We start from the raw sequence: 54,923 nt of genomic DNA on the forward strand, positions 1-54,923 counted from the left end.
AGCCGCTCGGTCGATGCCGGCATCCTGATGGAGTCGCCAAGCCTGGCGGCGGCATCAGCGATCCGAGAAGAGTCAGTCGCAATACATTGAAATCACTAGGCAATGCGCAAGCCCTTCCTTTCCTCTCCGGTGGGCAACGACTGTCCGGAGCGCTGGGCTGGGCGGGGGGTGGCTGCAGCCTTGCGGCGGTGTTCCAGGAGGATCTCGAACGCCAACCGCAAACTGTGCAACCCCCCGCCGTCGAGCAGCGTCAACCAATACCGCTGATACCCAGGACGCAGCGCCAGGAACAAAGGCAGCGGCAGCAGCAGAGCGGACAGAGCCAGCGGCAGCGGCAGGAGCAGCGCCAGGAACAGGGACAAGGACAGGGTAGCCAACGGCAGGAACAGTCCCAGCGGCAGGAGCAGGAACAAGGGCAGGGCCAGGGCAGCCAACGCCAGGAACAGGAACAGCGGCAGGAACAGTCGCAACAGGGCGGTGGAACGCAGCGCCAGGAACAGAGCCAAAGCCAGAGCCAGACCCAAAGCCAGAATTGAGCGCCGACCGTGTGCGCCGCTGACGGCCTGTCGTTTGCCAACGCTTTCGGCGCAGCGTTCACGATGCGTCGGCAACGACCTGTCGCTAGGCACAAGCGGGCCGGCGCTAAACCAACGACAAATCAAAGCTTTGCGAACGATCCGAGAGCCCAGGTCGAGGCGATGTGCCGGGCGGTCGTCTGCGGCTGAGGTCCGGCACGTTTCACTCCGCCGGGCGCTTGGCGTCTTCGACCGGCGTTTCGGCGAAATGCTCCGATCGGCGCGACATCCGGGCGTAGAAGCCGACCAGGCCCGGTGCCAGGGCGGCAGACTTCAGCTTCGCTGCGTTGATGATGCTGCGGCTCGAGGTCGCGCGCGTGCGTAGCACCGAGACGAGCCGGTCATGCAGCAGCCGCAATTCCGCGAAGGCGGGCGAGGCGGCGAGGTTCTCGTCTCCGGCGACCGCGAAAAGCCGGGTTCGCGTCGTCTTTCCCTTGAGGCCCAGGCTTCCCGCATCCAGCAGCGCGCAATTCGGCAATGCCTCAGCCGTTGCTTCCGACACGAGCACGTCGAAGTTGACGTCCTTGCAGGCCGCTTCGATGCGGGCCGCGATGTTGACGGTGTCGCCGACCGCCGAATAGTTGAAGCGGGTTTCGGCACCCATGTTGCCGACGCAGGCGAGCCCGGTATGGATGCCGATGCCGATGCGCACCTCATGGCCGGAGCCGAAACCGAAGGCGTCTTCGGCATTCAGCCGGGCCAGGGTCTCGCGCATGCCGAGCGCGGCGCGAAGTGCCTTTTGCGGATGGTTGACCACATCGACCGGGGCGTTCCAGAAGGCCATGATGGAATCGCCGATGAACTTGTCGAGCGTGCCCTCATTGGCGAGCACATGGCGGCTCAGCGCGTCGAGCAGCGTGTTGAGGAAGGCGACGACCTCGGTCGGCGTCATGCGCTCGCTCATCTCGGTGAAGCTGCGCACGTCGACGAACATCACCGTCAGCTCGCGGTCGTCGCCGCCAAGGCTCAGCGCATTGCGCGTGTGCTCGATGCGATAGAGCAGCGATGGCGAGAGATAGCGCCCAAAAGCCTGGCGGACCTCGCGTCGTTCGCGATCCGTCACCAGGAAGCGATAGGCGGTGGCGGAGAAATGGGTGATCGAGGCGGCGAGGATCGGCGCCAGCGGATCGACGAGCAGCCCGCCATAGTAGAAGGCGAGCCAGGAGGCTGCGAGCCCCAACACCGTGACCGCGAGGCCGCAGACCAGCGCCACCACGGGGCTGACGAAAGTGGTCAACAGCACGAGCAGCGTGCCGGCCAGTGCGATCGAGAGGATTTCGAGCCCGTCGGCCCAGTCTGGACGCGACAGATAGCGGCCGGAGAGGATCTGCTCGACGATCTGGGCATGGATGGAGACGCCGGGCACGTTCTGCCCGAGCGCGGTGGTGCGCACGTCCTGCAGTCCGGCAGCCGACGTGCCGATGAAGACGATGCTGCCTTCGATCGCGGCGCGAACGTCCGGAGAGGAGGCTTCGTCCGTGAGAACCCGCCGGGCGGAAATGTAGCGCTCCGTCGTGTCCGGCGTGACGTAGAGCCAGAGTTCGCCGGTCGAGGTGAGCGGCACGACGAAGTCGCCGATCTTGACGGCGGTGAGCGTGTTGGCGACGTTGGGTGCTGCGGCGAGCACATAGGTCGAGGCGCCCTGCGCCACGCGCAGCGCCTCCAGGGCGAGGCTCGGGTAGAACTGCTGCCCGTCGCTGAGGAACAGCGGTGCGGCCCGCACCACCGCGGAGGAGGAGCCGGGATTGAGGCTGATATGGCCGAGCCCGGCGGCGTTGGCTTCGAGCTGGGGCCGTAGCGGCGTTGCGGCGTGCAGGCGCGGCGGCGCCTCGGCAGCGGTTTCGCCGGTGAAGGCAAAGCCCGCCTTGACCGACGGCAGGTAACTGCCGTCGTTGGTGAGGCCGAAACCGAGCACGACCGGCTTGTCTTGGATCGCCTGGGCAAAGATCTCGTCATTATCGGGCAGGGTTGCGACGAAGGATGGATCGACGCCGCCGACGTCGCGCACGACCGTGCGCGGCGACAGGCGGTCGGGCTCGGCAAAGAGCACGTCGAAGGCAATCGCTGCCGCGCCCATCTCGGTCAGCCGGTTGGTCAAATTCGCCAGGCGGTCGCGCGGCCAGGGCCATTGGCCGAATTCACGCAGCGACGCCTCGTCGATATCGATCACCTTGACCGGCATGGTCTCGAAGCCGCGCGGCGCGATCCGCTGGTATTCGTCGAAGGTGACGTCGCGCGCCTGCCTCAGAAGCTGCGGATCGTTTGCGCGCAGGACCGTGAAGAACGCCACCACTGTGAGGCCGATGAGAACGCCGAACAGCTGGGCTCGTGTCATGGCGGCCTACGGGACGATGGGCAGGCCCGCCTTGACGAGCCCGTCTTTGAAATGTGCGTGGTCGGCAGGGTCGACATAGCCGGTGAAGAAGCGCCAGTAGCGCGGTAAATCGACAGGCGCGTTGGCGACGGCCTCGGGAACGATCCTGCGGGCTTCCTCGTTGCGGTCGAGCTGGCCAAGGCAGGCGAGCAGAATGACCAGGTTGAAATAGGTGCGGCGCAGGAGCAGCGCCCGTTCGGCGTGACGCAGCGCTTCCTCGTAATTGCCGAGGTGGTAGTGGGCGAGAGCGATGCGGTTGAAGAAGAGGTAGGTCAGCGGATCGTGCGGGCTCAGCCTCAGCGCCTTGTGCAGCGGGTCCAATGCCTCGGCGAAACGGCCGATATAGATGCGCGCCCAACCGAGCGCCATGTGAGCGAGCGCAAAATTGGGGTTGAGATCGATCGCCTGTTGCGCTTCCTGGACCGCGGCATGCGGCCGCCGGGCAGCGAAATTGGCGAGGCACATGACATAGTGGCAATAGGGATCGTGATCCTCGATCACGACGGCGCGCGCAGCCTCCGCCGCCAACTCCGCGCTATCCCGGTCAATGTCGTCGCTGAAGCCGAAATAGCAGCGGGCAAACAGCGAGCGGGCCAGCATCATGTGCGCGCGGCCGAATTCGGGGTCGAGGGCGATCGCGCGGCGTTGCCACTCGATCGCGTCGTCGAAGTGCGCGGCGGAGTCCTGCGCATTATGCAGCAGCGTGCCGCGCATGTGGCATTCGTAGGCGTCGAGATTGTCGCTGCCGCGTAGCAGCGCCCGGCGGTTTTCGCCAATCAGGATCTCCGGCTCGATCGCCGCGACCACATGTTGGGTGATCTCATCCTGGATGGCGAAAATGTCGGCGAATTCGCGCTCGTAGCGCTGCGCCCAGAGATGGATGCCGGTTTCCGCCTCGATCAACTGTCCGGTGACGCGCACGCGCGAGCCTGAGCGGCGCACGCTGCCCTCGACGATGTAGCGCACGCCGAGATCGCGGCCGATCTGTTTGACGTCGACGGCGCGGCCCTTGTAGGCGAAAGAGGAGTTGCGGGCGATGACGAAGAACCAGCGGTAGAGCGACAACGCCGTGATGATGTCCTCGGTCAGACCGTCGGCGAAGAAGTCCTGTTCGGGGTCGCCGGACATGTTGACGAAGGGCAGAACGGCGATCGACGGCTTGTCGGGCAGGGCAAGCGGCATGCCGGGCAGATCCGGCCTCACCGGGTCCTCATGCCAGTCGACGCGGTGCACCGGCACCGGGCGCGGCATGTTCTTGAGCGCGCGATCGCCAAGCCGGTGCATGGGAAACTCCAGCTTGCCGACGATCTGGTCGTGCAACGCACCGGAGATGCAGATGTCGGCCGGTTTCGCCACCTGCTGCAGCCGCGCCGCCACATTCACGCCGTCGCCGAGCAGGTTGCCGCCGTCGACCACGACGTCGCCGAGATTGAGGCCGATGCGGAACTCCATGCGCCGCTCCGGCGCGAGGTCGGCGTTTCTCCGCTGCAGGGTCCGCTGGATGGCGACCGCTGCCCGAACCGCCTGCACTGCACTCTGGAATTCCGCGACAAGGCTATCGCCAGCGGCGCCGAAGATGCGCCCGCCATGCTCGGTCACAAGGCTTGAAATCGTTGCACAATAGGTGGCAAGTGTTGCGAGCGCACCTTCCTCGTCAATCGCGACAAGGCGACTGTAGCCAGCGACATCGGCAGCAAGGATCACGGCGAGCTTCCGTTCCAAGAGGGCAGCCCCTCCCGCGGCATCTGGTCAGAAGGAAAATAAGCGTAACTTAAATTAGAAAAGTCGAGAAGCATAAATTGCCCCGATTTGTGTCCATTGCTGGGCCGGAGGCGCAAATAGACGGTTCGCGTGGCCTCTACGACAGATTGTGTCCGGCGACGCTTCCCGGCGTGCGACGATTGTGCAAGTTTCGCAAAGTCAGAACCGCGCCGTCAGGCGTTCGCCATCCAAGGGCCGCCAATTGATCATCTCCTGCCTGCATACGGCCGACAGCAACGTCGCCGTTTTCGAGAATGCTGCGCGCGAACTCGGACTTTCCTCCGCGAACTTGCGCCATACGGTCCGCGCCGATCTGCTGCGCGCGGCGGAGGAAGCGGGCGGCCTGACCGAGGACATCACGCAGCAGACAGCGGCGGTTCTCTCGGCGCTGGCGGCGAAGGCCGACGCCGTGCTGCTCACCTGCTCGACGCTCGGGCCGAGCGTTGTGAGGGCCGGGTTGGGCACTGCCGTCCCGATCCTGCGCGTCGATGCGGCGCTGGCGGAGAAGGCGGCCGCGACCGGCGGCAAGCTGGTAGTGCTTTGCGCGGTGGAAACGACGGTCGCACCCACTACGGCGCTTTTTGCCGACGCGGCGCGCCGTTCCGGCGCTGTCCTCGAGGTTCGTCTCGTCGAGGGTGCGTGGGCGCTGTTCAAGGCGGGAAGCCGTGACGGCTACCTTGCTGCGATCGCCCGGGCGGCAGAAGCGGCCTATGGGGATGGAGCCTCCATCGTTGCGCTGGCCCAGGCGTCCATGGCTGGCGCCGCCGATCATGTCCGCAACGGACCGCGGCCGCTGTCGAGTCCGGCGGCCGGGCTTGAGCAGGCCATGAATATGATCGCCGACTAGCGATATTCCGTTATCCGGCTAATGATTCTCGGGATTTTGAAGGGCGGCAGCGAACTTCGCGCATCCCCTATGACGGCCTGCGCTGTAGGATGCGGTCACTATGACCCTGATTCGACCCACACGTGAAGACGATACAGCTTTGCTGCCCGACATAGAGCGCTCCTCCGGCGCGCTTTTTCGCACCATCCCCGACCTGGCCTGGATTGCCGACGACGATGTCCAGTCCGCGGAAGCTCATGTCGACTTCCTGCGCACCGGCCTGTCCCTGGTGGCCGTCGACGAGCAGGATCGACCGCTCGGCTTCCTTTGTGCCGCGAGCGCAGAGGGCGCGCTGCACATCTGGCAGCTTGCCGTGTTGGAGGAAAGCCAGGGCCGGGGGCTTGGGCGCGCCATGATGCTGGCTGCGATCGCGCATGCGCGCGCCCGTTCGCTTGCCGCGGTAACGCTGACGACGTTCCGCGATCTCAAATGGAACGAGCACTTCTACCGCACACTCGGCTTCGCTACGCTTGCCGGGGACGAACTCGACGCGCGTCTCGCGCAGATCCTTGCAAACGAGGGCGCTCACGGCATTCCGCCAGAGCGGCGCTGTGCAATGCGCCTGACGCTTGTGTGAGGACGCGCGTCAGCGATCCGCCCGATGCGGCGATGCTGATCTCTGGTCCGGGTTGGGCTTTAGGCCCTCCGGCGCAAGGCCTGGTGCGAAGTGGTTCCTCGCCCTTGGCTTGCCGCTCCAGAGCGCCGTGCGTTCAGATGAACGCACTAGGGTCGCTCTAGCACATTGTTTCTAGAGCATCTTTCCGCTTCAAGTGATTCCACTTGACGCGGGATGCTCTAGCGCCGGACGCCGACGACCTGGCCCCGGGCGAACTGCGAGACCCTGACGCCGCCGGACTGATTGCCGCCGATCAACTGGGCCGTCGACTTCGACATCGCGGACAGGATGCCGACGTGGTAGCCACGACCGGTGCGCACGACGACAATATCGCCGGCGCGCGCATAGGCGAGCTTCACCGGTGCACCGAACCGAAGCCACGAGCGGGCGAAGCCGAAGCTCTGCGGTGGACTGCGGCCGGACTTGCGGGCAACCATGCCCATGAAATGGCCGCACCAGGGGGTACGTGCCGGGTTGATGCCGAGCGCTGCGCGAAGGGTCTTGTTGTTCTTCACCTCGTGCAGGCCTTTGTATTGCTGCGCCTGGGCAAGCATGCCCGCGCTGGCAAGAGATGGCGATAGGAGCGCGACATAGGCAGCCGCAAGAAACGCCAGGACCTTCATGGTCAGGTCTCCTTGACAAGTTGCTGGGTGCGAACGGTCGGGGCGGCCTGGCGATCGCCGGCATGGCACCCGGTTGCTCAACTGTTTCCAATGTTCCCATGGGAAATTTCAGCGGACATGCGCGTGCCCAGCGTCTGATACGCAGCATCGGCGTGTCGGCGAACCGCGCGCAAGGCGCGGAGCCAACTTCACGGCAACCGCCGTTTCGAAGTGTGGTATTCCCCTGCCTGTCCCGTCGGACAGTCGAGCGACATTGCTCATGCGCCAGTACAAAATTGTGGCAAAACCCGTAAAATATTGGGGCATGACTTGCTAAATGACGGAAAAATGCCGGTTCGTCGTCGATTCGACACCCTGACCTGCAGAAAATCCCGTATCGGCTCGCTCCGAGGCGTCACTTGAGCCAATGGAAGGCCGGCAGGACTTGCGCCCGGACGGGGCTGCGGGGCATCGTCGGAGCATGATTCGCGCCCCGAGGTTCTCTATGTCCTTCACTCTCTCTCCGGCCTATCTCTGGCCGATTCTTCTGCTCCTGTTTTCCAACGTCTTCATGACCTTCGCCTGGTATGGGCATCTGAAATACACGTCGTCACCGCTCTACATGGCGATCGTGGCAAGCTGGGGCATTGCCTTCTTCGAATATTGCCTGGCGGTGCCGGCCAACCGCATCGGCCATCAGGTCTATTCCGCCGCACAGCTGAAGACGATGCAGGAGGTGATCACGCTTCTGGTCTTTGCCGCCTTCTCAGTTTTCTGGCTGAAGGAGTCGATCGGCTGGAACCATCTGGTCGGTTTCGCCCTGATCGCCTTAGGCGCCTCGTTCATCTTCAAGGGCTAACAGGCGTCCGGCCGCTGTAGCGGTTAAGACCGCTGCAAACAAAAAGGCAGGGCCCAAGCCCTGCCTTTTGCATTGTTAACGGTCTGCAGCGCGTCGCGCTGGCGTCAGACCATGGCTGCCACGGCCGGCGCGACGTGCGGCCAGACCTCGACCCAGCCGCGATAGATCATGTCGAGCGCGACATAGAGGATGATTGCGAGGCCGATATAGGCGATCCAGTGATAACGGTTGAGCAGCCGGGCGATGAAACCGGCTGCCACGCCCATCATCGCAATCGAAAGCGCAAGGCCGATAACCAGGATCGTCGGATGTTCGCGGGCGGCGCCTGCGACGGCCAGCACGTTGTCGAGCGACATCGAGATGTCGGCGATGACGATCTGGATGGCCGCCTGCATGAAGGTTTTCTGGGGCGCGTTGCTGCCAGCGCCGCTTTCGCCTGCCGCGTGCGCTGCCTGCTGCTCGCGGATTTCGCGCCACATCTTCCAGCAGACCCACAGCAGCAAAATGCCACCGGCGAGCAAAAGGCCGATGATTTCCAGGAGCTGGACCGTGACGCTGGCGAGCGCGATGCGCAGCACGGTTGCCGCGATGATGCCGACGAGGATGACCTTCTTGCGCTGCTCCGTCGGCAGCCCGGCCGCGGCAAGGCCGATGACGACGGCGTTGTCGCCGGCGAGAACGAGGTCGATGACGATGACTTGCAGAAGCGCTGCCAGACCGGCGGCGGTAAAGATTTCCATGATGCGACAGTCCCCCGACGTGCCATGATGCGAGATTCAAATATGTCTAACGGATAAAGCATCGCCTCGCCTCGGGATCAAGGGGCGAGGTGCACCCCCAGGCGGAAAACCTCCGCAGACGATCCGATCGACGGTCTCAATCCAGCAGGTCGAAGGCCCGATACATCCAGAGAAGCTGATAGGCGACCGCAGCGACAACGAAGGCGGCATGGAAGCGCCGATTCGCCGTCCAGGCGGCGGCGATACAGAAGAGGATATAGGCGGTGTTGCGAGCGGGGTATTCGAGACCGTAGGAGGCAAAATACTGCTTGCCCTTCAGCGCGGTGTCGACGAGGTCGACGGCAAAGGCAAGCGCGAGGAAACCGAAGAACCAGGCACGGCGCGACATGAAATAGTGTTCGTAGTCGCTATAGTCCTCGAGCGTCGTCGGGAACAGCATCACGCAGAGGAAGAAGAAGACGCAGCAATAGAGGATGACGAACAGGTAGACACTGACGTCGATCACGGCCAGCGAATGCAGGTGGAACTCCCACCACCAGAAATGCACGAGGAAGACGAACATGAACAGGACCCAGCCGAGGTGGATCCAGTAGACGCGCGTCTTGCCGGGGTGCTGCACGAAAAGCGCCAGTCCGCTGAGCAGTCTCGCCAGGCTCAGGCTGACGACCATGCCCATGACGGTGCGGATATGCGGGAAGATTTCCGGGTTGGTCGGAACCTGATCCACGGCCGCCGCTCCTATTCCTCCGCCGGCACCGGCTTGGGCTTGCCGTTTTCGTCGAGCGCGACCATGACGAAGATCGCATCCGTCACTTTTTCCATGCGATGCGAAGAGAGATAGCGCTGGGCCCAGGCCTCGACCTTGAGCGTCATCGAGGTGCGGCCGACCTTGACGACATCGGTATAGATGCAGAGCGTGTCGCCGATCTTGACCGGAAGCGCGAAGGCCATCTCCTTGACTGCCGCGGTAACCACACGGCCGCGAGCGCGCTCGGCCGCACGGATACCGCAGGAAAGGTCCATCTGTGCCATCACCCAGCCGCCGAAGATATCGCCGGCCGCATTGGCGTCGCCGGGCATGGCGAGCGTGCGCAAGGTCAGCTCGCCGGTCGGTTTGGTCTGTTCGGTCATGCGGCCTGTCTCCCTGTTGGATGAAAGATGTAACCCGACCGCGCTTGCCGAGGGAAGGCCCGCCGCCGCACAAATGCGGGCAGCATCCCGCCGTGCCGCCACCTTAGACTTTCGAAGGGGTTCTTCAGAAATGTCAAATTTAGGGATCGGTTGTTAGGGGCTTTGCAAAGACCTCTACCTAACCTGCAGGCTCTTGGAGTGCGGCCGGCCATGCCGGCGGCGGCCAGGTTGCGACGGGGCGGCGCCGGGGGCGCCGAAGGGGCAGGGGATTGGCAATGAAGAAATTCAGGATCTCGGCGCGTCTCTACGCGCTGGTGGCATTTGCGCTTTTGACCATGGCAGCAGCGCTGACATTCGGTCTGTTTCAGGCGCAGGACAAGCTCGTCGGCGAGCGCAAGGCGATGCTCGCGGCAATGGACGAGAACGCGATCGCGGTGTTCGACGCCTATCACAAGCAGGAGGTGGCCGGCACGCTTTCGCGTGAGGAGGCGCAGAAGCGCGCGCTCGAGGCAATCAAGGCGATGCGCTACCAGGGCAACGGCTATTTCTGGGTCAACGACATGCATCCGACCATGGTGATGCATCCGATCAAGCCCGAGTTGGACGGCAAAGACCTCACTGAAAACAAGGATCCCAACGGCAAGCACCTCTTCGTCGAGTTCGTAAAGACTGTCGAAAAGAGCGGCCAGGGCTTCGTCGACTATTATTGGCCGAAGCCGGGCGCTGACGCGCCGGTGCTGAAATATTCGCACGTTGCCGGCTTCAAGCCCTGGGGCTGGGTGGTCGGTACCGGCGTCTATGCCGACGACCTAGCGGCGATGTTCCGTGAGCGCGCCTGGCAGGTCGCCGGCATCCTCGCCGCCGCCGCACTCGCCATTCTGATGGCGGCGCTTGCGATCGTGCGCAGCGTCGTCAAGCCGGTCGAGAAGCTGAAGGCGTCGATGCGGGCGATCGCCGATGAGGATCTTTCGTCCGAGGTGCCGGAGACGGACCGCGGCGACGAGATCGGCCAGATGGCCAAGGTGCTGGTGGTGCTGCGCGATTCCGTTCGCGAACGGCTGGAACTGCGTTCACGCGAGGCCGAGCAGCAGGAGCGGCTGAGTTCCGAGCGGCGCGGCAACGAGCAGCGCCAGCGGGCAACGGCGGAAGCGCAAGCGGATGCGATGGAGACCGTCGGTGCCGCGCTCGAGCTCTTGGCAAGCGGCGACCTGACCGCCGAGATCGGCCATATCGCGCCGGAATACGGCAAGCTGAGAGAGGACTTCAACACGGCCGTCGCGGCGCTTCGCGATGTCATCGGCTCCATCTCGCACTCGACCGAGATCGTCACTGCCAGTGCCGGCGACATTTCGGAAGCGGCGAACAATCTCTCGCGCCGGACGGAGCAGCAGGCAGCGGCCCTCGAAGAGACGGCGGCAGCACTTGACGAGATCACCTCGACGGTCCGCCACGCTTCCGAGCGGGCGAACGAGGCGCGCGACATGGTCAACGAGACCAAGGCGAGCGCTGCCAAGTCCGGCGGCATCGTGCGCAATGCCATCGACGCCATGGGGCGGATCGAAGGCTCGTCCGGCCGGATCGGCCAGATCATCGGGGTGATCGACGAGATCGCCTTCCAGACGAACCTGCTGGCGCTCAATGCCGGCGTCGAGGCAGCGCGCGCCGGTGAGGCCGGCCGTGGCTTTGCCGTCGTCGCGCAGGAGGTGCGTGAGTTGGCGCAGCGCTCGGCGGGTGCCGCCAAGGAGATCAAGGAACTGATCGGCGCCTCGGTGCGCGAGGTCGGTGCCGGTGTTCAGCTGGTCCGGTCGACCGGCGAAGCGCTGACGGAGATCGAGACGCTGGTCAATCGGGTCAACGAGCAGGTGGCCTCGATCGCGACCGCCGCACGCGAGCAGGCGACCGGCTTGCAGGAGGTCAATGTCGCCGTCAACAGCATGGACCAGATGACCCAGCAGAACGCCGCGATGGTCGAGGAAACGACTGCCGCAAGCCAGACGCTGGCTGCCGAGAGCCGGGAACTGAAGTCGTTGCTGACGAAGTTCCGGCTGCAGTCCTCGGCATCGCATTCGGCTTACGGCCGCGCCGCCTGATCGCTATAGTCTGGAATCGCACAAGGCCCGCGTGGCGATACCACGCGGGCCTTGTGCGCTGACAAGAAGAAATGTCGCGCGGCTGCAATCGAGCTCCACATCGTTCCGTGATCCGGGCAGTGCCCCCGCAACCTGCGTCCGTGATTGCCGTGCAAAGCAGGCCGCACAGTCTTGACCTTACGATAGCTGCGGATAGATACGCGAGATGCGGGAGGTGTTCGACGGGGCGTCGCTCCGGTTGCTGACCGCCGCTTTAGAGGGGACATCCATGGCACTTCTCAAACTTCTTCTGACGCGCCCGATCGCCGTGCTGATGCTGGCGCTCGGCTTCCTCTCGGCCTGTACGGTGGTCGTCGACGAGCCTCGTCCGGGGCCGAGGCCGACCCGCCCGCCGGTCTGCACGATGGAATATGCGCCCGTGTGCGGCGAGCGTGGCAATCGCATGCGCACCTTCCCTAATTCCTGCCAGGCAAGGGCCGACGGTTTCAATGTGATCCACCGTGGCGAATGCCGTCCGGACTATCGCCCGCCGGATCGCGAACCGCAGGCCTGCACCATGGAGTACAATCCGGTGTGCGGCCAGCGCGGACGGCGCACGCAGACCTTCTCGAACGCCTGCCAGGCGCGCTCGGAGGGCTTCCAGGTGATCGGCCGCGGCGAATGCCGTCGCGACGATGACCGTCCCTCCGAAGGCCAGTTCTGCACCCGCGAATTCGCGCCGGTCTGCGGCCAGCGCGGCGGCCGCGTGCAAACCTTCTCGAACGCCTGCGAGGCTGGCGGTGCTGGCTTCCGAGTCGTGCATCGCGGCGAGTGCCGCTGATATCCAGCGGATCCGTAGCTGAAAACTTGAAGCCCGCGTCTGACGAAGACGCGGGCTTCTTGCTATCGGCGGTCAGTCGGAACGGCAAGCATCCGCACCCTTGATCGCGGGTATCGGACGCAAGGCTTCGTTTACCGTATTTGAATAAAATGCCCCCGAAATCAGGTCTTTCGACAGCTGTGCCCGGTTTGCGACACAGGCGAAAGGCAGCAATTCGAAGTGCTGCAGCGATCCTTGCGTGCCTCTGGGTACGCCGTTGCGGGGGCGGTGGGGTGATGAGTGGTGGTCTTCTGACCGCCCGAAGGAAGGCGCAGTCCGGTATGGCGTATGTTACTCGTCTCCATCGCCCGCTGACGGCACTCGTTCTGACACTATCGCTTGTCGCCTGTTCGACCGACGACGCGCTTTCGCCGCCGGGCCGCATCGATGGCGGCTCCCGGGTCGGTTCGATCGGGCCCGTGCCGGTCGACGCGGTGCCGCAAGACGAGGTGGCGGCCTATCCCGCCGCAACATCGGCTTCGACGGGCAACGGCAATCCGGACTATGTTGCACCGGCGCAGGCGGCGCCTCAACAAACGCGGCGCTCGCTGCCGATGATCGATAGCGACGAGGCGGTTTCCTCCGGCGCGCAGCCGGCGAATGCAGGTTCCACGGCCATTCCCGATGAAGGCGTCAACATGGATGCCATGCTCGGCGTCGAGCAGCCGGTCGTCGGCCTGGCGCAAGAGCAGAGCAACGAGATCGCCGAGGGCAATGCCAGCCAGCCGGTCGTCGACGGCATCGGCGAAGACAATGTGCGCCAGCTCGGCGGGGCGTCCGGAGCTGCGCCAGCGGACGAGGCGAACCTTGGCTACGATCCGGACCTGCCGCCGCTTTCTCCCGAGAAGGCCGCGGCCGAAGAGGCGCAGCGTGCACGCGCCATGGAAGAGCAGCGCGCCATTCAGCGGAGCCAGGAGCCGGAGCAGGTCGCCTTCCTGCCGCGCGTGCGCAATCCGATGTCGACGCCCCACTACACCGGCGAAATGCCGGCTTCCGAGATTGCCTGCCGCCAGCGCCTGAAGAAACTCGGCGTGGTGTTCCGTGATATTCCGCGCATCAGCAACGGGCCGTCCTGCGGCATCGACTACCCGATCGAGCTCAGCGGTCTCTCCGGCGGTATTGGCGTGAAGCCGGCGGTCAAGCTCAATTGCGAGGTGACGGAAGCCTTCGCCAAGTGGGTGAAGTACGAACTCGCGCCGTCGTCCCGCTACCGCTACTGGTCGGGCGTCAAGACGATCAAGCCGCTCGGCGGCTATTCCTGCCGCACGATGAATTCCCGCCGCGGCAATCCGATGTCCGAACATGCGCACGGGAACGCCATCGATGTCGGCAAGTTCGTCTTGAAGAACGGCAAGGAAATCGATGTCCGCAAGAAGGGCTTCTTCGCGTTCCGCGAACGCGGCCTCCTGAAGGCTGTGCGCTCCGATAGCTGCAAATATTTCAACACCGTGCTCGGGCCGGGCAGCGACCCGTTCCACAAGGACCATTTCCACTTCGATCTGAGAACCCGCAAGACCGGCTACCGTCACTGCGACTGACGTGGTGTGCGGGACCTTCCTGCTGGCGGCTGCGAAAATGGCATGCGGCAAAAAAAGAGGCCGGCGGGGAGGCCGGCCCAACAACCGGAGCAAAAGGGGGAGGCTCCGGCGTGCAAATCACGAGCGCGAATCAAAAGGGCGATATCGCGCCGCGCGAGCAAATTGCTCGAAGACCATCACCGTTTCGTGACGAGGGAACGGGATTGGCGACGATTCATTCGCAGATCTTTCGCCGGATAACGGATGATGCCTGCATTTGCGCCGGCGTTTACCCTCCGCCGAAATGCAGTTTCGGGCGTTCGGGCCGGGGGCCCGAAGTGTCGTCGCAGGCTCGTATTTGAGATCACTATACCAGAAGTTTTACCGCTGCCTGAGATAGTCCGGGCGGTTGCCCCAAATATGGCGTTTTCATCCCTGTTGCGGTCTCGTTGTAACGATCTGAATTTTCTATATGATTTGACAGTCAACGGACAGGCCAGGGGGGCTAGGGCTGATCGCGCTGTCTTGTTTCGTCTGGTTTATTAATAAGTAATACGATAATATATTACTTCGTATAACAATCACGGATAGTAGTCGGCAAACCGCAGCAAGCATTGGGGCTCCACTCACTCCTAGGGCAACGACAGGAGGAAGTTATGGGAACTGTTATGCAATTTCCGGGGGTGCGCACGGATATGGCCGTGCACGCTGCCGAAGTTTCGAAAATACTGAGAACTCTCGCCAATCGAAATCGTCTGTTGATCGTGAGTGCTTTGCTGGAGGGTGAGCACTCGGTGGCGGCACTCGAAGAGAGCCTGAGCATTCGCCAGCCGACCCTCTCGCAGCAATTGACGGTGTTGCGTGATGCCGGCATTGTCTCGACCCGTCGGCAGGCCAAGCAAGTGTTCTATCGGCTTAGTCACGACAAGGTGGCGCGTCTGGTTGGCGCGCTCTATCAGATCTTCTGTCGGGATGGTTCCAAAACATGAATGAATACGAGAATGCGCTGGCGGGTGGGCTGTTGATTGGCCTTTCGGCAGCGATCCTGATGGTGGCCAATGGCCGGGTGGCCGGGATCAGCGGTATCGTCGGACGTCTGCTGCAGGGCGCGCAGGTTCCTACCGGCATGTTGTTTGTTTTGGGACTGATGGCGGGGCCGCTGCTTTTTCGCCTCGTCGTCGGCGCCTGGCCGGTGGTGACGGTCACAACCTCTTGGCCGCTTCTGATGGCTGGCGGGCTGCTGGTCGGCTTCGGGTCCCGCATGGGCTCCGGCTGCACCAGCGGCCACGGCGTCGTCGGTCTTGCAAGGCTGTCGCGACGTTCGATTGCGGCGGTTGCGACCTTCATGACCGCGGCGATCGTCACGGTCTTTGTCATGGGCTTGCTTGCATGAACGGAGCCTTCTTTCGCCTCGCGGCGACGCTCGTCTCCGGCCTCGTGTTCGGTTTTGGTCTTTCGCTGTCCGGCATGCTCGATCCGGCACGCGTGCGGGCGTTTCTGGATATCACCGGCAACTGGAACCCGAGCCTTGCCTTCGTGCTCGGCGGCGCCGTCTTTGTTTCCGCGCTCGGTGTCCTGCTGACGCGCCGGCTCAAGCATCCTTTGTTCGACGAAACCTTCCATTTGCCGGACAATCAGGTCATCGACAGGCGACTGATTGTCGGCGCGGCAATCTTCGGCATCGGCTGGGGGCTGGTGGGGCTTTGCCCGGGCCCGGCGCTCGCTTCGCTGTCGCTCGGTTTGCCGCCGACGTTCCTTTTCGTCGCGGCGATGGTTGCGGGCATGCTCATCCATGACCGGCTGGTGGCGCGCAAACCTTCGCAAATGGGCGGCGGCGCGGGGACGGCAGCTCGCCTGTCGCAGCCGCATTGACAAAGCGTCACCTTGTTTTTTCCATCCGGTAGGCTGCAAATCGCAATCAATTGTCCCATATAGGCGAAACCTGCCGACTTTGCCCCCCGCATCCGGATCTGCTTCATGGCGCCTATCGTTTCCGTTTCCAATCTGTCGAAGACCTATGCCTCCGGCTTTCAGGCGCTGAAGGGCGTCAGCCTGGATATCGAGGAAGGCGAGATCCTGGCGCTGCTCGGGCCGAACGGCGCCGGCAAGACGACGCTGATCTCGATCATCTGCGGCATCGTCAATCCGAGCGGCGGAACGGTGACGGTTGGCGGCAATGACGTGGTGCGCGAGTTTCGCGAGACGCGCGCGATGATCGGGCTCGTACCCCAGGAACTGACCACCGACGCCTTCGAAACCGTGTGGAACACGGTCTCCTTCTCCCGCGGCCTGCACGGCAAGAAGCCGAACCCCGCCCATATCGAGAAGGTGCTGAAGGACCTGTCGCTCTGGGACAAGAAGGACAACATGCTGCGCGAACTCTCCGGCGGCATGAAACGGCGCGTGCTGATCGCCAAGGCGCTGTCGCACGAACCGAGGGTCCTCTTCCTCGACGAACCGACAGCCGGCGTCGACGTCAATCTGCGCAAGAGCATGTGGGAGGTCGTCGAGCGGCTGCGCGCTTCCGGCGTCACCATCATCCTGACGACGCATTACATTGAAGAAGCGGAAGAAATCGCCGACCGCATCGGCGTCATCAACGGCGGCAAGATCCTGCTGGTCGAAGACAAGGCGGCACTGATGTCGAAGCTCGGGCGCAAGCAGTTGCGCGTCGATCTCGCCAATCCACTGGATGGCGTTCCCGAAACGCTGTCGAGCTACAATCTGACGCTCGAGGGCGATGGGCACTGTCTGATCTACGATTACGACACGAGCGCTGAACGCACCGGCATTACCACTCTGCTGGCGGCCCTCGCCGAAGCCGGTATCCGGCTCAAGGACATTTCCACGCGGCAGAGCTCGCTGGAAGACATCTTCGTCGAAATTGTGGGGGCAGGGCGATGAATATCGAAGCGATCAAGTCGATCTATTTCTTCGAGATGGCCCGTACCCGGCGCACCCTGCTGCAGAGCGTGGTGTCGCCCGTTATCTCGACCTCGCTCTATTTCATCGTCTTCGGCGCCGCGATCGGCGGGCGCATCCAGGAGATCGACGGCGTTTCCTACGGCGCCTTCATCACGCCCGGCCTGATGATGCTGACGCTCTTGACGCAATGCATCGGCAACGGCTCCTTCGGCATCTATTTCCCGAAATTCACCGGCACGATCTACGAGGTTCTGTCCTCGCCGGTGTCGATGGTCGAGATCGTGCTCGGCTATGTCGGCGCGGCGGCGACCAAGGGGCTGATGATCGGGACGATCATCCTCTTGACGGCCTCGCTGTTCGTCGACCTGACGATCGCGCATCCGTTCGTGATGGTGTTCTTCTTCGTGTTGACGGCCATTTCCTTCAGCCTGTTCGGCTTCATTATCGGCATCTGGGCCAAGGACTTCGAGCAGCTGAACCTGATCCCGATGCTGGTGATCCCGCCGCTCGTCTTCCTCGGCGGCAGCTTCTATTCGGTGAAGATGCTGCCACCCTTCTGGCAGGCGGTCAGTCACTTCAATCCGGTGCTCTATCTGATCAGCGGTTTCCGCTGGAGCTTCTTCGAGGTTTCCGACGTCAACCCGATCTTCAGCGCCGTGATCATCCTCGCCTTCCTGACGGCCTGCATGTCGATCCTCGCCTGGATCTTCCGCACCGGCTACCGGCTCAGAAACTGACGGCAGGCGCCGCTGCGGTTTGTTCTGACGCCTGTGGCTCAGTCGCGCAGGCGCAGCTCGTCGGTGCGCATCTGCAGCATCTCCAGCGTCGACAGGAAACTCATGCCGAGCAGGCTCTGGTCGAGCCGCCCCTTGGCGGCCACGGTCGCGCCGATGTTGCGCCGGGTGATCGGGCCGACGGAGATTTCCTGGAGCATGACGGGTGCGGCCTGGGCCCGGCCGTTCGCCGTCATGACGGTGACGATGTAGCTGAGGTTTTCCGGATCAAGGCCGATCCGCTCGGCATCCTCGTAGGTCAGCGCAATGCTGCTGGCGCCGGTATCGACCAGCATGTTGATGTCCTTGCCGTTGACCGTTGCGCCGGTTTCGAAATGACCGTTCAGCATCTTGTGCAGCACCACTTCCTGCCGGCCTTCGCTGTCGGTGATCACGGTCGCGCGGCCGGGAACGAGGCCGGCGAGCAGGCGATTGCCGAAGCCCTGAAGTTCGAAGCGGTAGACATAGGCCGAGACGAGGGCGAGCGTGATGAGGAGCCAGACGGCGACCTGGCGCAGCCCTTCGCCGAAACGGCGGCGGCTTTGTACGACCCCGGCGCCGATCAACGTGGCGATGGCGCCGAGTGACACCAGTCGGCCGAAATCGTCGTTGGCAAGGCCCATGGTGCGGCCGGCATCGTGGTTGACGATCAGCAGGATGAGGCCAATGGCCAGGATCGAGAGCAGGATGGCGAGACGGGTCATGCTTCTCCGCGTTCCCTCGCCATGCGGCCGCGGCGCGTTTCGCGCCGAGGCTTGCGTTCGACCGTCTCGAGCCGGTCGGGCAGCGTGGTCATGATCGCCCGGCGTTCGGCGTCGGTGTAGAGCGTCCAGCGGCCGATCTCGTCACGCGTGCGGCCGCAGCCGAAACAGTAGCCGGTCTTGTCATCGATGGAACAGACGAGAATGCAGGGAGATTCCATGGCGTTGCCCAGTTTTTCCCGGATTATATCGATCTTTCAAACCGTCAGCGCAAGGGCGCCGAGCACCGCGATTTCCGTGAGCTGCTGCGTGGCACCGATCGTGTCACCGGTATGTCCCCCGATTTTGGCGGCTGCGAGCCGGCCGAAGCCTTTGACAGCGGCAAGGAAGGCGAGGAGCGTTGCGATCAGGCCGAGGGCCGGGACCTTGGCGAAATAGAAGAGCAGCATCGCGGCGAGAAGACCAAAGCCGAGGGCAAAACGGCCAGCGCCCGGCTCCGGCGCGCCGGCGGAAGCCGCAACACCGCCGCTGCGTGCCGGCGGCAGGCTGGACCAGTGCCACACTATGGCGGCGCGGCTGAGCGCTGCGGCGCCAAGGATCGCCATGCCGGCGCCAAGGGGCGTGAACAGCGGCAGGATCGAGGCGAGCGCCGAGACGCGCAGGCCGAAAGAAAGAATGAGAGCGACAGCGGCATAGGTGCCGATGCGGCTGTCCTTCATGATCGCGAGCGCCGCGTCGCGGTCGCGTCCACCGCCGAAGCCGTCGGCGGTATCACCAAGTCCGTCCTCGTGCAGTGCGCCGGTCAGCAGCGCCTGGATGGCGACGACGACGAAGGCGGCAAAAAGCGAACTGACATGCAGTGCGATCATCGCGCTGGCAGCGGCTGCGGAGGGCAGGACTATCACGATGCCGGCAAGCGGGAAGGCGCGCACGGCCCGGTCCAGCCGTCCGTCATATCCGACGAAGTGGCGTCCCGGCATGGGGATACGGCTCAGGAAGCCGATCGAGCGCGCCACGTCGTCACAGAAATCGCCCAGAAAGCCCATGGCTCCTCCAAAGATCCGGCCCTCAGCCGCAATCGCAGATGTCACCGCCGCCCGCAAGTGAGAGTAGGGTGAGCATGCAAAACGTCGTGCGTCGAATCGTCCGTCCGGTGACGGATCATGCTCCGGCGACGCCGATTGGCGCAAATGCCGTTGCCCGAATATTCGACGCCCTCTATGAGGAGCGTAGATTCACGATATGCAAGGATTCCCAGCATGAGTGCCAGCGGCCTGCCGTTTGATGATTTCCGCGAATTGTTGCGCAACCTGCCGGGGCCGGATGCGGCGGCCCTGGTCGCGGCGCGCGAGCGGGACGCACAGCTGACAAAGCCGCCGGGCGCGCTCGGACGTCTCGAAGAGATCGCCTTCTGGCTCGCCGCCTGGACCGGCAAGGCGCCGGCCGTCAACCGGCCGCTGGTGGCGATCTTCGCCGGCAACCACGGCGTCACCCGTCAGGGCGTCACGCCGTTCCCGTCGTCCGTTACCGCCCAGATGGTCGAGAATTTCGCTGCCGGTGGTGCTGCGATCAACCAGATCTGCGTCAGCCACGACCTCGGCCTCAAGGTTTTCGACCTGGCGCTTGAATATCCGACCGGCGACATCACCGAGGAAGCGGCGCTCTCGGAGCGGGATTGTGCGGCCACCATGGCCTTCGGCATGGAGGCGATCGCCGGCGGCACGGATCTGCTGTGCATCGGCGAGATGGGCATCGGCAACACCACCATTGCGGCGGCGATCAATCTCGGCCTCTATGGTGGTACGGCCGAGGAATGGGTCGGTCCGGGTACCGGTTCCGAAGGCGAGGTACTGAAGCGCAAGATCGCCGCTGTCGAGAAGGCGGTGGCGCTGCATCGCGATCACCTTTCCGATCCGCTCGAGCTGATGCGCCGCCTCGGTGGTCGCGAGATCGCGGCGATGGCGGGCGCGATCCTCGCGGCCCGCGTGCAGAAAGTGCCCGTCATCATCGATGGCTACGTGGCGACTGCGGCAGCGGCAATCCTGAAGGCGGCCAATCCGTCAGCGCTCGACCACTGCCTGATCGGCCATGTCTCGGGTGAACCGGGTCATATCCGCGCGATCGAGAAGCTCGGCAAGACGCCGCTGCTGGCACTCGGCATGCGGCTCGGCGAGGGCACGGGGGCGGCCCTTGCCGCCGGCATCGTCAAGGCGGCAGCGGCCTGCCACAGCGGCATGGCGACCTTCGCGCAGGCTGGCGTCAGCAACAAGGAATAATCAAGATCCGGCCGGCTTTCACGGCAAAGCCGGCCGATTGCTGTCCAAAGCCTGTCGCGGGCGCTATTCCCGCGTGTGGCGGGCCTTGATGGCCGCGTGCTTCTCGCCTATCCAAAGCGCACATGCAGCCCTAACTATAGGCTTGGGCTCCTGCAACCGGCAAACGCCTTGCATTCGCCTCATTCACGATGTCGAAGCAAGCGCAGTTTCAAGCCTTGTCGAGAAGAAATGGACGTCAAGAACACCACGCACCGCATTGGACCGACGGGTCCCGTCGAGAAGCAGACCGGCATTCGGCATCTCTTCGCCGCCGCCAGCTATTCGCTGGGCGGCGCGAAACGGCTGATCAGCGAGGCTGCTTTCCGCCATGAGCTGATCGCTTTCGGCATCGCCATGGTTGCCTTCACCATCGTCGGCGCGACCTTCTTCCAGTTCGTGGCGATGGCGATCCTGTTCCTGCTGATGATGGCCTTCGAGGCGATCAACACGGCGATCGAGGAAATCGTCGATCGCGTCTCGCCGGAAATCTCGGAAATGGGCAAGAACGCCAAGGATCTCGGCTCCTTCGCCTGCCTCTGCCTGATCATCGCCAACGGCGTCTATGCCGGCTACGTCGTGATCTTCGACGGCTTCATGAACTGATCTGCTACCGCCGGTCGTTCGGCGCGATCCGATAGAGCACGTGCGGGCGCAGCGGGTTGCCCTCCGGCACCGTCACGTCATCGAAATCCTCCGCCGGATCCGAGCGCATGCCGAGCCTTTCCATGAGCGCGCGCGATGGTTCGTTGATGCGCGAGGTATAGCCGATGACCTCGGCAAGCCCGAGTGCCGACCATGCATGGTGCAGGCAGGCGCTTGCTGCTTCGAGCGCATATCCTTGCCGCCAGTAGGGTCGGGCGAGGATCCAGCCGATTTCGACATGCGGGCCACCGAGAATTTCGGCTCCGGCATGCGAAAGGCCAAGACCGCCGATGAGCGCTCCGTCCGCCTTGCGCTCGACGGCCACAAAGCCGAAGCCGTGTCTGCGCAGGTGCCGGTCGCAGTCGGCGATCATCGCCGCGGTATCCTCCCGCGTCAGAATGTCAGGAAAATAGTAGCGGCGCACGTCCGGATCGGCATTGGCGACGGCAAAGGGCGCGACGTCGCGCTGCTCCCAGGGCCGAAGCCTCAAGCGTTGCGTTTCGATGAACATGGATCAGGCGAAACTCTTGCGACGACGGATCGGGGCTGCCACGTCCTCGACTGCCGGCAGGCTCTCGAGCACGCGGCGGGCCGGCAGGATGGCGATCGCCTCGGTGCCTTCCCGAAGCTTGGAGCGCAGGATGAATTCGCCATTGTGCTTGGCGAGAATGGCCTGGACGATGGGCAGGCCGAGGCCGGTGCCCTGCTCGGCGCTCTTGATGGCGATCGAGCCCTGACCGAAGGCCGACAGAACGATCGGGATTTCCTCTTCCGGGATGCCCGGACCGTTATCCTTGATCGAGAGATATTGTCCGCCGCCGGCCGTCCAGCCGACCTTGAAGGTGACTTCGCCGCCCGAATTGGTGAATTTCACGGCGTTGGACAGCAGATTGAGGATGACCTGCCGCATTGCCTTCTCGTCGACCCAGACCGAGGGCATGCCAAGTTCGAACTGCGAGTGGATGGTAATGTTCTTGGCGCGCGCCCTCAGTTGCACCATGCCGACGCAGTCCTCGGCGATCTCGACGAGGCTGACCGCATCCTCGTTCAGGTCGTAGCGGCCTGCTTCGATGCGCGACAGGTCGAGGATCTCGTTGATCAGGTTCAGCAGATGCTCGCCGGAACGATGGATATCGTTGGTGTATTCCTTGTAGGTCGGGTTGCTGAGCGGACCCAGAACCTCCGTCGACATGACCTCGGAGAAGCCGAGAATGGCATTCAGCGGCGTGCGCAATTCATGCGACATGGAGGCCAGGAAGCGCGACTTGGCGAGGTTCGCTTCCTCCGCCCGACGCCGTGCCTCGTCCGACATCGATTTTGCCACTTCGAGCTCGGCGATCAGGTCATCCTTCTCCGATTGAACCGAGAGGATGTGGACATTGGCACGGTTCATGCGATCGGTCATGAACACGAGGAAGAGCAGCGCCAGCGAGATGATGCCCGTGAGGCCGATATAGATCGGATTGCCAGTCGTCAGCGAGACAAAGGCCAGTGCGGCGACCACGGGCGTGAAGGTGCAGAGCAGGGCATTGCGCAGCAGGAACGTGCCCATGGCAGTGGCCGCAAGCGCGAAAAGCAGGGCAGTGCCCTCGAAGAAACCGAAGCGGACATCACCGCACGACGCGCAATCCTGCACAACGAAGGCTGCCCAGCAGAGGCCAATCAACAGCTGGCCGAGCAGGAAGCGCCGGCGCCAGACCGGGACCTTTTCGGCAACGATGTCCTTCTTGCACGCCTTCCTCGCTAGCACCAGCGTCACCGCATGCGCCGAAAGGGTCATGACGGCCCAGACGATGATGCTGAGATTGCCGGAGAGATAGACCCCGACGGCGGCAATCAGGGCGACGAGCACCGGTATGGCGATGGCGCCGTGCAGGGCCGAATCGATGTAAAGATTGAGCATTTCGCGCTCGAAGCCCGAAGGCACGGACGAGCCCGTTTGCAGCCGCTCTCGCGTCGCGCGAACCGTCCTCGAAACGGCCTTGTTTCGATGGTTTCGCGACTTGTCGACAATGATCTTATCTGTCGAGGTGCTGGCAGCGATACTCATGCTCTTATGCAAAGGTTATGGTTTCGTTGCAGTCTAGTGAGCAATCCTTAAGAAGTTGCTGCCGTGTGTGAAGGATTCGACAACCATTATGGCGCGGTGGTGTCCTTGGCCAAAAGTTGAGAGCCGGCACATGAGGTTCCGCCTCTAAGTTTTTGGAATCGTCGATGTTTGTGATGCGGTCCCGGTTCGATCAGGGAGCGCGCGTAGCGATAAAGGTGCAGGAAACGTGAAATCAGGCCGGGCGAGATACCGCTTCACCGGCGGGCGAGGCGGAGGGTCTTCGGGCCGGTCGCGATCGGCCGGCCGTGGCGGCATGCTCGGCGGATGGATCATTCTTCTGCTGCTTTCGATCGTCGCCTATTACGCCGACAAGCTGCCCGTGGGGGAGCGTGCCACAACCGGGGAGGCGCGTGGAGCGGCGTCCGCGAGCGACGGCGACAGTCTTCGCCTTGACGGCAAGCGCATTCGCATCGAGGGGATCGATGCGCCGGAACTCGACCAGAGCTGCGAGCGCGACGGCGAGACCTGGGATTGCGGCCGCCAGGCGCGCGAACGCCTGAGGGCGCTGATTTCCGCCGGCGATGTCCGCTGTCGTTTTCACGGACGCGATCGGTACGGCCGCGACCTCGGCACATGCGAAGCGGGCGGGCGGGACATTGGCCGTGAGATGGTGCTCTCCGGGTATGCGGTCAGCTATGGGCACTATCAAGCGGAAGAGGCACGGGCAGAGAAAGAGCGGCGCGGCATCTGGGTCGGCACGTTCACGACCCCGCAGGAATGGCGCCGCACGAATGACCATCCGGACGAGGGGCCGCATTTGGTCGATGGTTGGCTCGAGACCATCAGGCGCTGGCTGCTGGAGCGGCTGACCGCCTTGTTTGCGGGTATCGGCAATGCCTGAGAACGATGTCCCGGACCTGGAGCGGCTGAGAGCGGAAATTGCCGCCTGCCGCATCTGCCGCGACAGCCCGCTGCGTGGCGACGACGACCGTCTGCCGCATGAGCCGCGACCGGTCGCGGTGATCTCGACCACGGCACGCATCCTGATCGCCGGACAGGCGCCCGGGCTTCGGGTGCATGACAGCGGGTTGCCCTTCAACGATGCATCCGGCGATCGGCTCCGCCAATGGCTGGGGGTGGACCGCGAGAGCTTCTACGATCCGGCGAAATTCGCGATCGTGCCGATGGGCTTCTGCTTTCCCGGTTATGACGCCCATGGCAGCGACCTGCCGCCGCGTCGGGAATGCGCGCCGCTCTGGCGGCAGCGGGTGATGGATCAGATGCCGCAGGTCGAGCTGGTGCTGGCGATCGGGCATTATGCGCAGCGCTGGCACATCGGTCCGGAATGCCCGAAATCGATGACGGAGACGGTAAAGGACTGGCGGCGCTACGCGATGCGCAATGCGGATCCCGCCATTCTGCCGCTGCCGCATCCGAGCTGGCGCAACACCGGCTGGCTGAAGCGCAATCCCTGGTTCGAGGCCGATGTTCTGCCGTTCCTGCGGGAGCGGGTTCTTATGCTCACAACCTGAAACAATTTTCTTTATCTTCACCAATTTCGCGCTATAGAGGGAAAAATAATTCGAGAGGGACTTTCATGGACCGCCTAGACCGCAAAATCCTGCGCCTGTTGCAGGAGGATTCCACGCTGGCCGTTGCCGACCTTGCCAAGAAGGTGGGACTTTCGACCACGCCGTGCTGGCGGCGCATCCAGAAGATGGAAGAGGACGGCGTCATCCGCCGCCGTGTCGCCCTTCTCGATCCGGTGAAGATCAACACCAAGGTCACGGTGTTCGTGTCGATCCGCACAAACTCGCACTCGATGGAATGGCTTCGCCGCTTCTCCGAAGTGGTGTCCGAGTTTCCCGAGGTGGTCGAATTCTACCGCATGAGCGGCGACGTCGACTATCTTCTGCGCGTGGTCGTGCCTGACATTGCCGCCTACGACGCATTCTACAAGCGCATGATTGCCAAGATCGAGATCCGTGACGTCTCTTCTGCCTTCGCCATGGAGCAGATCAAGTACACGACCGAGCTTCCGCTCGATTACATGATGATCGACCAGGCGAAATCCGCCGAGGATTGAGGCGCCTGCGCTAGCGGGCTCAGTTTTGATCGAGACCAAGCCGCGCGAGCACCTTGTCGCTCTTAAGTTCGCGAACCGCGTCCTTGCCCGTCCAGCGGGCGGCGCGGTTTGCGCTTTCGGCCAGGCGCTCTGCGAGCGCCAGTGCAGGACCATGGCAGGCGGAATTGCGCTTGCCGATCTGTCGGAGCGCCCAGTTGACCGCCTTCTTCACGAAGTTCCGCTCGTCGGTTGCGTGCCGCTCGATCAGCGGCAACCAGTTCAGGAGCGTCGCGTCCGGTTCCTTCTTCAGGTGGACCGCAGCGGTCGCAATCATCGCGAAGGCGATGCGCCGGACGAATTCACGTTCGTCGGCCGCGAATTCCGGGATCAGTTCGCGCTCGAAGCGGGCGGCGATGAAAAGGTCGGCAACGGTGTCGACCACTTCCCACGAATTGCAATCGTCGCCCCAGCGGAGCGCCTCTTCCAGCGTCAGTTCTTTCGGGTCGGCGGTAAACGCGGCCAGGATGCGCGCCTCGCGGATGCCGGACTGCCAAAGCTTCAGCGCGCGGCGGTGATCCACCTTCACCTGCCGCGTCACCTTGTGCAGCTCGACATTGGAGAGCCCGAGGGCGGCTTCGGTGACGATGCCGAAGCGCGCCATGCCGGCGAGATTGTCTTCAGAGCCGAGCGACCGCAGGTGAGCGATGATCTCGTCTGCGGTCGAGGACGGGCCGAGGCTCATTTTTCGAGGCGGGCGAGTAACGAGGACGTATCCCAGCGGTTGCCGCCCATTTCCTGGACATCGCCGTAGAACTGGTCGACGAGAGCGGTCACCGGCAGCTTGGCACCGTTGCGGCGGGCCTCCGCCAGCACGATGTCGAGATCCTTGCGCATCCAGTCGACCGCAAAGCCGAAGTCGTACTTGCCGGCGTTCATCGTCTTGTGGCGGTTTTCCATCTGCCAGGAGCCGGCAGCACCCTTGGAGATGACGTCCACAACCTTCTCGATGTCGAGCCCGGCCTTCTTGCCGAAGTGGATGCCTTCGGCCAGTCCCTGGACGAGGCCGGCGATGCAGATCTGGTTGATCATCTTGGTGATCTGGCCGGCGCCGGCCGGGCCCATCAGGCCAACCATGCGGGCAAAGGCTTCGATGACCGGCTTGGCGCGATCGAAAGCCGGTTCATCGCCGCCGCACATGACGGTCAGTACGCCGTTTTCGGCGCCGGCCTGGCCGCCGGAGACCGGCGCATCGATGAAGTGAGCGGTGCGCGCCTTCGCTGCCGCATAGAGTTCGCGGGCGACTTCGGCCGAAGCGGTGGTGTTGTCGATGAAGACGGCGTCGGCCTTCAGCGTTTCGAAGGCGCCGTCCTTGCCGGTCGTTACCGAGCGCAGGTCGTCGTCATTGCCGACGCAAGAGAAGACGAACTCGGCGCCATCGGCGGCTTCGGCCGGTGTCCGCGCTGCGCGGCCGCCGAACTCGGCCGCCCATTTCTCGGCCTTGGCGAAGGTACGGTTGTAGACCGTCAGCTCGTGTCCGCCGCGGACCTTGAGGTGGCCGGCCATGGGATAGCCCATGACGCCGAGACCGATGAATGCGACCTTTGCCATTTTCCGAATACTCCCATTGCTTTCGCTTTGGTGTAGCCGATGGAACGGGAGCGGAAAAGAGTGCTGTTATGTGGCACAGGCCAGCAATGGTGACGAGGGTGGCGTTGGCAGTTGCGTACCGCGAGCAGTCACCAGGTGCCTCAACTGCCGAGAAAACCCGCCCGCCGTACATTCTGGTACACATCTGCGCTCGCCAAACACACGCCGTATACATGGAGCCGCTCTAATCCAGCGACGTTGGCCCCGAAGTTGAAGTCCAACGCGCCCTTCCAGGCACAGTTCGCTCAATTGCTAGGTCGTTCAAGCGCCGACTTCCAATCTGGAAAAGGTGTTTGTCAAACACATGCATGGCGGACCGTGAAGGGAAGCATTAGCGTCCGAAAAACCAATGAGGCCGGACTATGGACAAGAGTTTCTACGTAGGCGTTCTTGCCGCACTCTTCGCGGCCTTCGCCTTTTCGCTCAACTTCGTTGTGCCTTTCATCATCGGCGACTACTCCACCTTTGATTTTGCTCTTGTCCGTCATGTGGTCTCGGCTCTGGTCGGCCTCTGTATTCTGTTTTCGGATCGGGGGGTGATACAACACCTGACGCTCCGAAACTGGCTTTCAGCAATCTGGCTCGCCTTCATCGGCTACGTCGGCTACTTCCTGACGGTGACAGGAGCTGCCATCTTTGCTGGGCCGGTGATTGCTCCCGCCTTTCTCGGTTTGGTTCCGCTCGTTCTGATGGTGGTCGGCAACCAGCGGCAGGGATCGGTTTCATGGCAATCCCTGACGGTGCCTCTCATGCTGGTGCTGCTCGGTCTTGTTTTCGTCAATGGCACAGCGTTCACGGCAGAGGGACTGGAATCCGTCCGTTCCTTCTGGATCGGTGTTCCGCTGGCGCTTGCGGCGGTGGCATTGTGGGTCTGGTTTGCGATTGCCAATCAGGCCGCCTTGGCCGTCCGACCTGAAATGCCCTCCGGTGTGTGGTCCGCGCTTATCCTCGTTGGCGGAGGTATCTTGATGCTGGCCTTCTACCCGGCTGGAGCAGCGATGGGTCTCTTTCAGCTTCCAAAACTCGGTTTTGGGTGGCACGCCGCCGGCTCACTCTATCTTTGGGGTACATCCTTCGCGCTTCTGGCAACCGTATGCGGAGTGTGGGCGTGGAATGTCGCGTCTCGAACCTTGCCCGTTGCACTGGCCGCGCAATTGATCGTTTCGGAAACGGCATTTGGGGTCATCGGCGGTCTCGTCGTTCATGCTCGATGGCCGACCGCGATGGAAGCTGCAGGGATCGCAATCCTCATTGGCGGGGTCGTTCTGTCCGTCCGGATTTTCTACGAAAGGCAGTTTTCATTGGGCAAGACGGCGCTGGCGCACCAGTAAGGGCTCCGCGCCCGATCTTTGTCGGCGCCCAGTCGCTATGGGCCAAAAGGTGCGACTGGTGGCACCTGTTAGATAGCTCTCGAAAAGAGGGAAGGGCGCAAAGTGGGATGCGCCCTTTTCATGCGGTCATGCCGCGCCGCCTTCAGCGCCGCGGCACCCTATTTTTATCCTTACATAGCAGACGACTTAAGGAAGCTGCAGGTGATCAGGGCTTGAAGCGCGCGATCACCAGATGGCCGGCGATCGGCTCGCCTTCTTCCAGACGCACGGTGATGTCGCCGACTTCGACGATCTCGAAACCGGTGGCGGCCAGGCGGTTGCGCAGGTAGCTCTCGGCGTGGGCGAAGCGCTGGTGCGGGCCGACCATGAAATCGCGGCCGGCGAAGGTCTCGGTTGGCAGGGTCTCGCTGGAGAAGATCAGCAGGCCGCCGGGCACCATGTTGTCGACCGCGCCGAAAAACAGCGCTTCGAGCGCGCCCATGTAGGGAAGCACGTCGGTCGCAACGATCAGGTCGAAGGGCTCGTCGTCGTTGTCGTCGAGATAATCGACCGCTTCGGCGACGTAGAGCGTCTCGTAGAGATCCTTCTCATGGGCGATCTCGACCATGTTTTCGGAGAGGTCGATGCCGGTGATGTCGTCGGCCATGTCGCGGAGCGCGCCGCCGGTGAGGCCCGTGCCGCAGCCAAGATCGAGCACACGATCGAACGGGCCAAGCTCAAGCGCCTGCAGCCGCTGGCGCACGAGGAGCGGCACGCAGTAGCCGAGCTGGTCGACGAGCACGTTGTCGAACACTTCGGCATGCTGGTCGAAGAGGGTGGCGACATAGGCGTCAGGCGCCTTCACCGGCGTCTCGCCGCGTCCCATCGAGGCCAGGCGCACGGCAGCGCCGCCGTGGTCTTCCGGGTCGAGCGCCAGCACTTCGGCATAGGCATCGGCGGCGGCATCGAACTTGCCGGATTTTTCCAGGGAGAGGGCGCGGTTATAGGCTTCCGCCAGCGCTTCCTCGTCGATTTTCGTGCTCTTCTGGGTCATGGGCGCTTCTTACGTCCGCAGAGGCGCTTTGGCAATCGCCGTCGGCGATCGTTTACCGGAGCGGATTAATCGGTATCCGGACGACAAATAGGTTTTCATTGGCCTTTTGAACGAAAAACGGCGCCCTGCGACGCCGTCGGGATTTATCGGCGAGAGGAAAGGAGTCATCATCGCAAGCATAAGAAAAGACGGGAGGAACGCCGATGTCCGCCGAGCTCGGTCCGCTGATCATCAGTGCGGAGGTCAAGGAGCCGAAGGGCCCGCCGCTGCCGCAAACATCCCAGGAGCAGATCAACGCGGTCGTGCACTATTATCGCGGTGAAATGGGCCGTATGGCCGGCTGGCGCGACCGCATCGACCGAACCTCGAACTGGGCGATCACCGTGGTTGCGGCGCTGCTTTCGGTATCGCTGTCGACGCCGACGTCACATCACGGCGTGCTGCTCTTCGCGATGCTGCTGATTACGCTGCTGCTCTTGATCGAGGCGCGGCGTTACCGCTTCTTCGATGTCTATCGCGCCCGCGTGCGGCAGTTGGAACGCGGATACTTCGCGCAAATCCTGGCGCCGGACGGCGCGCCGAACTTCAATTGGGCGGCGGCGATCGCCAAGAGCCTGCGCAAGCCGGCATTTCTGATGACCTATCGCGAGGCGCTCTGTCGGCGGCTGCAGCGCAACTATTGCTGGATGTATCTGATCCTGCTGCTGGCCTGGGCGCTGAAGATCTCCTCGCCGAAGATGTCGGCCAATGGCGAACCCTTCGGGCATGTGCGGTCCTGGACCGATGTCGCCGAGAATGCCGCACTCGGCCCTTTGCCTGGCTGGCCGGTGGTCCTGGGCGTTCTGCTGTTCTATGCGCTTGTCCTTTACGGCTCGCTGCACAGGGAGCCGCGTGAAGGCGAACTGGCGCATGGCGAGGTGCATGTCTGAGAGCGCATCGGCTGCAGCGTCCGCAACGCTGAGCGATCGCGGTTATCAGGGCTTGCCGATCGCAACGCCGGTAGCCTGACCGAAGGCCACCTTAGGCTCCTCGGTTTCGATCGGCGGTTCAGTGCAGAATGAACTCGCCTTTGAGCGCGCGCCATTCCGTCGCCGAGATCAGCTTGCGATGCACATAGCGCACCGAATGCAGCGGTCCATCCAGCTTCTCTTCCCAGAATTTCAGGAAGCTGCGCATTTCCGGAAAGTCCGGTGCCAGGTCGTAGTGCTGCCACACATAGGTCTGGAGGAAGGTTGGATGATCCGGCATGTGGTAGAGGATCTGAGCGGTCGTCAGGCCGTAGCCCTTCAGTTGCAGTTCCATTTCGTTCGTCATTAGGACCTCACTTCTCGCAAAGGTTGGTCTCTATGATGAAACGCCCGATTTCTTAATCAAGGGCTAATATTTGCCCTGAAATGAAACTTTCGTAAGAAATAACAAAAGCTTGGCAGCATCTCACGGAGAGTGCTGCCAAGCTTTGCTCGTCGGTGATTTCCGGAATCAGCGCTTGAGGTGACGGGTTAGCCGCGCTTCCAGCATGCTCCAGATGTTGCGCAGGATCTCGACCATGATCAGGTAGAGAATGGCCGCCCAGATATACATCTGGAAGTCGAAGGTGCGGGAAAAGGCGTAACGGGTTTCGCCCATCAGGTCGAAGACGGTGACGATCGCGACGATCGCCGAGCCCTTGATCATCAGGATGATTTCATTGCCGTAGGGGCGCAGCGCCACGATCATCGCCTGCGGCAGGATGATCTTCCAGAAAGCGACGCGCTCGGGCAGGCCAAGGGCGGCGGCACCTTCACGCTGTCCGCGCGGCACGCTCCCGATTGCGCCACGCAGGATTTCCGCCTGGTAGGCTGCGGTGTTGAGCGTGAAGGCGAAGAGCGCGCAGTTCCACGCATCGCGGAAAAACCACCACAGGCCGACCGTTTCCAGCTGCGGGCGGAAACTGCCGAGGCCGTAATAGATCAGGAAGAGCTGCGCGAGCAGCGGCGTGCCGCGGAAAAAATAAACATAGCCGTAGGCGAGCCACGACCAGAGCTTGTTCTTCGACATGCGGGCAAACGCGATCGGCAGCGACAGAAGGGCGCCGAGGACGATCGAGATCGAGACCAGCATCAGCGTGACGCCGAGGCCGGAGAGGAAGCGCGGACCGTATTTCGCGAATTTCTCCGGGTCCCAGCCATTGACGACGGTCAGGAAGATGCCGACGCCAAGCGCCAGCCAGACGCCGAGCGCGACGCTGCCGACGAAGCGGGTCAGCGTATAGGGCCTTGGCGGAACCGGAGGCGGGGCCTGCGGCGGGATCATCGTTGCAACAGTGCTCATCGGCCCATCTCCGCACGTTTGGTCCAGCGTTCCAGGTTCGCAAAGACGATCGAGGAAATCATCGCGAGGATCAGGAAGAGCACGCAGGCGACACCATAGAATTCAAAGGCTTGCTTGGTAACGCGGGCGGCGACGCCGGTCTGGCGCAGGATGTCGGTCAGGCCCACCACCGAGACGAGGGCGGTGTCCTTGAGCAGCGCCATCCAGAGATTGCCGAGACCGGGCAGCGCGATGCGCACGAGCTGCGGCAGGATGATGAGGCGCATGGTCCTGCCGCGATGCAAACCAAGGGCATCGCCGGCCTCGTATTGTCCATGTGGAATGGCCTTGAAGGCTGAGAGCAGCACTTCGGAACAATAGGCGGAGAACACGACGCCGAGCGCGATCATGCCGGCGAAGAAGGCGTTGATCTCCACCGGCCCCTCGTAGCCGAGCGTCGCCAGCAGCTGCTGAACGAGGATCTGCAGGCCGTAATAGACGATGAAGAGCGTCAGCAGTTCGGGCAGGCCGCGGAAGATCGTCGTGTAGATGTTGGCGGCCAACCGTATGGTGCGCTCTTCGGACTGCTTTCCGAGAGCGATGAAAAAGCCGATCAGCAGGCCGACGGGCAGCGTCGCGATGGCAAGGCTCGCGGTAACCACGAAGCCGTAGGCGATATCGTCGCCCCAGCCTGTGTCGCCGCAGGCCAGCAAGGTGCCGGGCGCCAGCCAACGAAAGACCCCGACGGGGCCGCAGAATGGATCGACGATCGATCCGATCCAGGAAAGGATGGAATAGAAGCCGGCAAACAACCCGCTCATGTCAGAAGTTTCCCCTTTGCGCCGTTTTTGTGTGTATCGATCGCGCTTTGTTTTAGGCTCTTGTCAAACAAAAACGGCGGAAGGGCAAGCCGTCCGCCGTTGCATTTTTCGCATGAACTGACGTTTCTCCGGCATGATTCACTAGGAAATCGCGCCGGATCCCGTCAATCAGCTGCCATAAACGTCGAACGGGAAGTACTTTTCGTTGATTTCCTTGTACTTGCCGTTGGCGCGGATCGCTTCGATTGCCTTGTTGAACTTTTCGCGCAGCGCGTCGTCGCCCTTGCGCACGGCAATGCCGGCGCCTTCACCGTTGATGACGGGGTCGATCGGCAGCGTGCCGAGCAGCTTGCAGCAGGCGCCGTCTGTCGACTTCAGCCATTCGGAGAGCACGACGACGTCGTCGATGACGGCGTCGATACGGCCGTTGGCGATGTCGAGCTTGTATTCGTCAGCCGTCGGATAGAGCTTGATGTCGGCACCCTTCATATGCGCTTCGGCATAGTTGGAATGGGTGGTGGAGCCCTGCGCGCCGAGCGTCTTGCCCGCAAGCGCTGCCTCGGTCGCCTCGGTGATCGGCGAATCCTTCGGCACGACGATTGCCGGCGGCGTGTTGTAGTACTTGTTGGTAAAGTCCACCTTTTCCTTGCGCTCGGCAGTGATCGACATGGATGCGATGATGGCGTCGAACTTCTTGGCGATCAGCGCCGGAATGATGCCGTCCCAGTCCTGCGTGACGAAGGTGCATTCGGCCTTCATTTCCGTGCACAGTGCCTTGGCGATGTCGATGTCGAAGCCCGTCAGCGTGCCATCCGCTGCAAGGTTGTTGAAGGGCGGGTAGGCGCCTTCCGTGCCGATAACGACCTTTTCGCCGTCGGCCATGGCCGAGCCTGCCATGAGCACGAAAACGGCAGCCGATGCGGCGGCTGCCAGCCGCTTGGAAATACGCATGATAGTCCTCTCTGTTGGCCGACATCCGGTTTTTTGTTTTTCACGGATGCCAATTTCTGCCGGAGCGTTTGCCTCCGGTTGCGGCGATATTCGTACTCTTTTCCTGTAAAAATCAACAGGAAAGCGAAGGTGCTCACCGGGAAAAGGATTTCGACCGCAGATTGTGGTCGCGGGTCGCGCAATGAACATGAACGGTGCGTTCAGCGCCGGTTAATCTTGCCTCCGCTAGCCCTTATCAAGGAACCGGCGCGTGGCTCGGGCATTGCACTTGACGGCGCGTGTCGTTGGCAACACAAAAAAGCCGGAACCTTGGGTCAAGGCCCCGTGAGTATTCGCGTTCGCACCCATTCTTAGCCGTGTCATATGCTGGGAAGAGGATGCGGGACCAGGACCTCCCAAGAAGAGGAAGGAAGACAAATGTCGATTCGATCCAAACTGTTTGCAACCGTCGCGCTGCCGGTGCTGTCGGTGTCCGTCGCGGTTCCGCCCGCTGTCGCCGACAACCTGATGAAGCCATTCGAGGTTGCACAGGAGGGCGGCGGTCAGTCTGAGGAAGAGCTGCTGCTGCAGAAGCAGCGCCAGGCTGAAGAAGAGGCAGCACGCCAGGCGGCCGAACAGCAGAAGGCTGCGGAAGAAGAGGCCGCGCGCCAGGCTGCCGAGCAACAAAAGGCTGCTGAGGAAGAAGCCGCGCGCCAGGCTGCTGAACAACAGAAGGCCGCTGAGGAAGAAGCTGCCCGCCAGGCTGCAGAACAACAGAAGGCCGCTGAAGAAGAAGCCGCTCGCCAGGCCGCTGAACAGCAGAAGGCTGCCGAGGAAGAGGCTGCCCGTGCAGCCGCTGAACAGCAGAAGGCTGCTGAGGAAGAGGCTACCCGCCAGGCTGCCGAACAACAGAAAGCTGCTGAAGAAGAAGCTGCGCGCCAGGCGGCTGAGCAGCAGAAGGCCGCTGACGAGCAGAAGGCTGAGGAAGAGCAGAAGGCCGCCGAAGAGCAACAGAAAGCCGCTGAACAGCAGAAGGCTGCAGAAGACGAAGCTGCCCGCCAGGCTGCCGAACAGCAGAAGGCAGCTGAAGAACAGCAGAAAGCTGCGGAGCAGGCTCAGCCCGGTACCTGCGTCGTACCGGAAGGTCAGGATGCATCGACCGCATGCCCGCCGGAAGGCGGCAAGGCAGCCGAACAGCCTGCGACCACCGAAGAGCAGAAGGCCGGCGAGCAGCCGCCCGTGACCGAAGAGCAGAAGGCAGGCGAACAGCCCGCGCCGACCGAAACGGCGCCGGGCACGGAGCCGCAACCCCAGACTGGCGAAGGCCAGCTTGTACCGGGCACGGAGCAACCGCAGACCGGCGAGGGCCAGCCTGTGCCTGGCACCGAGCAGCCGCAGACCGGCGAAGGTCAACCCGTCCCGGGGACCGAGCAGCCGGCGACCGCCGAGCAGCAGCCGCAGGTGCAGCAGCCGGTTCCGGAAGTGGTCGACACCCGCACCGAAGAAGAAAAGGTGAAGATCGCCGAAGACCCGGCGGCGACCGACGAGACCGTCGTTCTGCCGGTTGAAAACGGTGCGGCCGTGCTCGACAGCGACAAGGACGCCGACAATGCCGGCGGCAACCAGGCGCGCGAAGAGCGCCAGAAGCTGCGCGAGGAGCTGCGCGCCAAGGAAGAAGACGCGCCGGCGCCGGCAGACGATGCCGCATCCCAGGCTGCCATCACCGCCGAGACCCCGGCCGACCTGACGCAGAAGATTGAGGCGAACCTCAACGAAAAGGGCACGCGCGTCGATGAGGCGCCGGTCTTCGTGGTTCCGGAGACGACCAACATCGTCAACAACACCGTCATCAACAACACGGTGATCAACAACAACACGACCGTCAACAACGTCACCAACAACATCACCGAGGTGAAGGTCGTCGAGCAGGTCGACAATCGGGTCATCCTCGGCGTCGGCGACCAGATCTTCGTGCGTGGCGACGATCGTCCGCGCCTGCGCCACGATGCGGAAGAGACCTATTACGACGAACTTCCGCGCGGCCGCACCCGCGAAACCATCCTGCGTCCGGGCGGCTACAGGATCGTCACCGTCTACAACCGTTACGGCGACATCCTGCAGCGCTCGCGCGTTGACCGTGACGGCAACGAATACCTGATGATCTACGCGCCCGAGCGTGACGAAGGTCCGCGTCCGGCGATCATCGACGTCGGCTACGAACTGCCGCCGATGCGCCTGCGCATCCCGGTGAGTGATTATATTGCCGACGTTTCCGACGACCCGGACCGTGACTACTACGAGTTCCTGGCCGAGCCGCCGGTCGAGCGTGTCGAGCGCGTCTACACGATGGACGAGGTGCGTCATTCGGCCCGCCTGCGCGACAAGGTTCGCCGTATCGATCTCGATACGATCACCTTCCCGACGGGCAGCGCCGAAGTGTCGATGTCGCAGGCGAAAACCATGCGCAAGGTCGCGGCCGCAATGGAGAAGGTTCTGGCGAAGGATCCGGGTGAAACCTTCTTCATCGAAGGCCACACTGATGCCGTCGGCTCGGACCGCTCGAACCTCGTGCTTTCGGATAAGCGCGCCGAATCGGTCGCATCGCTGCTGACCGAGGTCTACGGCATTCCGCCGGAAAACCTTGTGACCCAGGGCTACGGCGAGCGCTTCCTCAAGGTGCGGACTGAGGAGGCCGAACAGCAGAACCGCCGCGTCACCATTCGCCGCGTCACGCCGCTGGTCCGTCCGGTCGCGCAGCGCTAACAAAGTCGCCCAGCGCTGATCAAAGTCGCACAGCGCTGATCAAGCTTCGGGCAGGAATGTCCGAATAGCTCTAGGAAACCCGCCTCGCAAAAGGCGGGTTTCCGTCGTTTCACAGATCTCCAGCCTCTTTAATTTCCGGATTGCCATGAAAGCCGTTGCCCTGCCGTTCCTCGCCTTCGCCATGCTCACCCAATCGGCTGTCGCAGCACCGGGGCTCGTGGAGCCGGATCTGCGGCTGCCGGCCAATCCAGATGGAAAGAGCGGGGCGCCGCGCGTCGCCCTGACGCTCGATGCCTGCAGCGGCGCGACCGACATGCGCATCCTCGGCACCCTGATCGAGAACCACATTCCGGCGACGATCTTCGTGACCGCGCGCTGGCTGAAGCGCAACGGCCTCGTCGTCGAGGTGATGAAGGCGCATCCGGATCTGTTCGAGATCGAGGATCACGGCGCGATGCATGTGCCGCCGATCGACGTGAAGGTCTCGGTCTATGGTCTGGCGGCGGCCGGGTCGGAGGCTGCGGTTGCGGCCGAAGTCGATGGCGGTGCGACGGCGATCAAGGCGCATGGCCTGCCGGCGCCGCACTGGTTCCGTGGGGCAACCGCCAAATATACCCATTCGTCGATGCGCCAGATCCGCGCCATGGGTTATCGCATCGCCGGCTACTCGGTGAACGGCGACGGCGGCTCGCTGCTCGGCGCAGCCGTCGCCGAAAAGCGGATTCGCGCAGCGAAGGACGGCGACGTCATCATCGCCCATATCAACCAGCCGACCCATTCCGCCGGCGCCGGCGTCGCGCGCGGCATTCTCGATCTCAAGGCGAAGGGCTACAGCTTCGTCCGATTGAACGACATTCCGGATGAAATGACGGTCGGCGCGACGAATTGACTGATTTTGGCGGCTGGCTGCGGAAAATGTCCGTAAGGAAATGGTCAACGCCGGAAAATGTCTGCGTCGAGTGTATCTCCCCGAGCGCGGCGACGTTCCATATCCCATATCGCGTGGTGGATTGTGCGTGCTCGACCAAGCCGTTTCTCTCATGACAGTTGCAAGGCCGCTGCTCGACGCAAAGTAGCGGCTTGTCGAATTCCATTTTCCGTTGCCGGCAGCTCCCCCTTAGGCTTGTCGAGCTATGCGTCTGGCTCTGGAGGAGTGGATGAAGCGTATCGTTATCGGGTTCGTTATCGCGCTGCTATCGCAGGCATTCGCGTCGCCTGCGCGCGCGGATGGTGCGAGTGCGCCATTGCAGCCGTTCGAGCAAGTGCTGGAGCGCGCCGAGAAAGGCGATGTCGAGGCTGAGATCGATATCGGCATACGCTACCAGACAGGTGAGGGTGTTGCGCGCGACGTTTTGAAAGCCATCGGCTGGTATCGGGGGCCGGCCGAGAAGGGTAACGCGAAAGCGCAATTCCTGCTTGGCACAATCTATTTCAACGGTGCCGAGGGCGTGAGGCAGAACTATGCCGAGGCGCTACGCTGGTATAGGAGGGTGATCGCTGGCTGCGGCTTGCTGCGGGTGCCGGAAATGGGCAGGCACAAAATCTCCTCTGCACCATCTACGTGCGCGCATTCGGCGTCGGGCGTGACGATCGGGAAGCGGTAAAGTGGTGCCGCTTGGCGGCCGACCGGGGCATGGCCTCGGCGCAGGTGGATCTGGCAATCTTCTACATGCTGGGTCGCGGCGTCGAGAAGGACGAGGCTCAGGCATTCGAGCTGTTCCTGAAGGCGGCAAAACAGGGGAACCCGCAAGCCCCGATGAATGTCGGCGCCATGTACCTGACGGGTGCCGGCGTTAATGAAAACTACGCGGAGGCGCACCGCTGGTTCCTGATGCTTGCTGATCGCGGAGATCCCAAGGGGCAATTCAACCTGGCGGTCATGTATGCGAACGGCCAAGGTATAGAGAAGAACGTGAAGGAAGCGGCGCGGCTCTACAAGCTTTCGGCTGACCAGGGTTATGCCTTGGCGCAGTTCAATCTCGCCATGGCCTATCTGAACGGCATCGGCGTGGAGATTGACGCTCCGGCTGCCGTCCGGTGGTTCCGCAAGGCGGCGGAGCAAGGAAATGCCGACGCGCAATTCTTTCTCGGTATCGCCTATGCGAGAGGCGATGGGGTGGAGCAGGACCTTTCAGCCGCGGCCGAATGGTATGCCAAGGCCGCCGCGCAGGGGATGCGGAAAGCGCAGGAGTTGCTGGCGAAGCTGCCCGAAGAGTATCGCCGCGCCTCGCAGCGTTGAGCCTGCAGCGCCTTCGCGCCTTTCAGACGCCTTTGCGCTGCAACCCTGTGACCTTCTCCACGAAATCGGCGATCGCGATGGTGTCGTCGAGGTCGAAAAGCGGAAGATCGGCATTGGCAACCGGGTGATCGGCAGCGATCGCGCAGATGTGCGGATCGGTGGGGGCCAGCGGCTCTCGGTTCGCCGATTCCAGGCGGCGGGCCTCGATCTTCGGGATCGGTTCGCGCTTGTAGCCCTCGACGAGCACAAGATCACATGGCGCCAGGCGCGCAAGGATGTCCTCGAAGGACGGTTCCGGCGCGCCGCGCAGTTCGTGCATGATCGCAAACCGCGTGCCGGAGACGATCGTCACCTCATGGGCGCCAGCCTCGCGATGGCGGTAGCTGTCGGCGCCAACCTTGTCGATGTCGAAGTCGTGGTGCGCGTGCTTGACGGTGGAAACCACGTGGCCGCGCTGCGTCAATTCGCTGACGAGCCGTACCATCAGCCCGGTCTTGCCGGAGTTCTTCCAGCCGGCGATGCCGAAGATTTTCATGGCGCTCATGCTTTTCTACCCTCAAACAAACTCAACCATTCCTCCGCCTCGGTGAGATCCGCAGGCGTGTTGACGTTGAAGAAGGGATCGAATGCGCCCTTCGGCGTCATGGTGACAGGAAAGTCGACCGTTACCGAGGCATGGCGTTCGATGAAGGCACGGACGCGGCGCTTCGGGTCGCTCATCAGCCAGTTCTCCAGATCGTCGGCGAGCGCAACTGGCCAGAGCGCAAACAGTGGATGCATCTGGCCGACGGATGCCGCTACGGCAATCTGTTGACGTTGGGTCAAGGCGGCGATCAGTCGCGCGACGAGGTCATCGGGAAAGAAGGGCGTGTCGGTGGGAACGACCAAGACATGGGATGCTTCCGGCGTAGCCCCTGCCACATGGCGCATGGCCGTCAGCACGCCGGCGAGCGGTCCGAGAAAACCCGGAACCGTATCGGCAATGACGGGCGTATTTCCGTCGACGGCGTCTGCCGGTTCGGCGTTGAGGTTGACGGCTATGCTGGTGACCTGGGGACGAAGCCGCTCGATGATGTGCGAAAGCATCGTGCGGCCACCCAGGTGAAGGTCGGGCTTGGGGCTTCCCATGCGGCGCGACAGTCCGCCTGCGAGGATGACGGCGGGTAGCGGTTCGCTGATCAGACGGCGTGAGGTGTCCGGCATCGCGCGGCTCCTATTCCAAAGGGCCGGTCAGCGAGCGCTGGGCGACCGCTTTTCGGCCGCGCAGGGTCTCGCGGTAGAAGGTGTAGAGGCCCGAACCGATAATGACCGCAACGCCGACCAGCATCCAGGTATCGGGCACTTCCGTAAAGAAGAAGATGCCGATCGCGATCGACCAGATCAGGCTGGTGTAGCGGAAGGGCGCAATGACCGAGATATCGCCGGCGCGCATTGCCAGCACGATCGTCTGGTAACCGAGCATCAGCAGGATGCTCGCGGCGGCGATGTGGCTGAAGGTCGTCGCCGACATTGGCTGCCAGCCGCCCATCGGCTGGACGAGGACGGCACCGACGATGGTTGTGACAAGGGAGGTCGACACGGTGATGTAAAGCGAGGGCACGTCATGGCCGATGCGGCGGGTGCAGAGATCGCGGGTTGCCGTGACGAACACGCAGGCGACGACGGTCAGTGCCGCCGGCGTGAAGCCCTCGGGACCGGGCCGAAGCACGATCAGCACGCCGATGAAGCCGGCGATGATCGCCGTCCAGCGCCGCCAGCCGACTGGCTCGCCGAGGAACAGGGCGGCGCCGAGCGTGACGGCCAAGGGCAGCGCCTGCATGATCGCCGAGGCATTGGCGAGCGGGATCTGGCCGAGGGCGGAGATATAGGTGACCGAGGCGAGCGCCTCCATGGCGATGCGCAGCAGGATCACCGGCTTCATCAGGGTGCGGAGCGGCCGAAAGGCGCGAAACTGCCAGGCGGCCAGCACCACCATCAGCGTCGTCAGCAGCCCGCGCACGAAGATGATCTGGCCGACATTCATCGCGCCGGTGACAGATTTGACCAGCGCGTCGTTGCAGGAGAACGTGACCATCGCCAGGCACATGAAAAGAATGCCGCGGAAATTGGTGGAGGCTTGCATGCTGGCTGTCCTGCGGCGCCGGAAAGCGGGCTACGCTGTCGACGAATGGGGAGGCGAATCCACGGGATGGATCGCCTAATGTTTAAGCATTGGCTGCCGGCTTGTGCAAACGGGTTCGCACGCGGTGGCCGTTTTTCTTTCAGCGCAAGTAGAACGGTCCGCGCCGGCTGAGTTCAATTGCCCGGAAGACTGTGGCAGGCCGCTAAAACTCCGCCGGCGAACATGAGCTTATTCGCGGAATCTTAAGTTTCGCTGCCTATCGTCGCTGCAATTCCGCATCCATTCGCATGACGCGATCGGCGGGGTGGCGCCGCAGTAACCTTGCAGGGTGGCCATTCCAGGGACGTCTGCCCAGGCTTAGGAGAGCCTTCGGCACTCGTCCCATCGGTGTTTCCACCAAGAAAAGCCGCCGCGCGGGCCTGCTTCCCATAAGAATAATTCAGGGGTGCGCAATGTCTTTCATCGATCGCCTGCTGCAGCGTTTGCGGATCGTCACCAAGGTTCTGCTTTTCGTGGTTCCGCTTGTGGCGCTGATTGCCGGTATTGGTCTCATTGGCTTCTTTACCGCCCGCACGCTCAACGGCCATATGACCGTGACGCGGGAAACCATCAACAATCTCTCGGATTTCCAGGCGCTGCGCAGCGCGCTGCAGGCTTTTGCCGATGCGCCGAGCGAGGCAACGCGGGCTGCTTTGGCGAGCCAGATCGACGAGCAGGAAAGCGGCGTGAAGACGCTGGACAGCCTGCTGACGCGCGGTGAGGACAAGGCAGAGATAGCCTCGGTGCTGACGCTGGGTGAGGCGATGCGCAGTCAGACGGACAAGCTCTGGGTGACCAAGCTCGAGCGGGACCAGGTGACGGCATCGCTGGAAACGGCGCTCGCCGACATGACCGAGCAGGGCAACAGTGCCTACAAGCAGATCGACATCATCCGCAAGGAATCCGGCGAGAAGGAAGCCTTCGCCAAGGCGCTGCTCTTCGATGCCGCCGCCTATCAGGGCCTTGCCGAGCGCATCAAGAAATTCCGACTGCCGGTCACGATGGCCGTCAATCCGGATGCCAAGATCGATCAGGCGGGCAAGCTGCTGCCGCATCTCGTGAAGCAGATCGATGAGGCCGAAAAGATTGCCTCGGAAAAGGTGCAAGCGCCGATTGCCGACGTGAAGGAACAGGCGCTCAAGGTTCAGGCGATCCTTGCCGGTGCCGAAGACAGCGAGGCGAAGAAAAACGCGCTGGTGCCGATCCTCAGCAAGTTCTCCAAATATGAAGCGGACTTCGCCAAGGAGGCAGCCAAGAACTCGGATACGGCGGCCAAGCGCTTCGTCGGCATGGATGCCGAGATTTCACAACTGAAGACCCTCATCGCGCTGATGGGCGATACCTTCAAGGGGCTCGACAGCACGCGGCTGCATATCAGCGAGTTGCACCGCAAGCTCGATGCCGCGGGCCGCGAGCCGGTCATGGCTGACATCCAGACGGTTCGCGAAACGGCGGGCAAGCTCGGCGAACTCGGCGGCAAGAACGCGGCGCTTCGCGATCTTCCGGCGAAGCTTGGGCCCTCGCTCGGCAACATCGACAAGGACACCGCGGCACTGATCGACGTCGGCGGCCGCTGGCAGGCGGCCAAGGCGGAAGCTTCGGCACTCGTGGCCACTGCCAGCACCACGCTTGAGAGTTTCGTCAGCAGCGCGCAGGAAGCCGGCAAGGTCGACAGCCAGCGCTCGGCCAATGTCTCGATCGTCGCCATGATTGCCGGCACGCTGCTCGCCATCATCGGTGGCCTGATGCTGGTCGAAACGCTGCGTGGCCCGCTGAAGCGCGTGACCGAAACGATGACGCGGCTTGCCGGCGGCGATCTCGACGTTGCCATCGAGGGTCGCAACCGCGGCGACGAGATCGGCGACATGGTGCGCTCCGTTGCCGTGTTCCGCGACAATGCCCTCGAGAACGTGCGGCTGGGGCGCGAGGCGGAGGCGGCGCGTGCGCTTTCGGCAGAAGAAGAAGCGCGCCGCGCCGCGGAGCGTGCCCGTGTCGAGGCCGAGCAGATGCAGGCGCTGAATGCGCTTTCGGATGTTCTCGCAGCTCTCGCCGACGGCAATCTCGAGGAAGGCATGGCGGAGGACCTGCCGGCCGACTACGTCATCATGGCGCGCACCTACAACAATGCGGTCGAGGCACTGCGGGCGACGCTGGCCGACGTGCGTGTCGTTACAGGCGAGATCACCGGCGGCACCGGCAATCTCGCGTCGTCGGCTGACGACCTGGCACGCCGCACCGAGCAGCAGGCGGCCGCACTCGAGGAAAGCTCGCGTGCCCTTCGGCAATTGACGGAGATCGTCCGCACGACGGCCGAAAGTGCGCGCAAGACGACGGTGTCGGTGGGCGAAACCAATTCTTATGCCAAGCATTCCGGCCAGGTGGTCGCCAAGGCGATCGACGCCATGGCGGAGATCAATCGCTCGTCGGAGAAGATCAGCACGATCATCGGCGTCATCGACGAGATCGCTTTCCAGACCAACCTCCTGGCGCTGAATGCCGGCGTCGAGGCGGCGCGGGCAGGCGAGGCCGGACGTGGCTTTGCCGTGGTGGCGCAGGAGGTGCGCGAGCTTGCCCAGCGTTGCGCAGGAGCGGCCCGCGAGATCAAGGGGCTGATTTCGGAAAGCTCGGCACAGGTGCGGAGCGGCGTGGCTCTCGTGCAGGAGACAGGCGATGCGCTCACCGTCATCAACAGTCACATCACCACGATCCACGACCTCGTCAGCAATATCGAGGCCTCGGCGGCTGACCAATATACCGGCCTCAACGAGGTCAATTCCGCCGTGCACGAGGTCGAACTGATCACCCAGCAGAACGCCGCGATGGTCGAGGAGAACACCGCCGAGATCCACGGGCTGCGCCGGCAGGTGGAAGCGCTTAACGAGAAGATCGAGCGCTTCCGCACCGGTACGGAGGGAATGGGTGCGCAGGCGCAGGGGCGCGGGAGCTACGCGGCCTGATCTGTTCCTCCGACGGCGGCTTTCAAGGCTTGCCGCCCGGCTTGTCAGCCCCTCACCCTAACCCTCTCCCCGCAAGCGGGGCGAGGGGACGTGCACTGCGGCAAGACATCCCAATGTAGGTCGCCGGAAAGCGCAAGCCGTCGACGCATCTGTGCGGAGTACGTGGGGACACGAGCGTGTGCCCCACATTCCCTTCTCCCCGCTTGGCGAGGGAGAAGGTGCCGGCAGGCGGTTGAGGGGCCGCCTGCCGGTTGTTCATCCAAAGTTGGTATCGTGCGGGACGGTCAGCCGCCGGTGACGCTCATGTGGCGGGCGACGGCGGGACGGTTGTGCTCCCGGTCGATGATGAAGTCGTGGCCTTTCGGCTTGCGGCCGATCGCCTCGTCTATCACCTGGCTCAAATAGGCATCGTCTTCGGAGGCCCGGAGCGCAGTGCGCAGGTCGGCCGCGTCGTTCTGGCCGAGGCACATGTAGAGCGTGCCGGTGCAGGTGAGGCGGACGCGGTTGCAGCTTTCGCAGAAGTTATGCGTCATCGGCGTGATAAGGCCGAGCCGTCCGCCGGTTTCCGCAACCTCGAGATAACGGGCAGGGCCGCCGGTGCGATAGGGAATGTCCGAGAACGTGAAGCTCTGTTCCAATTGCCGGCGCATTTCGGAGAGCGGCATGTAGTGGTCGGTGCGGTCTTCTTCGATCTCGCCCATCGGCATGGTTTCGATCAGCGTCAGGTCCATGCCGCGGCCATGGGCCCAGCGCATGAGATCGGGGATCTCCGCGTCGTTGAAACCTTTCAGCGCCACGGCGTTGATCTTGATCTTGAGGCCGGCAGCCTGGGCCGCGTCGATGCCTTCCATGACCTTGGAGAGGTCGCCCCAGCGGGTGATCTGGTGGAACTTCGCCGCGTCGAGCGTGTCGAGCGAGACGTTGATGCGCTTGACGCCGCACTCGACAAGCTCGGAGGCATATTTCGCGAGCTGCGAGCCATTGGTCGTCAGCGTCAACTCGTCGAGCCGGCCGGCCTCGATCTCCTTGCCGAGTTCACGCACCAGGAACATGATGTTCTTGCGCACCAGCGGCTCGCCGCCGGTGAGCCGCAGCTTGCGCACGCCCTTGGCGATGAAGGCGGAACAGAGCCGGTGCAATTCTTCGAGCGTCAGCAGATCCTTCTTCGGCAGGAAGGTCATGTGTTCCGCCATGCAATAGGTGCAGCGGAAATCGCAGCGATCGGTGACCGACACGCGCAGATAGGTAATCGCCCGACCGAAGGGGTCGATCATTGGAACGGTCTTCTGCTCTAGCGGCCTGGCGCCGAACCTGTCTATCGTGGCTGTGTTCAAAACGTCTTTCTCCCAGCCCTTTCAATGTCGTTGTCGAACCTGCTCGCGTCAAGGCGCATACTGTCGCAAAGTGTTGATCGGAAGAGCAGGGTAATTCTCGCCAGCCGATTTCTGCGCTAGTGCATACTCATCCCTAAGTCAAAGCCGCATCAGGGATAGGAGGTTTCAGCAAGCAAGGTGCGATGGAGCTTTCAGGCGGATCACGGCGAATGGACGGCATCGCGTTTGCCGTTCGCGAACAGGAGCAGGCAATATGAGTGAAATCTGGCCGACGGAACTGCGTGTCTCCAAGGATCGCCACCGGCTCGTCGTCGCCTTCAACGATGGCGCATCCTTCGATCTCTCGGCGGAGATGCTGCGGGTACTATCGCCGTCTGCCGAAGTGCAGGGCCATGGGCCGGGCCAACGGGTGACGGTGCCCGGCAAGCGCAACGTGCAGATCATTTCAGTGCAGCCAACCGGCAACTACGCGGTGCGCATCGGTTTCGACGATTTTCACGATACCGGCATCTTCACCTGGAGCTATCTGCGCGAACTCGGCGAGAAGGGTGGAGAGCTCTTCGGTGCTTATGAACAGGAACTCGCTGAGAAGGGCATGTCGCGCGACAAGACGGAAAAGCCGCGCTGATCTCGACTGTGCCTGTCGTCAGGCCAGTTCGTCCTCTTCTTTCAGCAGTATCCCGATCAGCCGCTCCATGGATCGGGTGACCACCATGCAGTCCTCCAACGGCTCGTCGTCCAGCAATTTCTCGATCAGCGCCGTGTGGATCTCCATGGCTGCCTCCGTAAGGTTGCGGCCCTCCTGTGTCAGCGACAACCGCAGTACCCGTTTGTCCTTCTCGTCACCGCGGCGCAGGATCAGGCCGCGCTTTTCCAGCTGCGGCAACAGCATGCTCATGTTGGAGCGGCCCACCAGCAGTTTGCGTGCCAGTTCCTGCTGCGAAATGCCGTCGAAGCGGTAGAGGTTGATCAGGATATCGAGGTGTGGCGGCTTGATGTCGAGATGGGCGATCTCGCGCGTCACCGTCTGCTGCATGAGCTGGCAGGCGCGCGCAACCGCGATCCAGCTGCGGAAACGGGGGTGATCCCAAGGGAAATGGTGTTCTGTCGTCACTTGATTTTTGTTCAACGTTGTACAATTATGTTCAGCATTGAACATAACAAGAGATTCCCACTATGGCACCCTTTGCGATCAAGGTCATCCGCCACACGCTGAAAGGCGTGGCAGCGTTCTCGCCCGAGGCCGCCGGCAGGCTTGCCTTCAAGCTTTTCAGCGTGACGCCCGGCCGGAAGCCTAAGAACGCCAAGGAGAGGGCGGCGCTCGCGGCCGCGGCGCCCGTGATCGCCACGGGGCAGCCGGTGACGCTTTCCTATGCCGGCGGCTGGGTGCTGGCACGCCAGTTCGCCGCTCCGCGCAATGCCGCCAACGCCAAGCGCATCCTGCTCGTGCATGGCTGGGGATCGCGCAGCGACTACTTGGCTGCGATGATCGATGGCCTGGTCAAAGGCGGCGCTGAAGTGGTGACGCTCGACTGGCCGGGGCATGGCGGTTCGCCGGGACGCACACTCACGATGCCTGCAGCGGTCAGGGCGATCGACGCCGCCTGGCGGCATTTCGGCAATTTCGATGTCTGCGTCGGTCATTCCTTTGGCGGGGGAAGCCTTGCTTGTGCGGCGGGCGGCATCGTCTGCGACGTGCGCAGCCATGTGGCGAAGAAGCTGGTGCTGATCGGCGCGCCGAGCGAGATGACTTGGCTTTTCAAAGGTTTCGGCAAAATTCTTCGCCTGGCGCCGAAGACGCAGGCGGCCTTCGAAGATGTTGTCGAGCGTCTCGCCGGCAGACGCCTCGAGGATTTCGACGCCGCGCGGATCATCGGCGTCCTCGCCGTGCCGACGCTGGTCATCCATGCGGAGGACGACAAGGAGGTCGCGGCCGATCATGCCCGCCGCTATGCAGCCGCTGGGCCGAACGTGGAGATGTTTTGGGCAAACGGCTTCGGCCATCGCCGCATCGTCTCGGCCGCACCCGTGATCGCGCGGATCAATGCCTTCATACACGCGGAAGATCAAAAAGCCGCCGCCTGACTATTTTTCGTTGCTGCCGTCATCAGACTGTCATGCTATCGGTCAAAGGGTCGCTTTAGCCTCCGGAATCGCTTCGCAATCCGCGCCCTGCCATCGATCCGGAGATCTTTCGGTATTGGAGGACGGCATGTCGGTCATCACCTCGGTCGAGGAACTCAACGCGCTCTATGGCGGTGTCAGCGAAGCATCGGTGGCCAAGGTCACCAAAACGCTGACGGCGGAGTATCGGCTGATGATCGAGGCTTCGCCCTTCTGCGCGCTCGCAACCGTCGGGCCGGAGGGGCTCGATTGTTCGCCGCGCGGTGACGACGATTGCGTCGTTCGGATCGCCGACGACAAGACGGTGCTGCTTCCCGACTGGCGCGGCAACAACCGGGTCGATTCGCTCGCCAATATCGTGCGTGACCCGCGCGTGGCGCTGATGTTCCTGATCCCCGGCTCGAACACGACGATGCGCATCAACGGCACAGCCGTCCTCAGTATCGATCCGGAGCTTACCGATAGCTTCGAGGTCGACGGCAAGCACCCGCGCAGCGTGATTGTCGTGACCATCGGTGAAGTCTATTTTCAGTGCGCCCGTGCGGTGATGCGCGCGCAGCTTTGGAACCCGGAACGCTTCCTCGATCCGGCATCGCTGCCGACGCCCGGCACGTTGCTGAAGGCTGCCAAGACGGATTTCGACCGCGAAACCTATGACCGCGAATGGCCGGAGCGCGCAGCCAAGACCATGTGGTAGGCTGCTGCGGGGGCCGACCGGTACGGTCGCCATCTCAGCGAAGCGCGCGGGTGGAGGCGAGGGTGCGGCGGCAGGCTCTGACAGGTGCATCAGCACTCCTTTTCGCTCTCTTGGCCGGCAAGGCGACAGCCGGCGAGCCCAGTCTATCCGAGAAGCTCAGCCTGCTGGCTACGGCCTACCCCGATGCCATCGAGCGGATCGACGGCAATGTCCTGGTTCTGCGGGATGGTGGGGTGCCGCTCTCCATCGACGACGGCAAGAAGAAGAGCCATGCCGAGAAACTGGCCGCGGCGGATATCGAGGACAGCCTGTCACAGATCTATCCGCTGGGCGCGTGTGCGAAAGCGCCGGCCGTCGATTTCGATCCGGGTCGCATCCGCAGCGATGCACTGTTGAAGCGGCTCTATGGCAGCAGTGCTACGGCTGTCAGGCGGGATCTCGTCACTGTGGACTGGTTCGGCGAGCGGCTGCAGGTGACGCGGAAGCACGGAACGGCCGCGGCGCTGAAGGCGATCGCCGCTGATCTTTCGCGACATGCCGAACTCAAACGCTATCTCAGCCCAAGCGCCGGCACCTTCAACTGGCGGCCGATTGCCGGTGCTGCCACGCTGTCGGTCCATAGCTTCGGCGCGGCGATCGATCTCAATACGGGCTTTGCGGATTACTGGCGCTGGTCCGGGAAGGGGGTGCACGGCTATCGCAACCGCTATCCGCTGGATATCGTCGAGATTTTCGAGAAGCACGGCTTCATCTGGGGTGGCCGCTGGTACCACTTCGATACGATGCATTTCGAGTACCGGCCGGAGCTGATCGCGATCGCGCGGGCGGCGGGCGCGGATGCCTGCGGCCACTAGTCGGCTGCCTCGCAGCGTTCAGAGCGGGCGGTGCCTTCACGCATGCCCGAGCACCGGCAAACAAAAAGCGCCCATGAAGAGCGCCGATTGTCAGTTCGATCGCAGAGCGCCGTAGGTCAGCGTCGATAGATCAGCCAGTTGCGGCCGGATTCCTTGCGCATGCCGTCTTCAAAGAGAACGGTCTTGTTGCGCCCGCCATTCTTGGCCGAATAGAGCGCGATATCCGCCTTGTTGTAGAGATCGACAGGGTCTTCTGCTGCGGTCGCCATGCAGACGCCAACGGAAAGCGTGATCGGGCCGTAGTTGACACCGGTCTTCGAATTGCGGAAGGGCGTTGCCGCAAGAACCGTGCGGATGCGATCGGCGATCTGCAGGCATTCTTCCTGGGTGCTGTCGCCAAGGATAATGGCAAATTCCTCGCCGCCGGTGCGGGCAACGAACGCCTCACGGCGCAGGTTGGCGCGAAGGACGCCGCCGACGGTCGCGAGGATCTTGTCGCCGACCGGATGGCCGAACGTGTCGTTGACCTTCTTGAAATGGTCGATGTCGGCAACGAGCAGGCCGGTGTAATTTCTCAGGTGCTCATTGTTGTAGACGGCCGCCAGATTGTCGTCAAAGGCGCGCCGGTTGGCGAGACGCGTGAGCGAATCCGTGTTGGCGATGCGCTTGTACTCGTCGAGTTCCTGCCGGATGACCTCCATTTCGAAGGACTTTTGCACAACGGTCTCGACGCGCTCCTTGCCCTGGCTCATCGTCTCGGCCGTCGCCTCGGTCAGGATGCCGATCGCGTGGCGCAGGATATCCGCGCTCGATGCACTCTTGCTGACGATGTTGACATAGGCCTCATCGAGAACCTTGTTGTAGTTCTCAAGCGCGTATTGCTCGTCGCGCAACAGGGTAACGAGCTCGGCAAGCTTGGCTGCAAGGGTGGTGTGGGCGCGCTCGATGCCGTTCGAGCGGTGGATGTGGCTGAAGTACTGCGCGCCGATCGCATCCAGCTCTTCCTGGGTCGCGCGGCTACCGAGCGCCGCGAGTTCTTTCGACAGCTGCGGGTTGGAGCCGAGATAGGCTTCGTAATAGAGTTCGTAGTTGCGGGGGATAGGCGCGACACCCATCATGCGCATGGCATGGGTCACTTGCGCTGCGATATCGGGCGTCTGTGCTTTGCCCGAATTTGCCGTTTGCATGTGCAAACCCCCTAATAGTATTCACTGCTTACGGGTTATGATTTTTAGGGGCAAATGATTTGCGAAGTCTTAATATTTGCCGCCGCGGTGCACCGCAGTTCGATCGACTGCGGCCATTCCCGCCGATCTATCCTAGCGTTTGCGACTTGAACCCACGGCGCCGTTGAGGCGCCGTGGTGTGTCAAAATGGATCAGGCCGGGCCGATCATCGTTTCGGGGCGCACGATCGCGTCGAACTCTTCGTTCGTCACGTAGCCGCCGCCGACGGCTTCTTCGCGCAGCGTCGTGCCGTTCTTGTGGGCGGTCTTGGCGATCTTGGCAGCGTTGTCGTAGCCGATCTTCGGGGCGAGGGCGGTGACCAGCATCAGTGAGCGGTCGAGTGCCGCCTTGATGTTGTCTTCGCGTGCCTCGATGCCGACGACGCAGTTGTCGGTGAAGGACACGGCCGCATCGGAAAGCAGCTGCACCGACTGCAGGAAGTTGTAGGCCATCAGCGGGTTGAAGACGTTGAGCTCGAAGTGGCCCTGGCTGCCGGCGAAGGTGAGGGCGGCGTGGTTGCCGAAGACCTGGACGCAGACCTGGGTCAGCGCTTCGCACTGGGTCGGGTTGACCTTGCCGGGCATGATCGACGAGCCAGGCTCGTTTTCAGGCAGCGACAGTTCGCCGAGACCGGAGCGCGGGCCGGAGCCGAGGAAGCGGATGTCGTTGGCGATCTTGAAGAGGGCTGCAGCCGTCGCGTTGATCGCGCCATGGCTGAAGACCATGGAATCATGGGCGGCGAGCGCCTCGAACTTGTTCGGCGCCGAGGTGAAGGCAATGCCGGTGATCTTGGCGATCTCGTCGGCAACCTTTTCAGCAAATCCGACCGGCGCATTGAGGCCGGTACCGACGGCCGTGCCGCCCTGGGCGAGTTCGCAAAGGCCGGGAAGCGTCATCTCGATGCGCTTGATCGAGGAAGCGACCTGCGCGGCATAGCCGGAGAATTCCTGGCCAAGCGTCAGCGGGGTTGCATCCTGGGTGTGGGTGCGGCCGATCTTGATGATGTGATCGAATGCCTTGACCTTGGCTTCCAGCGCCTTGTGCAGGTGCTTCAATGCCGGCAGCAGGTCATGGATCACCCGTTCCGCGCAGGCGATGTGCATCGCCGTCGGATAGGTGTCGTTCGACGACTGGCTCATGTTGACGTGATCGTTCGGATGCACCGGCTTCTTCGAGCCCATGACGCCGCCGAGCAGTTCGATGGCGCGGTTCGAAATCACCTCGTTGGCATTCATGTTCGACTGGGTGCCCGAACCGGTCTGCCAGACGACGAGCGGGAAATGGTCGTTGAGCTTGCCGTCGATCACTTCCTGCGATGCCTTGACGATGGCATCGGCTACGGTGGAATCCAGACGGCCGAGCGCCTGGTTGGTGCGGGCGGCTGCCTGCTTGACGATGCCGAGCGCCCGGACGATCGAGGCCGGCTGCTTTTCCCAACCGATCTTGAAATTGCCGAGCGAGCGCTGGGCCTGGGCGCCCCAATAGCGGTCGCTTGCCACTTCGATGGGGCCGAACGTGTCTGTTTCCGTGCGCGTCGATGTCATCGTGATACCTGCCTTGGATCATGCGGTTCATGAAGCCTGGGCGAGGGGCCGGGTGGCGCATCTCCCCAGGGTGCCGGGCCTCTCTCTGCCCCGCCTGCCGGAGCTTGTAAAGGGGCGTGGCTCGGCTTGCCATGCTACAATCGTTTGAAACGTTGACGTGCAACAAGGCCGGCCCGGAACGATGGTGATTCGGTCGCTTGCGGGCCGCGGGCGCCGTTGTGATGTTTCGGTCACAGGCGCGGCGTTCTTTTTAGCCGCCGATCGGCGGCTGCAACCGGCCCATGACCTCCCGCTGAAATAAAATCCATATGGATCAAATTTTTATCCCCCTTCGAACGTTATGGAAGCGAGGCGTTTGCAGGGACGAGGAAGGAGATTCAAGGTCGATGTTCGCGGGCGCGTTTCCTTTTCATTCACCATCCTTTTCTATAACTTTCAGTGCACGAGGGCGTGGCGAGAATCTGGCTTCAGTCGAATTCGGCGACAACGCGATACGGGGACGTAGTTTCATATGAGAGTAATTAAGACGGCAGCGGTCGTGGCGCTCATGAGCGGCTGTGCGATCGCGACCATGGATGTGCGGCCGGCTTCGGCCTTCACATTTGGCGATTTCATCCGGGCGGGCCGGAAGAAGACCGAGGCTCAGCAGGTTCAGCCGAACCAGCCGCTGCCGGGCATGGGCACGATGGTCGACCCGCAGCAGGCGGCCAAGCCGCTGCCGAAGGTCACGGGCCCCAAATATTACACCTACAAGGCGGAGCCGCTGCGTCGCATCTCAACCGACAAGTTGCTCGACCCGGTCGTTACCGGCTCCGTGCGCAACGATGCGCTGCCGCCGATGCTGCGCACGCCGCTTGCCGACGCGCGGCAGTTCCTGCCGGATATCAACGTTCGCGCGTCCGGCGACGTCGCCAAGGCGGTCGAAGCCCATTACGGCGCCCGCATGGATTACATCTGGATCGGCGCCGAAGGCGTGAACGCCAAGGCAAAGGCGGCGGTCGCCGTTCTCGCCGATGCAGCCAAGGTCGGCCTCGACCCGCAGGATTATGCGGTCACCGTGCCGGCTGATACGTTCGACCGCGGCGACATGATCGCGCGCGAAAAGGAACTGCTGCAGTTCGAAATCGCGCTGTCGGCGGCAACGCTCACCTATGCGCAGGACACGGTGCGCGGCCGCATCGATCCGAACAAGATCTCCGGCTACCACGACTTCAAGCGCAAGACGGTCGAACTCGCTCCGCTTCTCGACAAGCTGTCTGCGAGCAACGACGTCGCCACGCTTCTCAACGACCAGAACCCGAAGAGCGCGCAATTCGCGGCACTCTCCGTCGAACTGGAGAAGCTGAGGGCGGAAACAGGCGCCGAGCAGCGCGTCGAGATCGCGCCCGGCACGCTGCTTAAGCCGGGCCAGAGCAATCCCGAGCTCGCCAACATCATTGCCGGTATTCGCCTCAAGGGCTCGGAAGCGCTGAAGACCGAACATGCGGCGGTTCTTGCCGCTTACCAGGGAGCGCCGGAATACACGCCGGAACTGGTAACCGTGGTCGAGGCCTTCCAGAAGGAACACGGGCTGAAGGCTGATGGGGTCGTCGGCCAGGCGTCGGTGCGCATCCTGACGGGTGGCGACAGCGTGGCGAACAAGATCAACAAGCTCGAGATCGCCATGGAGCAGGCGCGCTGGCTGCCGGATGGCCTCGGCGGCCGCTACGTCTTCATCAACCAGCCGGCCTTCACCGCAACCTATACCGACCAGGGCGCCGAGCAGTTCTCGATGCGCGTGGTCGTCGGCTCGAAAACGAACCAGACCTATTTCTTCCAGGACGAGATCCAGACCGTCGAGGTCAATCCGTACTGGGGCGTGCCGCAGTCGATCATCGTCAACGAGATGCTGCCGAAGCTCCGCAGCGACCCGAACTATCTCGATCGCATGGGCTACCAGGTCGAGGTCGGCGGCCGGCCGGTTCCGTCGGCGTCGGTCAACTGGAACGGCTCGACCGCTTCGGTCGCGGTACGCCAGCCGCCGAGCAGCGACAATGCGCTCGGCGAGCTGAAAATCCTGTTCCCCAACGCGCATGCGATCTACATGCACGACACCCCGTCGAAGAGCTTCTTCAAGCGCGACAACCGGGCACTCAGCCACGGTTGCGTGCGGCTTGCCGATCCGCGCCTGATGGCGGCGGCCGTGCTCGGCACGAGCGTCGAGGACGTCGGCAAGGAGATTGCCGGCGGCGGCAACAAGGCACTGCAGGTTCCGGTGAAGGTGCCGGTTTATGTCGCCTACTTCACGGCCTGGCCGAACAAGGATGGTGTCGTCGAGTATTTCGACGACGTCTATGAGCGCGACATGTACATGAACCGCGCCTTTGACGCGACGCGCGGCGCCCGCAGGGCCGAAGGATAAGACACAAGAATAAGAAAAGGCCGCTTCGAGCGGCCTTTTTTCTGTTCGATCATCGGGTCTCGAGCAGCGCCGAGACCAGTTCCGGTGTCAGTTCGTCGAAGTGGCTGATGATTTTCGTCGGCTCGAGGCTTTCGACGGGGACGTCCGAGTAGCCGAAAGGAACCGCAATCGACGGCACTGCTGCATTGCGGGCGACGAGGAAGTCGTTGAGGCTGTCGCCGACCATCACCGAGCGTTCCGCCGAGCCGCCGGCATTGGTGACGGTCCTCAGGAGGTGCTCGGCATTCGGCTTGCGCACTTCGAAAGTGTCGCCACCCGAAATCGCGGCGAAGCGTTCGATCAGCCCCAGGCGTTCGAGCAGGCGCGTTGCCAGCTTTTCCGGCTTGTTGGTGCAGACCGCCAGCTTGAAGCCGGCGCCAGAGAGCCGGTCGAGCGCGTCGACGAGGCCCGGATAGGGCAGCGAATCGCCGGGCATCGAGCCGTGGTAGAAATCGACGAACTCCTTGAGCTGCCATTCCAGGACGTCTTCAGCGAGCGGCTTTTGCCGGAGCGCGAAGGTGCGCTCGATCATGGCGCGTGCGCCGTGCCCGACAAGATGGGTGAGATCCGCATAGCCGACCGGTGCGATGCCGGCCTGGGTCACCGCATGGTTGAGGCTCGCGACCAGGTCCGGCGCGGTATCGACAAGCGTTCCATCGAGATCGAAGACGACTATGGGAGATGACACCGAAAAACCTCATGGCACCGGAAACGTTGCCGTTCGGGTAGGCGAAGTGACAGCAGAATGCAATGGGGAGTACATGTCCCAAGTCCTGCGGAATCCTTGGCGGCAATTTCATTTTGACTTTTGTTTGCGTCGCCGGGCGTGTAAGTGTCTCAGCGGAAAACGGGCCGGCCGTTCGCTGCTTGCAGCAAAGCCGTCCGTCGGAATTACAAGGGAGCGACTGGCGCATGGACGCCCGCGAAATGAAAATCAAAGCCGCGGCTGCGGCTCTGGAATATGTCGAAGACGGCATGCGCCTCGGCATCGGTACGGGCTCCACGGCTGAGGAATTTGTCCGGCTGCTGGCCGAGAAGGTCGCCTCGGGCTT

55 protein-coding genes and 1 pseudogene (1 of these 56 running past the window's edge) are annotated in these 54,923 nt (G+C 62.9%); 29 read left to right on the plus strand and 27 right to left on the minus strand.

Going from position 1 to position 54,923, the window contains the following annotated elements:
- Positions 1–95: 95 nt before the first annotated feature.
- From ASE60_RS05860 to ASE60_RS05870, 3 genes are all read right to left on the minus strand, one after another.
- Positions 96–611: a hypothetical protein gene (locus ASE60_RS05860; protein WP_156414591.1), complete on the minus strand. Its 516-nt coding sequence runs from the start codon at positions 609–611 to the stop codon at positions 96–98.
- A gap of 127 nt (positions 612–738) precedes the next feature.
- Complete coding sequence (locus ASE60_RS05865; RefSeq protein WP_057248809.1) at positions 739–2,910, minus strand: adenylate/guanylate cyclase domain-containing protein; 2,172 nt, start codon at positions 2,908–2,910, stop codon at positions 739–741.
- 6 nt (positions 2,911–2,916) lie between these two features.
- Positions 2,917–4,671 carry an adenylate/guanylate cyclase domain-containing protein gene (locus ASE60_RS05870; RefSeq protein WP_057248810.1) on the minus strand — a complete coding sequence of 585 codons (1,755 nt, stop codon included), beginning with the start codon at positions 4,669–4,671 and terminating at the stop codon, positions 2,917–2,919.
- Positions 4,672–4,912: 241 nt separating this feature from the next.
- Between ASE60_RS05870 and ASE60_RS05875 the strand changes: the two genes are divergently transcribed.
- Both ASE60_RS05875 and ASE60_RS05880 read left to right on the plus strand, forming a co-directional pair.
- On the plus strand, positions 4,913–5,557 hold the full coding sequence (locus ASE60_RS05875) for an aspartate/glutamate racemase family protein (RefSeq protein ID WP_057248965.1): 645 nt from the start codon (positions 4,913–4,915) through the stop codon (positions 5,555–5,557).
- Between the two features lie 100 nt (positions 5,558–5,657).
- A complete protein-coding gene (locus ASE60_RS05880; RefSeq protein WP_057248811.1) occupies positions 5,658–6,173 on the plus strand; it encodes a GNAT family N-acetyltransferase in 516 nt (171 codons plus the stop codon).
- 218 nt (positions 6,174–6,391) lie between these two features.
- Here the strand turns inward: ASE60_RS05880 and ASE60_RS05885 are convergent, their stop codons facing one another.
- The gene (locus ASE60_RS05885; protein ID WP_057248812.1) at positions 6,392–6,835 is read right to left on the minus strand and encodes a TIGR02594 family protein; all 444 of its coding nucleotides are present in this window, start codon (positions 6,833–6,835) and stop codon (positions 6,392–6,394) included.
- A gap of 484 nt (positions 6,836–7,319) precedes the next feature.
- Between ASE60_RS05885 and ASE60_RS05890 the strand changes: the two genes are divergently transcribed.
- A complete protein-coding gene (locus ASE60_RS05890; RefSeq protein WP_057248813.1) occupies positions 7,320–7,673 on the plus strand; it encodes a DMT family protein in 354 nt (117 codons plus the stop codon).
- Between the two features lie 104 nt (positions 7,674–7,777).
- On the opposite strand, the gene ASE60_RS05895 is transcribed toward ASE60_RS05890, so the two are convergent.
- The 3 genes from ASE60_RS05895 to ASE60_RS05905 form a co-directional block, all read right to left on the minus strand.
- Positions 7,778–8,413 (minus strand): TerC family protein, encoded by a 636-nt coding sequence (locus ASE60_RS05895; RefSeq protein WP_057248814.1) that lies wholly within the window; start codon positions 8,411–8,413, stop codon positions 7,778–7,780.
- A gap of 136 nt (positions 8,414–8,549) precedes the next feature.
- Positions 8,550–9,140, minus strand: a complete 591-nt coding sequence (locus ASE60_RS05900; protein ID WP_057248815.1) for a hypothetical protein — start codon at positions 9,138–9,140, stop codon at positions 8,550–8,552.
- 11 nt (positions 9,141–9,151) lie between these two features.
- Entirely contained in the window at positions 9,152–9,544 is a 393-nt protein-coding gene (locus ASE60_RS05905) for an acyl-CoA thioesterase (RefSeq protein ID WP_057248816.1), read from the minus strand.
- A gap of 275 nt (positions 9,545–9,819) precedes the next feature.
- Here ASE60_RS05905 and ASE60_RS05910 point away from each other — a divergent pair, with 275 nt between their 5' ends.
- The 8 genes from ASE60_RS05910 (at position 9,820) to ASE60_RS05945 (ending at position 17,672) form a co-directional block, all read left to right on the plus strand.
- The gene (locus ASE60_RS05910; protein ID WP_057248817.1) at positions 9,820–11,634 is read left to right on the plus strand and encodes a methyl-accepting chemotaxis protein; all 1,815 of its coding nucleotides are present in this window, start codon (positions 9,820–9,822) and stop codon (positions 11,632–11,634) included.
- Positions 11,635–11,902: 268 nt separating this feature from the next.
- Positions 11,903–12,454, plus strand: a complete 552-nt coding sequence (locus ASE60_RS05915) for a Kazal-type serine protease inhibitor domain-containing protein (protein WP_057248818.1) — start codon at positions 11,903–11,905, stop codon at positions 12,452–12,454.
- A 320-nt stretch (positions 12,455–12,774) separates the two neighbouring features.
- On the plus strand, positions 12,775–14,031 hold the full coding sequence (locus ASE60_RS05920) for an extensin family protein (RefSeq protein WP_057248819.1): 1,257 nt from the start codon (positions 12,775–12,777) through the stop codon (positions 14,029–14,031).
- A gap of 635 nt (positions 14,032–14,666) precedes the next feature.
- The gene (locus ASE60_RS05925) at positions 14,667–14,999 is read left to right on the plus strand and encodes a metalloregulator ArsR/SmtB family transcription factor (RefSeq protein ID WP_057248820.1); all 333 of its coding nucleotides are present in this window, start codon (positions 14,667–14,669) and stop codon (positions 14,997–14,999) included.
- On the plus strand, positions 14,996–15,403 hold the full coding sequence (locus tag ASE60_RS05930) for a YeeE/YedE family protein (RefSeq protein ID WP_057248821.1): 408 nt from the start codon (positions 14,996–14,998) through the stop codon (positions 15,401–15,403). The genes ASE60_RS05925 and ASE60_RS05930 overlap by 4 nt, the downstream gene beginning before the upstream one ends.
- The gene (locus ASE60_RS05935; protein ID WP_057248822.1) at positions 15,400–15,882 is read left to right on the plus strand and encodes a YeeE/YedE family protein; all 483 of its coding nucleotides are present in this window, start codon (positions 15,400–15,402) and stop codon (positions 15,880–15,882) included. The genes ASE60_RS05930 and ASE60_RS05935 overlap by 4 nt, the downstream gene beginning before the upstream one ends.
- 105 nt (positions 15,883–15,987) lie before the next feature.
- On the plus strand, positions 15,988–16,914 hold the full coding sequence (locus ASE60_RS05940) for an ABC transporter ATP-binding protein (RefSeq protein WP_057248823.1): 927 nt from the start codon (positions 15,988–15,990) through the stop codon (positions 16,912–16,914).
- Complete coding sequence (locus tag ASE60_RS05945; RefSeq protein WP_057248824.1) at positions 16,911–17,672, plus strand: ABC transporter permease; 762 nt, start codon at positions 16,911–16,913, stop codon at positions 17,670–17,672. Before ASE60_RS05940 ends, ASE60_RS05945 begins: the two co-directional genes overlap by 4 nt.
- 38 nt (positions 17,673–17,710) lie before the next feature.
- On the opposite strand, the gene ASE60_RS05950 is transcribed toward ASE60_RS05945, so the two are convergent.
- Genes ASE60_RS05950 through ASE60_RS05960 form a run of 3 tightly spaced genes read right to left on the minus strand, consistent with a single transcriptional unit; the run spans position 17,711 to position 19,455 of the window.
- Positions 17,711–18,412, minus strand: a complete 702-nt coding sequence (locus ASE60_RS05950) for a TIGR02281 family clan AA aspartic protease (RefSeq protein WP_057248825.1) — start codon at positions 18,410–18,412, stop codon at positions 17,711–17,713.
- Positions 18,409–18,630: a DUF1289 domain-containing protein gene (locus tag ASE60_RS05955; RefSeq protein WP_057248826.1), complete on the minus strand. Its 222-nt coding sequence runs from the start codon at positions 18,628–18,630 to the stop codon at positions 18,409–18,411. Before ASE60_RS05955 ends, ASE60_RS05950 begins: the two co-directional genes overlap by 4 nt.
- Positions 18,631–18,666: 36 nt before the next feature.
- Positions 18,667–19,455 carry an adenosylcobinamide-GDP ribazoletransferase gene (locus ASE60_RS05960; protein ID WP_057248827.1) on the minus strand — a complete coding sequence of 263 codons (789 nt, stop codon included), beginning with the start codon at positions 19,453–19,455 and terminating at the stop codon, positions 18,667–18,669.
- 213 nt (positions 19,456–19,668) lie between these two features.
- On the opposite strand from ASE60_RS05960, the gene cobT reads away from it, so the two are divergent.
- Positions 19,669–20,685, plus strand: a complete 1,017-nt coding sequence (gene cobT / locus ASE60_RS05965) for a nicotinate-nucleotide--dimethylbenzimidazole phosphoribosyltransferase (RefSeq protein ID WP_057248828.1) — start codon at positions 19,669–19,671, stop codon at positions 20,683–20,685.
- A gap of 228 nt (positions 20,686–20,913) precedes the next feature.
- Positions 20,914–21,327 (plus strand): diacylglycerol kinase, encoded by a 414-nt coding sequence (locus ASE60_RS05970; protein ID WP_057248829.1) that lies wholly within the window; start codon positions 20,914–20,916, stop codon positions 21,325–21,327.
- A gap of 4 nt (positions 21,328–21,331) precedes the next feature.
- Here the strand turns inward: ASE60_RS05970 and ASE60_RS05975 are convergent, their stop codons facing one another.
- Both ASE60_RS05975 and ASE60_RS05980 read right to left on the minus strand, forming a co-directional pair.
- On the minus strand, positions 21,332–21,877 hold the full coding sequence (locus tag ASE60_RS05975) for a GNAT family N-acetyltransferase (RefSeq protein WP_057248830.1): 546 nt from the start codon (positions 21,875–21,877) through the stop codon (positions 21,332–21,334).
- 3 nt (positions 21,878–21,880) lie between these two features.
- The gene (locus ASE60_RS05980) at positions 21,881–23,416 is read right to left on the minus strand and encodes a HAMP domain-containing sensor histidine kinase (RefSeq protein ID WP_057248831.1); all 1,536 of its coding nucleotides are present in this window, start codon (positions 23,414–23,416) and stop codon (positions 21,881–21,883) included.
- Between the two features lie 226 nt (positions 23,417–23,642).
- On the opposite strand from ASE60_RS05980, the gene ASE60_RS05985 reads away from it, so the two are divergent.
- The 3 genes from ASE60_RS05985 (at position 23,643) to ASE60_RS05995 (ending at position 25,502) form a co-directional block, all read left to right on the plus strand.
- A complete protein-coding gene (locus tag ASE60_RS05985; protein ID WP_244495557.1) occupies positions 23,643–24,317 on the plus strand; it encodes a thermonuclease family protein in 675 nt (224 codons plus the stop codon).
- Positions 24,310–24,948: a uracil-DNA glycosylase family protein gene (locus ASE60_RS05990; protein ID WP_057248833.1), complete on the plus strand. Its 639-nt coding sequence runs from the start codon at positions 24,310–24,312 to the stop codon at positions 24,946–24,948. The genes ASE60_RS05985 and ASE60_RS05990 overlap by 8 nt, the downstream gene beginning before the upstream one ends.
- Before the next feature lie 65 nt (positions 24,949–25,013).
- Complete coding sequence (locus ASE60_RS05995) at positions 25,014–25,502, plus strand: Lrp/AsnC family transcriptional regulator (protein WP_057248834.1); 489 nt, start codon at positions 25,014–25,016, stop codon at positions 25,500–25,502.
- A 19-nt stretch (positions 25,503–25,521) separates the two neighbouring features.
- Here the strand turns inward: ASE60_RS05995 and ASE60_RS06000 are convergent, their stop codons facing one another.
- Positions 25,522–26,223 (minus strand): DNA alkylation repair protein, encoded by a 702-nt coding sequence (locus ASE60_RS06000; protein ID WP_057248835.1) that lies wholly within the window; start codon positions 26,221–26,223, stop codon positions 25,522–25,524.
- Entirely contained in the window at positions 26,220–27,089 is an 870-nt protein-coding gene (locus tag ASE60_RS06005) for an NAD(P)-dependent oxidoreductase (RefSeq protein WP_057248836.1), read from the minus strand. Before ASE60_RS06005 ends, ASE60_RS06000 begins: the two co-directional genes overlap by 4 nt.
- A gap of 401 nt (positions 27,090–27,490) precedes the next feature.
- Here ASE60_RS06005 and ASE60_RS06010 point away from each other — a divergent pair, with 401 nt between their 5' ends.
- Positions 27,491–28,459 (plus strand): DMT family transporter, encoded by a 969-nt coding sequence (locus tag ASE60_RS06010; protein ID WP_057248837.1) that lies wholly within the window; start codon positions 27,491–27,493, stop codon positions 28,457–28,459.
- Positions 28,460–28,664: 205 nt separating this feature from the next.
- On the opposite strand, the gene ASE60_RS06015 is transcribed toward ASE60_RS06010, so the two are convergent.
- Entirely contained in the window at positions 28,665–29,492 is an 828-nt protein-coding gene (locus ASE60_RS06015) for a class I SAM-dependent methyltransferase (protein WP_057248838.1), read from the minus strand.
- Positions 29,493–29,695: 203 nt separating this feature from the next.
- Here ASE60_RS06015 and ASE60_RS06020 point away from each other — a divergent pair, with 203 nt between their 5' ends.
- Positions 29,696–30,421: a DUF2270 domain-containing protein gene (locus ASE60_RS06020; RefSeq protein WP_057248839.1), complete on the plus strand. Its 726-nt coding sequence runs from the start codon at positions 29,696–29,698 to the stop codon at positions 30,419–30,421.
- Positions 30,422–30,539: 118 nt separating this feature from the next.
- On the opposite strand, the gene ASE60_RS06025 is transcribed toward ASE60_RS06020, so the two are convergent.
- From ASE60_RS06025 to ASE60_RS06040, 4 genes are all read right to left on the minus strand, one after another.
- Positions 30,540–30,806 carry an usg protein gene (locus ASE60_RS06025; RefSeq protein ID WP_057248840.1) on the minus strand — a complete coding sequence of 89 codons (267 nt, stop codon included), beginning with the start codon at positions 30,804–30,806 and terminating at the stop codon, positions 30,540–30,542.
- A gap of 165 nt (positions 30,807–30,971) precedes the next feature.
- Complete coding sequence (locus ASE60_RS06030) at positions 30,972–31,802, minus strand: ABC transporter permease (RefSeq protein ID WP_057248841.1); 831 nt, start codon at positions 31,800–31,802, stop codon at positions 30,972–30,974.
- Entirely contained in the window at positions 31,799–32,602 is an 804-nt protein-coding gene (locus ASE60_RS06035; RefSeq protein WP_057248842.1) for an ABC transporter permease, read from the minus strand. The genes ASE60_RS06030 and ASE60_RS06035 overlap by 4 nt, the downstream gene beginning before the upstream one ends.
- Positions 32,603–32,770: 168 nt before the next feature.
- The gene (locus tag ASE60_RS06040; RefSeq protein WP_057248843.1) at positions 32,771–33,553 is read right to left on the minus strand and encodes an ABC transporter substrate-binding protein; all 783 of its coding nucleotides are present in this window, start codon (positions 33,551–33,553) and stop codon (positions 32,771–32,773) included.
- A gap of 417 nt (positions 33,554–33,970) precedes the next feature.
- On the opposite strand from ASE60_RS06040, the gene ASE60_RS06045 reads away from it, so the two are divergent.
- The 4 genes from ASE60_RS06045 (at position 33,971) to ASE60_RS06060 (ending at position 38,534) form a co-directional block, all read left to right on the plus strand.
- On the plus strand, positions 33,971–36,295 hold the full coding sequence (locus tag ASE60_RS06045; RefSeq protein ID WP_057248844.1) for an OmpA family protein: 2,325 nt from the start codon (positions 33,971–33,973) through the stop codon (positions 36,293–36,295).
- 145 nt (positions 36,296–36,440) lie between these two features.
- A complete protein-coding gene (locus ASE60_RS06050) occupies positions 36,441–37,184 on the plus strand; it encodes a polysaccharide deacetylase family protein (protein ID WP_057248845.1) in 744 nt (247 codons plus the stop codon).
- Between the two features lie 268 nt (positions 37,185–37,452).
- Positions 37,453–37,899, plus strand: a complete 447-nt coding sequence (locus ASE60_RS06055; protein WP_057248846.1) for a tetratricopeptide repeat protein — start codon at positions 37,453–37,455, stop codon at positions 37,897–37,899.
- A gap of 11 nt (positions 37,900–37,910) precedes the next feature.
- On the plus strand, positions 37,911–38,534 hold the full coding sequence (locus ASE60_RS06060) for a tetratricopeptide repeat protein (RefSeq protein ID WP_244495558.1): 624 nt from the start codon (positions 37,911–37,913) through the stop codon (positions 38,532–38,534).
- A gap of 22 nt (positions 38,535–38,556) precedes the next feature.
- On the opposite strand, the gene mobB is transcribed toward ASE60_RS06060, so the two are convergent.
- From mobB to ASE60_RS06075, 3 genes are read right to left on the minus strand one after another with little or no spacing between them, the layout of a single operon-like run.
- Complete coding sequence (gene mobB / locus ASE60_RS06065) at positions 38,557–39,078, minus strand: molybdopterin-guanine dinucleotide biosynthesis protein B (RefSeq protein ID WP_057248848.1); 522 nt, start codon at positions 39,076–39,078, stop codon at positions 38,557–38,559.
- The gene (gene mobA, locus ASE60_RS06070) at positions 39,075–39,737 is read right to left on the minus strand and encodes a molybdenum cofactor guanylyltransferase MobA (protein WP_057248849.1); all 663 of its coding nucleotides are present in this window, start codon (positions 39,735–39,737) and stop codon (positions 39,075–39,077) included. The genes mobB and mobA overlap by 4 nt, the downstream gene beginning before the upstream one ends.
- Before the next feature lie 10 nt (positions 39,738–39,747).
- On the minus strand, positions 39,748–40,656 hold the full coding sequence (locus tag ASE60_RS06075; RefSeq protein ID WP_057248850.1) for a DMT family transporter: 909 nt from the start codon (positions 40,654–40,656) through the stop codon (positions 39,748–39,750).
- Positions 40,657–41,108: 452 nt separating this feature from the next.
- Here ASE60_RS06075 and ASE60_RS06080 point away from each other — a divergent pair, with 452 nt between their 5' ends.
- On the plus strand, positions 41,109–43,652 hold the full coding sequence (locus tag ASE60_RS06080; protein ID WP_057248851.1) for a methyl-accepting chemotaxis protein: 2,544 nt from the start codon (positions 41,109–41,111) through the stop codon (positions 43,650–43,652).
- Between the two features lie 284 nt (positions 43,653–43,936).
- Here ASE60_RS06080 and moaA read toward each other — a convergent pair whose 3' ends face one another.
- Complete coding sequence (moaA, locus tag ASE60_RS06085; RefSeq protein ID WP_082615752.1) at positions 43,937–44,986, minus strand: GTP 3',8-cyclase MoaA; 1,050 nt, start codon at positions 44,984–44,986, stop codon at positions 43,937–43,939.
- A 253-nt stretch (positions 44,987–45,239) separates the two neighbouring features.
- Between moaA and ASE60_RS06090 the strand changes: the two genes are divergently transcribed.
- Complete coding sequence (locus ASE60_RS06090; RefSeq protein ID WP_057248853.1) at positions 45,240–45,614, plus strand: DUF971 domain-containing protein; 375 nt, start codon at positions 45,240–45,242, stop codon at positions 45,612–45,614.
- 18 nt (positions 45,615–45,632) lie between these two features.
- Here the strand turns inward: ASE60_RS06090 and ASE60_RS06095 are convergent, their stop codons facing one another.
- Positions 45,633–46,145, minus strand: coding sequence for a MarR family transcriptional regulator (locus ASE60_RS06095; RefSeq protein ID WP_093232993.1), 513 nt, complete (start codon positions 46,143–46,145; stop codon positions 45,633–45,635).
- Between the two features lie 17 nt (positions 46,146–46,162).
- On the opposite strand from ASE60_RS06095, the gene ASE60_RS06100 reads away from it, so the two are divergent.
- From ASE60_RS06100 to ASE60_RS06110, 3 genes are all read left to right on the plus strand, one after another.
- Positions 46,163–47,071 carry an alpha/beta fold hydrolase gene (locus tag ASE60_RS06100; RefSeq protein ID WP_057248855.1) on the plus strand — a complete coding sequence of 303 codons (909 nt, stop codon included), beginning with the start codon at positions 46,163–46,165 and terminating at the stop codon, positions 47,069–47,071.
- Positions 47,072–47,198: 127 nt separating this feature from the next.
- Positions 47,199–47,807 (plus strand): pyridoxamine 5'-phosphate oxidase family protein, encoded by a 609-nt coding sequence (locus ASE60_RS06105; RefSeq protein WP_057248856.1) that lies wholly within the window; start codon positions 47,199–47,201, stop codon positions 47,805–47,807.
- Positions 47,808–47,869: 62 nt separating this feature from the next.
- Positions 47,870–48,661, plus strand: a complete 792-nt coding sequence (locus ASE60_RS06110) for a M15 family metallopeptidase (protein ID WP_244495559.1) — start codon at positions 47,870–47,872, stop codon at positions 48,659–48,661.
- Positions 48,662–48,777: 116 nt separating this feature from the next.
- Here ASE60_RS06110 and ASE60_RS06115 read toward each other — a convergent pair whose 3' ends face one another.
- Both ASE60_RS06115 and fumC read right to left on the minus strand, forming a co-directional pair.
- Positions 48,778–49,848, minus strand: a complete 1,071-nt coding sequence (locus ASE60_RS06115) for a GGDEF domain-containing protein (RefSeq protein ID WP_057248857.1) — start codon at positions 49,846–49,848, stop codon at positions 48,778–48,780.
- A gap of 191 nt (positions 49,849–50,039) precedes the next feature.
- Positions 50,040–51,492 (minus strand): annotated as a pseudogene (fumC, locus tag ASE60_RS06120) (class II fumarate hydratase).
- A gap of 450 nt (positions 51,493–51,942) precedes the next feature.
- On the opposite strand from fumC, the gene ASE60_RS06125 reads away from it, so the two are divergent.
- A complete protein-coding gene (locus ASE60_RS06125; RefSeq protein WP_057248859.1) occupies positions 51,943–53,832 on the plus strand; it encodes a murein L,D-transpeptidase in 1,890 nt (629 codons plus the stop codon).
- A gap of 49 nt (positions 53,833–53,881) precedes the next feature.
- Here ASE60_RS06125 and ASE60_RS06130 read toward each other — a convergent pair whose 3' ends face one another.
- Entirely contained in the window at positions 53,882–54,559 is a 678-nt protein-coding gene (locus ASE60_RS06130; RefSeq protein ID WP_057248860.1) for an HAD family hydrolase, read from the minus strand.
- 224 nt (positions 54,560–54,783) lie between these two features.
- Between ASE60_RS06130 and rpiA the strand changes: the two genes are divergently transcribed.
- On the plus strand, positions 54,784–54,923 hold the beginning of the coding sequence (gene rpiA, locus ASE60_RS06135) for a ribose-5-phosphate isomerase RpiA (protein WP_057248861.1). The gene runs 556 nt beyond the window's last position; only the first 140 of its 696 coding nucleotides appear in the window; its start codon is at positions 54,784–54,786; its stop codon lies off the right edge, out of view.

This window comes from Ensifer sp. Root278 (genome assembly GCF_001429285.1).
GTDB lineage: Bacteria > Pseudomonadota > Alphaproteobacteria > Rhizobiales > Rhizobiaceae > Ensifer.

What these genes read in the sequence shown, in the direction of transcription:
- ASE60_RS05865 (WP_057248809.1), bottom strand. Translation starts at nt 2,910, where the DNA reads ATGACACGAGCCCAGCTGTTCGGCGTTCTCATCGGCCTCACAGTGGTG.
- ASE60_RS05880 (WP_057248811.1), top strand. Translation starts at nt 5,658, where the DNA reads ATGACCCTGATTCGACCCACACGTGAAGACGATACAGCTTTGCTGCCC.
- ASE60_RS05885 (WP_057248812.1), bottom strand. Translation starts at nt 6,835, where the DNA reads ATGAAGGTCCTGGCGTTTCTTGCGGCTGCCTATGTCGCGCTCCTATCG.
- ASE60_RS05890 (WP_057248813.1), top strand. Translation starts at nt 7,320, where the DNA reads ATGTCCTTCACTCTCTCTCCGGCCTATCTCTGGCCGATTCTTCTGCTC.
- ASE60_RS05895 (WP_057248814.1), bottom strand. Translation starts at nt 8,413, where the DNA reads ATGGAAATCTTTACCGCCGCCGGTCTGGCAGCGCTTCTGCAAGTCATC.
- ASE60_RS05905 (WP_057248816.1), bottom strand. Translation starts at nt 9,544, where the DNA reads ATGACCGAACAGACCAAACCGACCGGCGAGCTGACCTTGCGCACGCTC.
- ASE60_RS05910 (WP_057248817.1), top strand. Translation starts at nt 9,820, where the DNA reads ATGAAGAAATTCAGGATCTCGGCGCGTCTCTACGCGCTGGTGGCATTT.
- ASE60_RS05915 (WP_057248818.1), top strand. Translation starts at nt 11,903, where the DNA reads ATGGCACTTCTCAAACTTCTTCTGACGCGCCCGATCGCCGTGCTGATG.
- ASE60_RS05920 (WP_057248819.1), top strand. Translation starts at nt 12,775, where the DNA reads ATGGCGTATGTTACTCGTCTCCATCGCCCGCTGACGGCACTCGTTCTG.
- ASE60_RS05925 (WP_057248820.1), top strand. Translation starts at nt 14,667, where the DNA reads ATGGGAACTGTTATGCAATTTCCGGGGGTGCGCACGGATATGGCCGTG.
- ASE60_RS05930 (WP_057248821.1), top strand. Translation starts at nt 14,996, where the DNA reads ATGAATGAATACGAGAATGCGCTGGCGGGTGGGCTGTTGATTGGCCTT.
- ASE60_RS05935 (WP_057248822.1), top strand. Translation starts at nt 15,400, where the DNA reads ATGAACGGAGCCTTCTTTCGCCTCGCGGCGACGCTCGTCTCCGGCCTC.
- ASE60_RS05940 (WP_057248823.1), top strand. Translation starts at nt 15,988, where the DNA reads ATGGCGCCTATCGTTTCCGTTTCCAATCTGTCGAAGACCTATGCCTCC.
- ASE60_RS05945 (WP_057248824.1), top strand. Translation starts at nt 16,911, where the DNA reads ATGAATATCGAAGCGATCAAGTCGATCTATTTCTTCGAGATGGCCCGT.
- ASE60_RS05950 (WP_057248825.1), bottom strand. Translation starts at nt 18,412, where the DNA reads ATGACCCGTCTCGCCATCCTGCTCTCGATCCTGGCCATTGGCCTCATC.
- ASE60_RS05955 (WP_057248826.1), bottom strand. Translation starts at nt 18,630, where the DNA reads ATGGAATCTCCCTGCATTCTCGTCTGTTCCATCGATGACAAGACCGGC.
- ASE60_RS05960 (WP_057248827.1), bottom strand. Translation starts at nt 19,455, where the DNA reads ATGGGCTTTCTGGGCGATTTCTGTGACGACGTGGCGCGCTCGATCGGC.
- cobT (WP_057248828.1), top strand. Translation starts at nt 19,669, where the DNA reads ATGAGTGCCAGCGGCCTGCCGTTTGATGATTTCCGCGAATTGTTGCGC.
- ASE60_RS05970 (WP_057248829.1), top strand. Translation starts at nt 20,914, where the DNA reads ATGGACGTCAAGAACACCACGCACCGCATTGGACCGACGGGTCCCGTC.
- ASE60_RS05975 (WP_057248830.1), bottom strand. Translation starts at nt 21,877, where the DNA reads ATGTTCATCGAAACGCAACGCTTGAGGCTTCGGCCCTGGGAGCAGCGC.
- ASE60_RS05980 (WP_057248831.1), bottom strand. Translation starts at nt 23,416, where the DNA reads ATGAGTATCGCTGCCAGCACCTCGACAGATAAGATCATTGTCGACAAG.
- ASE60_RS05990 (WP_057248833.1), top strand. Translation starts at nt 24,310, where the DNA reads ATGCCTGAGAACGATGTCCCGGACCTGGAGCGGCTGAGAGCGGAAATT.
- ASE60_RS05995 (WP_057248834.1), top strand. Translation starts at nt 25,014, where the DNA reads ATGGACCGCCTAGACCGCAAAATCCTGCGCCTGTTGCAGGAGGATTCC.
- ASE60_RS06000 (WP_057248835.1), bottom strand. Translation starts at nt 26,223, where the DNA reads ATGAGCCTCGGCCCGTCCTCGACCGCAGACGAGATCATCGCTCACCTG.
- ASE60_RS06005 (WP_057248836.1), bottom strand. Translation starts at nt 27,089, where the DNA reads ATGGCAAAGGTCGCATTCATCGGTCTCGGCGTCATGGGCTATCCCATG.
- ASE60_RS06010 (WP_057248837.1), top strand. Translation starts at nt 27,491, where the DNA reads ATGGACAAGAGTTTCTACGTAGGCGTTCTTGCCGCACTCTTCGCGGCC.
- ASE60_RS06015 (WP_057248838.1), bottom strand. Translation starts at nt 29,492, where the DNA reads ATGACCCAGAAGAGCACGAAAATCGACGAGGAAGCGCTGGCGGAAGCC.
- ASE60_RS06020 (WP_057248839.1), top strand. Translation starts at nt 29,696, where the DNA reads ATGTCCGCCGAGCTCGGTCCGCTGATCATCAGTGCGGAGGTCAAGGAG.
- ASE60_RS06025 (WP_057248840.1), bottom strand. Translation starts at nt 30,806, where the DNA reads ATGACGAACGAAATGGAACTGCAACTGAAGGGCTACGGCCTGACGACC.
- ASE60_RS06030 (WP_057248841.1), bottom strand. Translation starts at nt 31,802, where the DNA reads ATGAGCACTGTTGCAACGATGATCCCGCCGCAGGCCCCGCCTCCGGTT.
- ASE60_RS06035 (WP_057248842.1), bottom strand. Translation starts at nt 32,602, where the DNA reads ATGAGCGGGTTGTTTGCCGGCTTCTATTCCATCCTTTCCTGGATCGGA.
- ASE60_RS06040 (WP_057248843.1), bottom strand. Translation starts at nt 33,553, where the DNA reads ATGCGTATTTCCAAGCGGCTGGCAGCCGCCGCATCGGCTGCCGTTTTC.
- ASE60_RS06045 (WP_057248844.1), top strand. Translation starts at nt 33,971, where the DNA reads ATGTCGATTCGATCCAAACTGTTTGCAACCGTCGCGCTGCCGGTGCTG.
- ASE60_RS06050 (WP_057248845.1), top strand. Translation starts at nt 36,441, where the DNA reads ATGAAAGCCGTTGCCCTGCCGTTCCTCGCCTTCGCCATGCTCACCCAA.
- ASE60_RS06055 (WP_057248846.1), top strand. Translation starts at nt 37,453, where the DNA reads ATGAAGCGTATCGTTATCGGGTTCGTTATCGCGCTGCTATCGCAGGCA.
- mobB (WP_057248848.1), bottom strand. Translation starts at nt 39,078, where the DNA reads ATGAGCGCCATGAAAATCTTCGGCATCGCCGGCTGGAAGAACTCCGGC.
- mobA (WP_057248849.1), bottom strand. Translation starts at nt 39,737, where the DNA reads ATGCCGGACACCTCACGCCGTCTGATCAGCGAACCGCTACCCGCCGTC.
- ASE60_RS06075 (WP_057248850.1), bottom strand. Translation starts at nt 40,656, where the DNA reads ATGCAAGCCTCCACCAATTTCCGCGGCATTCTTTTCATGTGCCTGGCG.
- ASE60_RS06080 (WP_057248851.1), top strand. Translation starts at nt 41,109, where the DNA reads ATGTCTTTCATCGATCGCCTGCTGCAGCGTTTGCGGATCGTCACCAAG.
- ASE60_RS06090 (WP_057248853.1), top strand. Translation starts at nt 45,240, where the DNA reads ATGAGTGAAATCTGGCCGACGGAACTGCGTGTCTCCAAGGATCGCCAC.
- ASE60_RS06095 (WP_093232993.1), bottom strand. Translation starts at nt 46,145, where the DNA reads ATGTTCAATGCTGAACATAATTGTACAACGTTGAACAAAAATCAAGTG.
- ASE60_RS06100 (WP_057248855.1), top strand. Translation starts at nt 46,163, where the DNA reads ATGGCACCCTTTGCGATCAAGGTCATCCGCCACACGCTGAAAGGCGTG.
- ASE60_RS06105 (WP_057248856.1), top strand. Translation starts at nt 47,199, where the DNA reads ATGTCGGTCATCACCTCGGTCGAGGAACTCAACGCGCTCTATGGCGGT.
- ASE60_RS06115 (WP_057248857.1), bottom strand. Translation starts at nt 49,848, where the DNA reads ATGCAAACGGCAAATTCGGGCAAAGCACAGACGCCCGATATCGCAGCG.
- ASE60_RS06125 (WP_057248859.1), top strand. Translation starts at nt 51,943, where the DNA reads ATGAGAGTAATTAAGACGGCAGCGGTCGTGGCGCTCATGAGCGGCTGT.